Raw genomic sequence first — 46,889 nt, 5'->3', positions numbered from 1 at the left:
ATTTTCCGCAATTATTTCCGTTGGAAACCATATTGGAAGTTACGTTGATAAACTATACGAAGCCACATATTAAGTAGGGGCTAATCTAACACAAATACCCTGTGGATAAAACCTTGTTTTTTGGGGATAAGGCTGTGGATACTTTTGTGTATAACTTTGAAAGGTGAGTTATCCATATTTAGCCCACAGGTTATCCACAGGTTTACCCATAGTACAATACATTGATAATAAAAAGGAAAACTTACTTAGCCACAGATAACCGAGCTCCCAATAACAACAATACTTATATATATTAATAGTTAATTATTATAGAGTTCGACAAAAACTGTGGATAACTTTTGGAAATCCATCACTGAATTAATTAACTGAGTCGTTATTTTTGAGTTATGAATATGAAATTTACACACGATGAATCATTTAAAATGATATTTCCTCTGTCAAAATATCTGTCTGCATCGACATAGATTAAATTAGTTCATTGACCGAGATTCTATGCGGTGGTATAATCCTCCGTTATTACGAATTTAGTCCATTATTTTGATAGGTGAGTTATGAAACGTACATTCCAACCAAGCGTGATCAAGCGTAAACGTACTCACGGTTTCCGTGCTCGTATGGCAACTAAAAAAGGCCGTCAGGTCTTAGCTCGTCGCCGCGCTAAAGGACGTCATCGTCTTACTGTATAATCAGTAGATTGCGATAAGCATGGCTTATAGTGCTTGTTGTGTTTCTATTATTTATAGATTGCGATAGTCAATCACCACAACTGACACTTAGCCATATATTAAAAGCGCCCACATCGGCGCTTTTTTTGTCTCTGTACTTTGTTGTTATTTCTGCGCTATTATTTCCGCTACCGTTATTCGCTCTTATACTAGGTTGTGCTATGTCCAATACTGTTTCAGCGGCAGCTAATGCCCGCTTCACCAAAGAGCAGCGTTTGCTCACGCCTGCGGCCTTCCGTGAGGTTTTTGATGCACCTGAGCGTAAGCTTCATCAGAGCCATCTAATGGCATTTGTGCGTACCAATGATCAGGATAAGCCACGAGTCGGCATGGCTATTACCAAGCGTAAAGTTCCTACGGCTGTCGCGCGAAATTTAATCAAGCGTCAAATACGTGAGCATTTTCGTGTAAAGGCTCATTCTTTAGAAAATAAAGATATTGTTTTTATTGTTAAAAAATCTATAAAAGATATAGATAATAAAGAATTGAAGAATCAAATAATTAACATTATTAAAAAAGTAGAAAAAAAATAAAATGAATTTTTTATTTATTAATTTAAATAATATTCTTTATAAAATTATTTATTATTTTATTGTTTTTTATCAAAAGTTAATAAGTCCACTATTACCTGCTCGTTGCCGCTATTACCCTACGTGCTCGAATTATGGTAAACAAGCTTTGGCATGGCATGGAGTCCGAGCAGGCAGTTGGTTATTATTAAAACGTATTAGCAGTTGTCATCCTTTGGGTGGACACGGCATTGATTTTGTGCCGCTACCGTTATCTTCTTATCATTATCAATATGTACCTTTTAACGCACTAGCTACTAGTGTCAAAGTTCAAGGTTTATATGTTTTTAGAGATAATAAAAGCTATGTGTCTCGCTTAAACCATATGATGAAAATAACGTAACGTTCATCATAGACTGCGAAGTTGTGGATATCTATTTAGTTACCCACAAGTTATCCACACTCTTGGTATCATTTAAGGCAGATTTTTAGTAAAATGATGCACATTTTATGTAAATGACTAGCAATACTGTTGTCACATATGATGATAATTGTACGGTCATGACACATGCCCTAATTTTTCATTCCCTAATTTTTTAATCTAGGAAAGGTTTATGCAAAAGATATTTCGGGTGATGATCATCATTGCGATGTTAATCACCGCTTATCTGCTGATTTTGGCATGGCGAGATGATTATGCCGATGCGCCAGCTGTAGATGCGGTGTCAGAAACCACTACTTCAGTAGGTGCTGATATCCCTTCGACAACTGGTGCCGCAGGTGATATTCCGGTACAGACGTTGCCTGTTGATAACAATACAGTCGCTAATGATGCTGTGACGGCAACGCCTGCTAAAGACACGGGATTAATCACGGTCACTACCGATCGCTATGATATAAAGATCAACCCAGAAGGCGGCGATATTGTTTATGCTGCTCTTAAGCAGTATGACGCAACGCTCGATAGCGATAAGCCTTTCGTATTGCTAGAGAATAATAGTAATCGCGTGTATGTGGCTCAGTCTGGTCTTATTGGTCCTAACGGTATTGATACTGCGGAAGGTCGTGCCAAATACAACCATACTGCTAATAATTACGTCATGGAAGCAGGGCAACAGACGCTGTCAGTACCGCTTACTTATAAAAAAGATGGCGTGACCGTTACTAAGACATTTACCTTTACTGAAAATAAATATCCGATTGATATTAGCTATCAAATACAAAATGCTTCTACACAACCGTGGCAAGGTCAGCTATTTGCCCAGTTGAAACGTGATGACAGTAAAGATCCAGGTATGTCTGATAAAGGTGCGCTTAGTATGGCGACTTATTTAGGCGGTGCTTGGGGTACCCCTGATGATCCCTATAATAAGCTCAAATTTAAAGACTTTAATGATGGTGAGCTAGCTGTTAGTAGCGATAAAGGTTGGGTTGGTGTTGTGCAGCATTATTTTGTATCAGCATGGATACCTGAAAACTTTACCGCTACTTTCTTTAGCCGTGAAACAGGCGATGATTACTTCATTGGTTTCAACAGTCAACCCGTCAATGTCGCGCCAAATAAACAAGTGACATTAGATGCCACGTTATACGCTGGTCCTAAAGTACAATCTGAGCTAAAAGATGTGGCAGTAGGCCTTAATAAAACAGTTGATTATGGGTTGTTATGGCCAATATCGAAGATTTTATTTGCCATCTTGGACGGTATTCATAAAGTCATCGGTAACTGGGGTTGGTCAATCATTGTATTGACGATTTTAGTTAAAATTGCTCTGATGTGGTTCTCTAATAAGAGCTATTATTCGATGGCGAAGATGCGTGCGATTGCGCCAAGATTAGCCGCACTTAAAGAAGAGCATGGCGACGATCGTATGAAGATGTCGCAAGAAATGATGGCTATTTATAAAGAAGAAAAAGTCAATCCAATGGCAGGTTGTTTGCCTATTTTGATGCAAATGCCTATCTTCTTAGCGCTATATTGGGTGTTGGTTGAGAGTGTTGAGCTGCGTCATGCACCTTGGATTTTATGGATTCAAGATTTATCGGCGATGGATCCTTGGTTTATTTTACCATTGCTGATGGGTGCCTCGATGTTTGTACAGCAGCAGCTAAACCCGCAGCCAGCTGATCCGATGCAAGCGAAAGTGATGAAGTTCTTACCAATCATTTTTACTGCTTTCATGCTGTTTTTCCCAGCGGGTCTCGTACTATACTGGACAGTCAACAACTTGTTCAGTATGACTCAGCAATATATTGTCAATAAAAAAGTCGAAGAAGAGCAAAAGCGTCGTACTGTGAAAGTATTGGACTAAGTAGCTCATCAATTGATAAAAGACCATCGCTACGGCGGTGGTTTTTTTATGCGTGACATTTCTATTATCCCTCACTGAACTGAAATAAAATAAGCGCAAAGCATGGCTATTTAAAGTTTGCTTTGTCAGTCTGTGTCCAGCCGTCTATAATGGAGTTTTTAGCTATTGAGAGTAATTGTGGATTCCCTAGAAATGGCGTCAAACGTACCCAAAGCATCTGAACCACCTAAAGCATCTGGCTTGGCCACGATTGCTGCCATTGCTACACCGCTTGGAAGAGGTGGCGTTGGTGTTATACGTCTGTCAGGTGCGCGTGCTTATGACATTGCCTGTACACTAACGGGTAAGTCTGCTTTTACGCCACGTATGGCCAGTTTTTGTCGTTTTTATCAGGCTGATGGTACAGTCGTTGATGAAGGGTTAGTGCTGTACTTTAAAGGCCCGCATTCGTTCACAGGGGAAGATGTGATTGAGCTGCAAGGGCATGGTGGTATGATTCTACAAAACCAACTGTTAGCAAGGGTATTTGAGCTGGGCGCAAAACAAGCGGGTGCTGGGGAATTCTCTTATCGTGCTTTTGATAATGATAAATTGGATTTGGTACAAGCAGAGGCTATCGCTGATGCCATTGATGCGACCAGTGCTGCCGCTGCGAGTAGTGCCATTCGCTCGCTTAGTGGTGAGTTTTCAAAGAAGATTAATCAGCTATTAGAGCAGCTTATTCATCTGCGTTTGCATGTTGAAGCGGCGATTGATTTCCCTGACGAAGAAGACGTGGATTTTTTATCAGACGGTGTTATACAAAGTAAACTTGAGCAAACGCAAGACAAGATACAGCAAGTATTGGCGACTGCCAAGCAAGGTCAGCTCCTACGTGATGGTATTCATGTGGTCTTAGCAGGGAGACCAAATGCGGGTAAATCAAGCTTGCTGAATCGTCTGGCAGGGCAAGAACGTGCTATCGTTACTGACGTTGCTGGAACAACGCGCGATACGCTACAAGAAACCGTCGTGCTGAATGGTTTGACGCTGCATTTGACCGATACGGCAGGTCTGCGCGAGACTGAAGACACGGTAGAACGTATTGGGATTGAACGAGCACGTACCGCCATTACACAGGCTGATATGCTAATGATGGTCTACGATGTGACTCGTGATCTTGAAGAAGAAAGTACACCGCTACAGCTTGCAGAACAATTATTTGGTGAGTTACCAGAGGCCAAACGCTTATTGATTATTGCTAATAAGAGTGATTTGTTAAGTGACTTACTAGATGATAGTAGCAGTCAAATACCCTCTGTCTCGCAAATCGCAATAAAAGAACGTGGTTATGAACAAGTTAATGTTTCATGTGAAACAGGTGCTGGTATCGATAATCTGGTCGAAGCCTTGTGTGCTAAGGTCGGTTTTCATCCACCAGAAAACAGCCTAATTGCTCGCACACGTCATATAGATGCACTTAGACGCACAGCCGACTCTTTAGCAGAGGCGCATGAGCAGTTAACGGTCTTTCAAGCAGGAGAGTTAGTCGCTGAAAGCTTACGCCAAGCTCAGAACAGTTTGGGTGAGATTACGGGAGCGTTTAGTGCGGATGACTTGTTGGGCAAAATCTTTGGTAGTTTCTGTATTGGAAAATAATCAGCCGATTTTTTTGAATTGCCTGATACAGCTCGTTAATTCTCAGAAATTTCGGTCTTATCATTCGGTCTTATAAATAGTGACTGTGATTCTTGCGCTTAATATTGAAATAAGGAAACGCTATGCATTGCCCGTATTGTAACGCGTCAGAGACGAAAGTTATTGATTCGCGTCTGGCGGCAGAAGGTGCGCAAGTCCGTCGTCGCCGCTCATGCAATAGCTGCCAAGAGCGTTTCACTACTTTTGAGATGGTAGAAGTAGTCATGCCAAGAATCATCAAGTCAAGCGGTAAAATTGAGCCTTATGATAACGAAAAACTGCGTCGTTCTATCTTATTACCTCTACAAAAGCGCCCTATCACGATTGATGAACAAGAAGCGATGATCAGTCGTATTGAGAAGCGTGTTAGACAGATGGGTGAGCGCGAAATTAGTAGTAAGGTGTTGGGTGAGATTATCATGAGTGAGCTTAAAACGTTAGATGATGTTGCTTATGTACGCTTTGCTAGTGTTTACCGCGACTTTCAAGATATTGATGCTTTCCATCAAGAGATTGCCAATATTCGTCCAAATGATAAGTAAATTGATGACTACAATCGAATCTTACCTATTTACTTTTTGGCTCAAAATGCTTGTTTTCTTAGATAGAATTTCCTGTCATTATTAATGAAGTTTACTTTTATGCCAGCCTCAAACCATATTCAGAATGCGCAAGACCGCTACTTTATGATGCTTGCGATCGAACAAGCCAAACAGGGTTTATATACCACCAGACCTAATCCAGCGGTAGGCTGTGTTATCGTGCAAGCAGAAGCGATCGTCGGTCAAGGGTTTCATCCGAAAGCTGGTCAGCCTCATGCAGAAGTATTTGCGCTAAAAGAAGCGGGTGCGAGGGCTTTAGGTGCAACCGCCTATGTGACTTTAGAGCCTTGTAGTCATACGGGGCGTACGCCACCTTGTGCTTTGGGCCTTATTGATGCCGGTGTGAAACGTGTCGTAATCGCAGGGCTTGATCCCAATCCACAAGTGGCAGGACGTGGTGTGAAACTGTTAGAGCAGGCTGGAATTCAAGTGACAGTCGGTATATTAACCGAGCAAGCAGAAGCTTTAAATCGTGGGTTTTTAAAGGCAATGCGCACCCAGATGCCTTATGTACGACTGAAAATTGCCACCAGCCTTGACGGTCGTACCGCGATGGCATCTGGGGAGTCAAAATGGATTACCTCAGCGTCTGCCCGCGAAGATGTGCAGAAGCTACGTGCACAAAGTGGCGCGATTATTACCGGTAGCGAAACGGTTATCGCGGATAATCCACAGCTTAATGTACGTTCCAACCAATTAGCTGTGCCACCTGAACAAGTTCCTGCTCCTAAGGTTGTCGTACTCGATAGGCGTCAGCGCTTAGAACACAGCTTACAGTCTGACTATCAATTATGCCGTCGACCGGATACGATTTATTGGCGCGAAGATAACTTGACTGAATTACTAAAAAAATTAGTCAGTGATCATCAATGTTATGACGTATTGGTAGAGGCAGGGGCTAGTGTTACTGGTGGCTTCTTAAGCCAACAATTGGTAGATGAGTTGATTGTTTATCAGGCGCCTTGTTTGTTAGGCGCGCAAGCAAGACCGATGGTCGATTTTAACCCATTGTCTCTAGCTCAGCAGTTGCGTTTTAATATTTATAGCCATGAAACATTAAGTCCTGACCTTAAACTGATTTTATTACCGCTATAACTGGTTATTTATAAACAGATTATCCACAGTTTAGGCTAAATTTTTGCTAAGTGTGGATAAGCAGCCAGTGTCGTACAAGGTTCCACATGAAACTGTGTATAACTTTGTTTCACATGAAACAGAAAACTAGATCTTTTATAAAAAATTCGATATTAATCCAATGTAATCAGTAGCTTAGGTTTTATTGCTAATCTTTCTTGATATTAGTCAACATCTTGTTTTCTGTGGATAACTTGACGAAAATGAGTGTTTTAATACGTTATGAGTTGATTTATGAGGACTTATCCACAATCTATCCCATCATAGACTTAATTAAGCTCAAGTTGCACTAAGAAAACTGGCTTAGACAAATGCTGCCACAATATTAATAGATCAAGATATATTGTCTATAAAGACAACATCATAATGAAATGAGGTCGATATGTTTACTGGAATTATAGAGAGTGTTGGAAAGGTTAAGTCCATGCAGCCTACGGGCGGTGATATACGTTTGACGATAGAATCTGATGGTTTGGACTTTAGTGATGTGAAGCTAGGAGATTCTATTGCCTCCAATGGTATCTGCTTAACCGTTGTAGACCTAGGTAGTAATCATTACTCGGTCGATGTCTCACGTGAAACTATTGCTCGTACCGCATTAGAAACTTTAAAAGCTGGTCACACGGTGAATTTAGAGAAAGCGATGCTACCAACCACGCGTTTTGGTGGTCATATCGTCGCGGGTCACGTCGATGGCGTCGGCGTGGTCAGCAAGCTGCAACAAGATGCGCGCTCTATCTATATCGAAATCGAGATACCACAAGAGCTGGCGCACTATACAGCGACTAAAGGCTCCATCACGGTTGATGGTATTAGTCTGACGACCAACCTTGTACGAGACAATATTGTCTCTTTAAATATCATTCCGCATACCGCACAAGTGACCAATATCGCTAAGCATTGGCTGGTTGGAAATAAAGTCAATATCGAAGTGGATATCGTCGCGCGCTATTTAGAACGTTTGTTAAATAAGTCGCAAACCAGTGGTATGAATACGCCAAGTCCGCAAAGCCAAATTACAGAAGCATTTTTAGCAGATAATGGTTTTATGAAATAGCTGATTTATGAAGTAATGGTTTAAACCTAAAAAGTAGGTTTTACAGGTTGTCATGATTTTATGAAGCTCTGTAAAACCGACTCTAGCTCTTTTTTATTGATCGGTTTGGCTAAAAATTCATCCATTCCTACTTCTATACAAGCGTCGCGATCTTCTTTGGTATTGTTCGCAGTCAGCGCCACAATCGCAATTTTATCGCCTTGCGCACGAATCGCTTGGGTAGCCTGAAGCCCATCCATGACAGGCATGCGACAGTCCATCAAAATGAGTGAGATATCTTGACGCTGTTGTTGTAGCATATCTAACGCTTGCTGACCATCTTCTGCGACCACACTGCGATAACCAAGTTTACTCAATATCTTGCACGTTATTTTCTGATTGGTTGGACTGTCTTCTACTACCAAGATAAGTGGCAATACATTCTCGTTGGCAGCTTTATCTGCTTCGTTTGCTAGCTGCTTACACTCTTCTTTTATCTCTATGGTTTGAACTAGCTTCTGTCTCGCTGGTAAGGTTAAGCGCAGTAATTCAGAGAGCAATAAAGTCGCATCTAATGGTTTGCTCAAAAATCCTTCATATTTATCTAATAATATAGAGGGAATACGGCGCTCAGGTTTCATACTAAGTAGTATCTTTGGTAGCGACGGATTATCGAGTAGGGTATTTAATGCTTGTTGTCTATCATCATTCCCTATCGCCTGATTAGCGGAAGCAATAGACAGGGTTTCATAATATTCGTAATCTAATAGCAAGATAGGGGCGAGTCTTTGCTCGTCTTGCGCCAGTTTTTCGTTTAATTGTTGTAGATCTAATTTATCTATAGAGGTATAGATAGTAGCTGGCATCGATAAATATGCGCAAAAATCGCGCAGATGTTTGGCACGTAGTGGTTGTTTAATCACTGCTATTAGATGGATATGAGTCAAATGCTGACTATGATGATAAATAGGCTGATAATTTGGACGTCTGCAAGGCAGATAAAGATTCAGACTGCTGCCTTCAGTCATCGTGCTTTTTATTTCAATAAAACCACCCAATAATCGCGCAAAACTATTGACGTTATTTAGTCCTAGGCCTTGCCCAGTCGTATTCTTTTGCATGTAATTAACGTTTCGATGGGTGTTTTGTTTGCTGCTTTTATTAAGCTGAACCAACAGTTGATGTTGCTTCGCTATATCGATGCCCATACCGCTGTCTTTTATGCTAAAACGAATCCAGTCATGTGAGGCATGATTGTGATTGTCTTTATTGATTTGATTGTTTTTAATCAGTGTAAGGTCTTTATTAATATTTACTAAGCTTCGGTTTTTTGTTGCTAATAGCTCTGCATTACTGACTGTTTCGATGGTCAGTGATACATAGCCAGAAGTGGTAAATTTCACTGCATTATCTAATAAGTCGTACAAGATTTGCTGTAGGCGCTGATGGTCTGTATCAATACAACGCGGACTGTCAGGTGCAAAAAAATACAGCAGCTCAAGTCCTTGCTGCCTTATCCTTTCTATAAATGACTGACTGACCTGTTGCCCCAGTCTATAAATATCAACAGGCTCAATGCTTAGGCGGGTTTTTCTTACCGCTATCTCCTCGATGTCTAGCACATCATTAAGCGTCGTGAGCATACTTTGACTGCTTTTAATTAAGGATATTAAAATGTCATTCTGCGCAGCAGTCAAGGTCTCAGGATCAATCGGTTCTAGCGTGTCAATCATTGCTTCTAACGGCAGGCGCAAATCATGACCCATCGTCGATTTAATCGTATTAAATTCATCAGTTTGGCGTTGTAGCCGTTGATTTTGTTGCTGTAATTGCCCTATTTGACTGGCAAATTCATTAACATTATTCAGCAGTACGGTAAAGCCGTGAACCTGACCATGTTCACCAAACCATGGCGTAACGTGCAATTGGTAAGTCTGTTCATTTTCTAACCCATAGACTGTTAAGGTACGAGTGACGCGTAGGTTGGATAACGTTTGCAGCAATCGTTGCGTGGATTCATCTTTACCCGCGATAAAATCTGTCAGTTCATAGTTGCTATCGCTTTGCGGTAAAGACATGAATATTTGTTCAAAGCGTTTATTGAAAAAGCTGATTTGACCATGACGCATGATCATCAGCATCGGTAAAGGGGATTGATCAACCAAACGTTCAAGACGATGTGTTAGGGTTTTAATGCGGCGATAGTCATTATGCAGCTGGTAGCTGACACGGCTCAGCGCATGGCCTAAACGCAAAAACTCAGGCGTAGATTTTTTTTGCAAAAAAGGCGGCGGACTATAGGCTTCTTTTGCGTGGCTACTTAGGTTGTCCGTATAAATCAGCAGCTGTTCCCAATTGGTGCGACGATTGAGCATATACAGCAAAGCGATAATAAACAGCATGATCGCTGCCATCAATGGTAACCAGTAGCGATAAGATATCCAGTCAATGATCAGCGGCTTATGGCGCAATATAATATAAAGCTGATGACCACTTTTGAGTTTAATGGTGCCGGTTAAGTTGCGATTATTGAGCGTGTAAGCACTATGACTGCCGTTATTAGAAGGGGATGAGCTAATGATAGGAAACGTAACGTTAGCAAAAGCACGCTCATTGGGCTGAGTATGGCGATGGATATAAGTCTGCCCAGAGGGCATCATAAAAACCAGCTGATAGCTTATGTCTTCAAATACGGGTTTTTCTAAAATCCTTTTAATGTCAGGGTTTAGAAGATCATCACGTTCAGTAACTTCATACTGCAATGTATGGAAAGTATCGATACTGTGTTGTTCACTGTGTTTTTTTATCTCGTGAAACAGCGCAAAATAATAGATAGACAACATGACCAGCAAGGTCAGTGCATAAAATATGAGTAAGCGCTGTAAGGACTGAAACTGTTGCATGAAAGCGTGGTCCTATATCGACACAAGAAACATAGTGAGTAAGTCATCAGTTTGGCACAGTAGCTGGTTTATTCAAGCCGTTCTGTCTTTTACGGTTGTACAGCTATTATCTAGAAAAAAATGGTGAATGGCAGTGGAATATCGCTCAATCACGCATTGTTTTGTAAATAAACTCATCAATAAGAGCGCCCTGCTTGCTTTCTATTATAAAGATAAACCGTATCATTGGTAACGCTCGATTACCGTTATTACAACCATGGCACAACATCGCAAACTCACCTATAATGAGTCAATCAACCCTATATAATGCCTGTTTATGACTACAATTGCTTCTGCCTCCGATTTATCCATGCCATCTACGATGAAAGATTGCTCATCTAGTAAGTGCTTAAGAGTTGCTTTTGCTGGCACTCCTGAGTTTGCCGCCGTTAGTCTTGAGGCGCTTATCAGCCAGCAAGAAGCGTTGAATATAGACATCGTCGCTGTGTATACGCAACCTGATCGCAAGGCAGGACGGGGTCAAAAATTATCAGCCTCTGCAGTAAAGCAAGTCGCATTGGCGCATGATATTGCCGTTGAGCAGCCTCTCACCTTTAAAAAATCTAGTAGTGAAGGGTTGATCGCACGTGAGACTCTGCGTAGTTATCAGCCAGATGTGATGATTGTCGCGGCTTATGGCTTGATATTGCCGATTGGTGTATTGACCACACCGACTTATGGTTGCCTCAATATTCATGCGTCCTTATTACCACGCTGGCGCGGTGCAGCGCCTATTCACCGCGCGTTATTGGCGGGTGATAGCGAGACTGGTATTACCATTATGCAGATGGATAAGGGCTTAGATACAGGTGATATGATCTACAAAATCAGCGCTCCTATTAAGGCTGATGATACGGCTGCTAGCCTCCATGATAAAATGGCTGAGCTTGGTGCGACGGCGATTATTACCGTGCTAAAGGACTTGCCACATTATCAAGCACAGGCTGTACCTCAAGATGACAGTCAAGCCAATTACGCTGAAAAACTGGTCAAAACCGAAGGCGAAATCAACTGGACACAATCAGCGACTATTATCGAACGACAAATTCGCGGTTTGACGCCATGGCCAGGTGCATATACTTTTTTGGCAGGGCAGCGTGTCAAGATTTTAGCCAGCTTACCTGTGAATCCGTCTCAGCAAACCAATCAGCCTGCTGGTACGGTTATCAGCGTTGGACGCAAAGCGATATTGGTAGCTTGTGGTCATGACAGTAATATTGATAATGGCCTCGAAAAACCGCAAGCCAGCACTTTAGCCATTACCGAATTACAGTTTGCTGGTGGTAAACCAATGACAGCCGAGCAAATCTGCCATGGTAACCAATTAAATGATGGTGACCAGTTCACAGTAGACTCAAAATAATTGCTCCTAAATCAGTTTAATACCGCTTAACCTTATTTATTTTTATATTCGTCATTTAATACCAAATAATCCAACTTTTATCAGACGCTAACTATTAGGCGTCAAGGAAATTCAATTTAATGAGAAGCACTGCGCCAAGAAACAATAAGCTCAAACCGTCAAGCAACCTTATCATGAATGGTAGCGTCCGCGTCCGCGTCATTCGCACTTTACTGGCGATTCAGAATGGTCAGTCGCTAGCAAGCGTCCTTGATCCGCTATTAAACAGTTTGCATGACGGTGATAAAGGGTTTGCTCATGCGTTATTGCTAACGACGTTGCGCCAATGGTATGCCCTTGAGCGTCTACTCGATAGTCTGGCTGATAACTCGATTGATGAAAAAGAAGTACGTACGACTATTCAAGTGGGTTTGACGCAGCTGCTCTATTTACAAGTGGCTGATCATGCGGCGATTCACGAGACGGTCGAAGCAGCAAAAGAGATTGAGTTTGCGCACGCGACGGGTTTAATCAATGCCATCTTGCGTAAAGTCGCTAAGAACCCAAGCAAGTTCCGTAAGAAGTGTGATAAAAAACACAGCTTGCCTAATTGGCTTGCCTATCAGCTTAAGCAAGATTGGAGTGAGCAGTATGACGATCTGATGCAAGGATTACGTCAACCTGCACCGATGTTTTTACGCGTGAATACAGCGGTTACCTCGGTAGAGGATTATCAGCAAGCCTTGGTGGAATTTGAAGTTGAAGCAGATTTGGTTGAGCTAACGAGTGGTTTTAATTTACCCAGCTCATCGGATACAGCCACATCTAATAGCGTATTAACCAAAGGATTAAGATTACATCAAAGCACTGCAGTTAATGCCTTACCGCAATTCGCTGAAGGAGCGGCTAGTGTACAAGATATGCATGCTCAGCTTGCCGCGCCGCTTATTCATAACGCTTTAATTAATAAGCTGAGTGTTAAAAACGACGATGCAGACGGCGATATAGACACCAATAACAACGAGATCCGCATTTTAGATGCTTGTGCAGCGCCGGGTGGTAAGCTTGCTCATTGGTTAGAATTAATCAGCTCAAATGAGTCTTCGTTGTTTCACGTGAAACAAGACGATGCTGAAACGTCGCCTGTGATTTCGAAAGTTAAGATTACTGCGATAGATAATGAGGCGCCACGTATCGAGCGTATTCATACTAATTTACAGCGCTTAAACCTAAGTCAGCACGACTTGCAGCAAGCTGAGAAAAATATTGAGCTCAATATTGTCTGTGCTGATGCAACGACATGGCAAGGCGCTGGTAAGAAAAAGAGCAAACTCGTATTTGACGCTATATTATTAGATTCACCTTGTACGGCGACTGGCGTAATCCGCCGTCATCCTGACATCAGTATTTTGCGTACTGAAGAAGACGTTGAGCAAACGGCACTCTTACAAGCGGATATCTTGCACAATCTATGGCCACAACTTAAAGTTGGCGGTTATCTGTTGTATGTCACTTGCTCTATCCTAAAGCAAGAGAACGTCGAGCAGATGCAAGATTTCATGACTCACTATAATAATGTAGTAGCCGTTGAATTTAGCGACGATTGCAATTGGGGTATCGAACAAGCAATCGGTCGCCAGTGCTTACCAATAGATAGCGAGAGCGGCGATGGCTTTTATTATGCCTTGCTGCAAAAAACTGCTGAATAAACCGTTTTAACTAATAATCTCATTATAGACAGGACAATCTAATGAAATATATCAGTACCCGTGGTCAGACAGCGCCGATGGATTTTAGTGATGTGTTATTAATGGGTCTTGCCCCAGACGGTGGATTGATGCTGCCTGAGCACTATCCGAATATTGATAGTGCGACGCTTACTGAGTGGCGCGCGCTGAGCTATCCACAGCTGGCGCTGGCGATTATGCAGCGCTTTGCCACCGATATTCCTACCGCTGATTTGCAAGATATCATTGAGCGCACTTACACTGCTGAGGTATTTGGCTCTGATGAGATTGTTCCTGTCCGCAAACTTGAAGATAACTTATACATTTTAGGCTTGTCGAACGGTCCGACGTTAGCGTTTAAAGATGTTGCCATGCAGTTTTTGGGTAATGCTTTCGAATATGTACTAAAGAAGAAAGACGCGCGCATCACCATTATTGGTGCGACCAGTGGTGATACAGGCAGTGCAGCAGAATATGCCCTGCGTGGTAAAGAAAACATCGAAGTCTTTATGCTGTCACCGCACGGCAAAATGAGCGAATTTCAGCGCGCGCAGATGTATAGCCTGACCGATGATAATATCCATAATATCACCATCGAAGGCATGTTTGATGATTGCCAAGATATCGTTAAAGCGCTACAACAGGATGCTAAGTTTAAAGCGGCTTATAACTTAGGGACAGTCAATTCTATCAATTGGGGTCGTATCCTAGCGCAAATCGTTTATTATTTTAAAGCCTATTTTGCCGTGACTTCAAGTAATGACGAAAAAGTTAGTTTTAGCGTGCCATCAGGCAACTTTGGTAATATTTGTGCCGGTCATATAGCACGAGAGATGGGTCTGCCGATTGAGCGTTTAATCGTCGCAACTAACGAAAACGATGTACTCAACGACTTCTTTAATCAAGGTGCTTATCAGCCGCGTCCGACTGAAAAGACTTATGTGACTTCAAGCCCTTCAATGGATATCTCAAAAGCCTCTAACTTTGAGCGTTTTGTTTATCTCTTATTAGATAAAGACAGCGCCCGCGTTCATGAGTTATTTGAAGGGGTGAAATCTGGTCAAGGTTTTGATTTGTCTGACCTAATGGAGGCGGTTAACACACGCTACGGTTTTGCTGCGGGTAAATCTACTCATGCCGACCGTCTCGACACTATCAAAACACTTTATGAGCAGCATGGAGAGTTGGTTGATCCGCATACCGCTGATGGTATCAAAGTTGCCAAAGAGCTACAGCGCGAAGGTGAGGTGATTGTTTGTGCCGAAACCGCACTGCCAGTGAAATTTGCCGATACGATCATCGAAGCTATTGGATCGATAGAAATCGCACGCCCAGCCCATACCGAAGGCTTGGAGAGCTTACCGCAGCATGTGGTGGTGCTTGATAACAGCGCTGAGCTGGTCGCTGAGCAAATTCGTCAGCATGTGATACCAAATCCAGCATAAATCAGAGTGGATTTTAATACTTATTTTCATGAGGAACTCTATAAATTTCAATGACGAACTATAGAAATAATATTCATATAAAAGTTACGCCATTGTAATAAAGTGTTTATGATTGTGTTATGGTAGATATAATTGTAATATTAGAAACAGCGTCGGCGACTCATCATTTTGCTAGACGCTTTTTTAGTAATCATACCAGCCAATTACACTGAACAGCTGCCCTATAAGCGTCATGATAATCGTACGATTAAGTCCTTTTACGACCCTTATTGCTTGTCACTATTTTAATGACAGTCAAAGATTAAGGTTAAGTAATAGATCTAAATGATACTAATTGTGGCGACAACAGCGGTACATATTGTGGATATAACAATGAAGATGAGCTTAAAAAAGACAGCAAAAGCACTGGCAAAAGGATTATTAGTTACGACATTTAGTAGTGCCATGTTGATGACCACAGCCCACGCTAACAATCCACCACCAGCCATCAAAGCGGATGCGCCCAATCGCTATATCGTTAAAAAAGGCGATACGTTGTGGGATATTTCAGGCCGTTATTTAGACAGTCCGTGGCGCTGGAAAGAGATATGGGCAACCAATAAGCAAATCAAAAACCCCAATCTTATTTATCCTAACGACATCCTTATCTTATGTGTGATTCAAGGTAAAACCTTGATTGGTGTTGATACTGGCGAAGGTTGTGCCGGGGTTGAAAAACAATTAACGGGTAACGTGGTATCTAGCACAGTCTCAGTCACTTCAACTGCCAATAGTATTCCACCGCTTCCGTGGTCTGCTATTCAACACTGGTTAGATAAGACAGTCATCGTTAATCCACAAGATTTTAATACCACGCCTTATATATTGGCCTCTAAAAAAGGCAACTTAATTACCGCCAGTGGCGATAAAGTGTATGCCAAAGGTGTGCCACTGATCGTCGGTCAGCGTTATGGTATCTACCGTGAAGGAGAACTATATGTTGAGCCAAAAACCCAAGAAGTTATCGGTTTAGAGGTCACGCAAGTTGCGACGGGTTTGGTTACTTCGACAGAAACCAACGGCGTCAGCAGTTTGCAGCTCACCGACAGTTACGACAAAGAAGTACGTGAAGGTGATCGCGTATTCGTTGAGTTGAATAACTCTATTCCACCTGTGTTTTATCCAGCCCCTGCAATTGTCAGTCGTGGTGGCATGATTGTCCGAGTCATGGACTCAATCAGCTCAGCGGCGAAGGGTAGTGTCGTTGCTATCAACTTAGGTAGTACCCATGGTGCTAAGCCTGGTGATGTATTGACTGTCTATCAAAAAGGGGCTTTGATCCGCGATACCAAAGACAATGACACGCCAGTACGCTTACCAAATGAGCCAAGCGGTATGGTCATGGTATTCAATACTTTCGATAATATTAGCTATGCTTATGTGCTTGATTCAGAGCTACCATTAAATGTCGGCGACCAGCTGTTGCCACCGCCATATCTATAAATGAGTACACTATAAGTGAGAACATGCTCATTTTTGGACGGGATATACTAACTTAGCCTATACGAGCTAGATGATTATGATGGCAGTTACTTCTTCTTTATCAGATGAGCAGCGCGCAGTACTGGCGCTGTGGACTGAGGTGAATGCATCATTATCTGCTTATCATAAGCTCATTAATTCTTTTGGCACAGCAGAGCTTGCTTGGTACGCCAAAGTAGATGCTTGGCGGCAATTGGGTATTCATCATAGCCATCTTGCCCGTCATGAACAGCCAGAGCAAACGCAAGCCAGTATCGATAAAATTCAGCAAGCGCTCATCGAAGGGCGCTATGGTCTGCTATTTGCTGACCAGCCTGATTATCCCGTACAGCTCTCGCAAATCTATGACCCACCGCCTTTATTATTTTACCGAGGTAATAAAGCACGTTTGCGTCAAGCGCAAATCGCGATCGTCGGTAGCCGAAAACCCACTGCCCATGCCCAAAAAATCACCTTTGATATCGCACAATATTTGGCGCAAGCTGGTTATATCATCACCAGCGGTCTTGCCATGGGTGTTGATAAGCGAGCACATCTAGGCGCTTTAGCACAGGCAGACGCTGAATATCAAGGTCGAACGATTGGGGTAATGGGTACGGGTATTGAGGTCAATTATCCCAATCATCATGATAAATTGTTTGCCCAAATAATTGAGCAAGGCGGCTGTATTATTAGTGAGTTGTTGCCGCATACAATGCCACATAAGCATACGTTTCCACGGCGTAATCGTTTGGTCGCTGGATTGAGCTTAGCAACGATTGTGACAGAGGCAACCATTCAGAGTGGTTCGTTGATTACCGCGCGTTTAACCTCGGAACAGGGTAAGCAAGTTTTTGCCATTCCAAGTCATATTGATAATAGCAATGCTGAAGGTTGTCATCACTTAATACGCGAAGGCGCGACCTTAATTTATCATCCACAGCAAGTGCTAGAGGATATCAATAGTCAGTTGCCATATAACAGTCACTCATTTCAATCAAATGTCTTATCTACATTGAGTCGCAGTCAGACAGAAAACCCTTCAGAAAACGTTAGCAGTTCTACTGCAGATACTGGCAAGCTAGCATCATCCAATATCAAACCTTCTCCCAGCGCTATCGTCGTACCAGAGCATTTGATGCTTGTGTATGAGCAGCTTGATTGGCACGGGCAGGATTTAGATGCGCTGATTATCGCTACCAAACTTGCCACACCGCAGTTGATTGGACAGTTAATGGAGCTTGAATTATTAGGCATCATTAGTGTGCAAGGTGGACGGTATTTGCGCGTCTAAAATCGTACTTTCTATCGCTTTAGGCTTTTCCCTTATCTACTGCCAAGTGATTGACTACAGTACAATCTAGGGCGTGTCATCAATTAGATTGTGAGGCTTAAAATGAGAAAAATTGTAGATAAACAAGGAAGCAATTGCCGTTAATATGAACATATTGACAAAATTGCTGACGATGTTTAGCAAAATTTAGCCACTTTAAGACCACTAAACGTACTAATGTGCTAATTGATGACACGACCTAGGTAGCTGCTAATAAGGTCGCTTTAAACTTCGCTGCCCTAATTTTTCTTAGTCTTATGTTATGATGAGTGCTTAAATTTCTACCTTTTTGAAGCCTTTAAGCCATGGAAAAATCCACATCTTTTACTACTGATTCTGTCACTCAAGCTGCCAAATGGCTTAAAGAAGGACAGCTACTTGCTTATCCCACCGAAAGCGTTTGGGGTATCGGTTGTGACGCTTATGACGAAGCAGCCGTTCAACGTATTTTATCCATTAAACAGCGTCCACAAGCCAAAGGTATGATCGTCATTACTGACAGCGCTGAGCGTTTAATGCCGTTACTAGAGCCTTTAGAAGAAGGTCAGCGCCAACAAATCATCAAGAGTTGGCAGGCAGATACTGACAGTATAGCCCTACAAGGTAAGCAAGCCCATACATGGCTACTGCCTATCCCTCAGACACTTGAAAAGACTATCCCTCCTTGGATCACAGGGCAGCATCAAACAGTGGCGGTTAGAGTTATTGCGCATCCTATGATTCGTCAATTGTGTCAACAACTGGTCGACGTTCAAAACCCATTTGGGCTATTGGTTTCCACAAGCTGTAATCCATCAGGGCAACCGCCTGCTATGACTTTCACTGATGCCTATGGATATTTTGGCGAGCAAATCAGCTACTTGCAAGCTGAAACATTAGGCTATACTTTACCGAGCCAAATTCGTGACGCAACCACGGGTTTAGTGATTCGTTAGCGCATAACCTTCAACCAAACGATGAATATTACTTCTTAATTTCACTGTTGACAGAAATAAAAGAATAGCGCAAGATAAGTAAATAAAATAATCAAAACTTATAAAGTAGAGTACATATTAATCATGAAACTAAATCCTGTGACCGAAAAATTTATCTTACATTGGGGTGAAATGGGCTCGCAGTGGGGCGTCAATCGCACCATGTCACAGATTCATGCGTTGTTATTCATAATTGGTAAGCCACTAAATGCTGAAGAAATTACCGAAACACTTGGTGTTGCTCGCTCTAACGTCTCAAACAGTATTAAAGAGTTGCAGCATTGGGGCTTAGTACAAAAGGTTTCCATATTAGGCGATCGTCGCGATCACTTCACGACCAATACTGACGTTTGGGAGCTGGCACGCATCATTGTGGTTGAACGACAAAAGCGTGAGCTTGAGCCAACTGTGCAGTTCTTACAAGAATTGATGGACAGTCCTGAATTTGAACATGAAAATAATGAGGTAAAGTCACGTATTCGTGATACCCAAGAATTCGTTAGTACCCTAACCACATGGTCATCTGAGATGCTTAAACTGCCCACAAGCATCCTCAAAAAAGTCCTAAAACTAGGCGCTAGTATTAAAAAGGTTTTACGTTAATAGCTGTGTAATTTAAAATAAAAAATTTGCAATACAATTTCTGTTTTGACAGAAATATATGTAATAAATATAAAAGCCAACTAAGTTTAAGTGAGATAAGTTTCTATAAAATAGCAGCAACAAAAATAGTAATAACAAATGGATGTGTAAAATGACAGTTAATCAGACACACGCTAATAAAGAGCCAGCCATTAAAAAGGCTGTTGCTGCAGTCGAGTGGCAAGACTTGCGCCGGTTAACGCGCGGTCAAATCGCTTACAATGTTATTTTGCCTTATCCATTTTTGTTGTTGTCTTGGTGGTTTGCTAGTCAATCATGGTATGTATTGGCGTGCGGGGCTTCTTATTTATTCTTTGCTGCCGCATTTCGCCAAGCACACGATGGCTATCATCATAGCTTAGGGACAGGTAAACGCACGACCACCGCCATATTATTATTGCTCAGCGTACTATTAATGACCAGTTTGCACAGCATTCGAGCCACGCACATGGCGCATCATCGTGACCCATTGGGCGATAGTGATATTGAAGGCAGTCTAGCAAAAGACTCATGGTGGCAAGCGCTGCTCGGCGGAATAACTTATCGACTCGATATTTATCGTCAAGGATTGTGCCTAAGTAGCCGTCGCAATCAAAAATTGGCGTGGCTAGAGTTTGCTTTGATTGGTTTAGTCGTCTTGGTTACCTTCGTACTGACCGTATTTCCTTTAACTGTTCCTGCTCTGACCAAGTTAGCGCAAGTATTGATGTACCACATATTGACCATGATGTTGGCGAACGCCAGTGTTGGCATCATTGCGGTGTGGGGCGTACACCATGATTGTGATGAGACAATCGCCCGAACTGAGCGCAATCTTTTGGTCAACTTGCTGACCTTTAATTTGCTTTATCACGTAGAGCATCATCTCTTTCCTGCTGTGCCATCCAATCATTTACCGACGCTTGCCAAGCGTTTAGATGCAGCAACGCCACATCTGACCAAAGAACATGTATTGCCAAGTATGGTTAACGTCATAGATTTTATTAATCATCGTTGGAACCAATTAAAGAATAAATCTCAAAATAGTAATGATAGTGACTGTCCTATTCGTAAGCGTTTTGCTTAATCAGTAGGCAAAACAAAATCAAGATACTTATCCACCAATTATCCACATGAATTTCATTGGCTTTGGCAACGCCGTATTTATACTGAATTAACGATGAATGTTAATGGGATAAATAGAATGAAAACGAATAATGAGTTAGGTGTGTATCCTTATCTACAAGTGATTATTTTGTTTGCAGGGCTTGGTAGTATGATTGGTGGGTTGATTTCAGAACTGGGTTTATTGTTTGTTTTTAGGAATGCGGACTTTGCGCAGATTGGTTATCAGCCATTGCTATATGTTGGTCTGCTTGGTTTTATTCCTGCTTTATTAACGGGTGTTATCGTCGCTTATAAGAATATATGGCGCGGTGATCATAAGAGTCTAAGCACGACATTTTTAGTGGGGTTTATAACGTCAGCAGGTTATATGGGTGCAATCATCCTATATTTAGGCATCAACTCATGGATAGAGGTTGGCGTGCTACTGGCCTTTATGATTGGTATAGGATTGTTTGGCGCAATCAATTCAGCGATTGCCAGCCGCATTGCTTTACCAAAAGTATGTAAAAGTCATTTTGATGTTAGTACTAAAAAAGTAGACGATAACTATAACGGATTAAGTTTTACTAAACGATAAGCGAAAAATATAGGGAGTAGGACATGAATATTTTAATCAGTGGTGGCTCAGGCTTTTTAGGCAGTGCTTTTAGTGACGAGCTTATCAAACGTTATCGTACGCAGGATAAGGACTTACACATTACATGGCTAACACGCGATAGCAGCCAAACGCATCCTGAAGCGATCAGCATGATGACCTACGATGAGCTAGCGAGTTCGGATAAAAGCTTTGATGTTATCTTAAATCTAGCAGGCGCAGGCATTGCTGACTCGCGCTGGAGCGATGCGCGCAAAGAGCAGTTGCTCGCCAGCCGTATCAAGCCTACCGAATCCTTATTGGCATTTATGAAGCGCACCAGTATTAAGCCCAAGCTAATGGTCAGCGGCTCTGCGATTGGCTGGTATGGCGCACAAGGCGATAAACCTCTTACCGAAAGCAGTGGTTTCAAAACTGATTTTGCCCATCAATTATGTCATGAATGGGAGCAGCTAGCTTTGACAGCAACAGACTATGGCGTGCCTGTGGCTATCGTGCGTACGGGTGTGGTTATCCATCCTGATGGCGGGATGCTCGGTAAGTTATTAACCCCATTTAAAATGGGTGTTGGTGGACAGTTGGGTGATGGCAAGCAAATCATGAGCTGGATCAGTCGTGAAGACTGGGTTGGGGCGGTGATATTCATCATTGAAAAGCATCTTGCTAATTATGCGGACACTCAGACTACCGATGATCACTCGTTAGAAACTATCAATGATACGCCAGTGCTGGTATATAACCTCACTGCGCCTAATCCAGTGACCAATCATACTTTTACCAAAACGCTTGGAGCATGGCTACACCGTCCTACCTTTTTTACTTTACCCAATTTTCTGCTTAAGCTGATATTTGGTGAGATGTCGACTCTATTAATTGATGGTCAAAAAGTAGTGCCGCAAGCATTACAGGACGCAGGTTATGATTTTAAACAGCCAACACTGAAGCAAGCTTTAGAAGAGCAGAAGTCATAGATACTTATGAAGGTTGTTTCATGTGAAACGTAGTCTTTATCATAGGATTCTTTGTTTCATGTGAAACCTAAATAGAGGTATGTATGAGTGATATTGAGATTAGCGCTACAGCCACAGCATCCAGCTATCCTAAAGCTAAGGTAATAGGAGTTTATGGATTATTAGGTGGTGCGATAGGTGGTCTGATTGTCTTCTTATATATGATTGTGATGTTTGTAATTGACGGTAATGTTTTTAGGCAAGAGTTAACAGATATTTTCAAAATGCTATTAGCTTCTATTGTAGGCGGATTCTTTTTTGGTTTGCTCCCTACGTTAGTAGCTGGATTAACTATATGTAAGTTGAAGATAGTCTTTGATTCCATACTAAAAATAGTACCGTTATTCTTCATTGGATTCTTTAGCACTTTTATATTTTCAGTTTGGATTATAGCAACAGATGTTTTTTTAGAGAAAATAATATTTGGATTGGTTTTTAGCTTGATAGGTGGAGCCAGCGCTGTGATTACAGGTCTTATCGCATTACCTAAATACAAATAAAATTTAAATAATAATTTCACTATTGACAGAAATAAAGTAAATTAAAACAGCCGATTAAATTAAGTGGTCGCGCCAGCAAGACAGCTACTGCTTATCACCAAGTAAGGAGAACATCATGCGTCATCCTTCGTTAGCCAGTGTTGAATGGCAAGATTTGCGTCAGCTTAGTCTGAGCGAGACCGTTTATAATATTTTCTTATCTTTACCTTTTTTATTATTGTCATGGTGGAGCGCGTGGCAAGGGTGGTGGTTACTTGCACTTGTGGCGACATTTTTCTTTTTTACTGCCGCACTGAGACAAGCGCATGATTGCTATCACCGCACTTTAGGGGTGAGTAAAGTCGCCACAGAGCTCATGCTGTTTCTTCTCAGTATCACGATGCTCTGTAGCACGCATGCTATTCGGCATACTCATCTTAACCATCATAGAGATCCACTGGGTGACAGCGATGTCGAGGGTAATTGGGCTCGTCTGCCTTGGTATCAGGCGATATTGGGAGGCGGACTTTTCTCGATTGCGATTCAGTGGTTTGGCTTGACGCATGGTAGCCGCCGCAATCGTATGCTCGTTGGCTTTGATCTGTTGCTCATTTTCGCAGTGATTGCCACCGCTTTTATCACGATGCATCCAGTTTTGATATATCACGTATTGGTGATGATATTGGCCAATATCATGGTGGGATTCTTTGCCGTATGGAGTGTCCATCATGGTTGCGATGATGTGGTATATGCCCGCAGTGAGCGCCATCCATTGATTAATTTGCTAACCTTTAATTTGCTCTATCATATTGAGCATCACCTATTTCCAGCTGTCCCGACTAATCATTTACCAACACTGGCGAAGCGCTTAGATGTTGCCGCACCGCAATGGACGCAGCAGCCAGTCATTCCCTTTTTAGCCGCAGCCAATCAGCACCAAAAATCTAGCGTGACTCAAAAATCCAATGCCAGCCACCTTGATATTTAGTTATCACTCAGAAAGGAGTCGTAAGATGATTATCCAAAACCATATCAACAGCTATAGAGAGCAAGCGAATTTGTCCATTACCATGTACTACGATGATGCGTGCGTGATATGTAGCACCGAGGCGCATAATATGAAAAAACGTCAACCGGAAAAGATACACTTAGTTCCTGTAGACGAGGGGGTTGATGAGTTGGCAGTCGCAGGATTCAGCCGTAAGGATGCGATGACTTATATGTGTGTGCAAGACAGCTACGGCAATTGGTATACTCACATGGATGCCGTGCGGCTGCTCTACAGAACGGGCAGCGTGAAATTGTCAACGTTGTTATTTTTGCCAGTGGTCAAACAACTTGGCGACTTCGCTTATCCGTATGTCGCGCGCAATCGCTATAGAATTCCGAATTGGGTGACCAAGCTGCTCTATGGCAAAGCGCTGATGCAGGCTTGTGAAAACGGCGTTTGCAAAATAGCACCAAATACACGTTAAAGTACGTTTATTGGCAACCATTTATTTTTGTGGCAACAGCACTCTAGACGTAAAGCATATGAAGTTTTCGTGGAAAAAAGGAGGCTATATCCAGAGCATCAAATTTTTCACGTAAGATAGCGTTATCTCTATCTGATTAGACCTTACTATGTGGTTCTTCATCGTTTTTACTCAGTTGCTAGCTGTTATGACCACCGTTCTTATTTACTGGTTAATAAAGCCAAAAACGACTGCTGCAAAAGCTGCACTGATAGCTGTTGTCTTTATTATTAATAATAGTGCTCTCATTTATGGCTTGACTGAGTTTTGGGGTGAGCGCTTTCACGTCTATCTGGTCATTAGTATTTTGCAAGGTTTTATGTTTTATGCCGGTTTGATAACTTCTGTAGTTGCGCTCATTGTCTATAAGTTCTTTAAGAGAAAACCTCGTCTAATACTCTTGCGAACCTTTGCCATTACAGTTTATATCGCCATTGTTAGCTTAGCGATATTTAATGCTTATTCACCCGTCGTACATCGTTTAACTGTTACGAGTGATAAACCGCTGGCTAAACCAATGGATATTGCGCTTATCTCTGATACGCATTTGGGTAGATGGTTTGGCAATCGACAGATAAAAAAAATGGTAAACCTTATCGATGCGCAACATCCCGATGTCGTGGTGATCGCTGGTGATATTATGAATGACAATACCATTGCTTACGATAATACGAATATGCGTGAACAATTATCAAAGTTAAAAGCACCGCTTGGCGTCTATGCGACTTTAGGCAATCACGATTATTTCGGTTATGACCAGCAGATCACTCAAGCGGTGGAAGAGGCGGGTATCAAAACCCTTGATAATGAGAGTGTGCTATTAAATGATTCAGTATGGCTAGTGGGGCGTTCTGATGACATCGATCGTACCAGACTGTCAGCAGATGAGTTGTTAACGCAAGTAGAGACAGATAAACCAGTGATATTTTTGGAACATCGTCCTAGCGCGATGGATGAGGTCAGCGCCCTGCCAGTCGATTTGCATCTGTCTGGGCATACCCATGGCGGGCAGATATTTCCACTAACGCTATTGATGGATTGGTTGACACCACTAAACTATGGCAGCAAAAAAATAGCCGATACGCAGTTTTTGGTGACCTCTGGTTATGGTATCGGTCCAGTACCGTTTAGACTGGGAACGCGTTCTGAGATTTGGATAATTACGTTGCAGTCTGGTGTATGAGCTATTTAAATAAACAGTGTTACCCCTATGATAAAGCCTCTACCATATCTAAATGGTAGAGGCTTTTATTTGCTGTTAGGCTGGCTAATAGCGACTTTGCTCGTATTGTCAGCTAAAAACATACTGCATCGACGACATCATAATCAAGGATTTTTCATGCGCTACGCATTTTTCATCACCATTTTTGTGCTATTACAGCTCTTTAGTGCCGGCGCAGCTCTAAGCGTGCAATGGTGGTTACAGCCTTAGCAGACAGCAGGTTTGCAAACTTCGGTATGGGTCATCGTATTCGTTATTACCAACGGTTTGCTGCTACTCAGTGTCAATAGAGCATTTAAAAATAGCTATCGCTGGATCAGTGGTTGGGTGTTAGTTATGCATTTCATGCTATTGACGGCTTTAGTTACCAGCCTATTTTATGGTGGCTATTGGCTAATTACATCGCTAACTGGTGATGCGCTCGCTACACCGGCTACCGTCGATTTTGGGTTGCGCATGTTGGCATTGGCAATATTTGTCGGGTTATTTGTTTACGCCCTATATAGTGCTTATGCGCCTGTGGTACGTGAGTTATCTATTGATATTGATAAACCTTTGGCTAAGCCATTACGTATTGCGGTCGCTAGCGACTTACATATCGGGAGACTGTTTGGCAGCGGTGCAATAGATAGACTGCATCATCTTATGGTAAAAAATACAGCCGACATATTGCTAATGCCGGGCGATATCATGGATGATAATACACAAGCATTTACTAATTATAATATGGCAAAAAACTTGGCTGAGTTATGCAAAAGCCTGCCGTATGGGGTCTATGCAACTTTAGGCAATCATGATTTGTACGGGCACGAGCAGCCAATTGTCCAAGCGTTGCGTACTGCTGGCGTGCAGTTATTAAATGACGAAGTCATACGCCTCACGCACCAAGGGCAAGCGTTTTGGCTGATGGGACGCTTCGACAATCATAAGCGTCAGCGCGTTCCGACGACTGAGCTACTGGCACAGGTTAATAACGCTGAGCCGCTGATATTATTAGACCACAGACCAAGTGATATCGCTGAGCACAGCCAAATGCCGATTGATTTACAGCTCTCTGGGCATACCCATAACGGTCAGATATTCCCCGCCAACTTCATTGTTAGTGCCATCAACCGCTTGGGTTATGGCTATGAGGTCATCAATGACAGTCACTTTGTGGTGTCATCTGGTTACGGCTTTTGGGGTATCCCATTTCGCTTGGGTTCGCGCTCAGAGATTTGGCTGATCACTTTGAATGGTCATGTTGAAGATAACGTTTAAGCAAGTAATATTTAAGAAAACAATGCTTAAAAAAATAACGTTTAAATAATGGCAGCACCATTCTATTTTATAAATAAACCAGCATTCTCTTATACAACTGTGTTGATAACTATGCCGCTAATTGTGACTGGGTATTGATAACGTTACGCACAAAACTCGCAAACCCTTTAATAATATCGTCTGTTGATTGTCCGATACCTTGATGAATACTCATAAAATGAATAAAACCATGTGGCGCACCAAGAATGGTATGAGTCTCGATTGCTATACCATGCATCTTTAACTGCTTTGCATAAGCAAATGCTTCATCACGTAATACGTCTAATTCTGCGGCGACAATGTAAGTCGGGCATACTTTACTATGATCACCAAGCATCGGACAGTTAAGGATATGCTGGCGTGGCAAGGGGCTGTTATCTAAACAAGCAGCATCAAATACAGCCACATCGGCATGATCCAATAATAATCCCTCGCCATATAACTCCCAACTTGGATAATCGGTTTCGATATCCGTCACAGGATACAAAGGCATTTGTGCAAGCGGCTTTGGTAAGCGCTCTAATAAATCGAACATTTTTTGACCTGCACTGCCCAGATCTGACCATGCGACTTGCGAGGGCGCAGTGAGTTGTTGAGCAATTAAGGTGGACAATCCGCCGCCAGCACTATCGCCTGCTAGTACGATTCGCGAGGGTAAAGCACCTAAGGTATGGCAATGCTCAGCCAGCCAAGCATAGGCAGTGATACAGTCTTTTAATGCGGCTGGTGCTGGATGCTCAGGTGCTAAGCGATAATCAACACTGACTATCGGCCAGCCAGTCTGTTCACAAACCGCGTGGCAAAATTCATGATGGGTATTGACATCACCAATACAAAACCCACCCCCATGAAAATATAACAACACTGTTTCATCAGAATTATGAGTATCCGCTTTTTTGAACCCTAAGCCATGAGAGCTCGCGTCTGATTGATAACAGCGAATGGTCATATCGCCATCATCAGCGTTGGCAATCACTTTGTCTTCCCAATGCACAAGCTTCTGATTTTTTTTCGTAAATCGCTTCATGTTGCCGATGATATTGTCACTTGCTTGCTGCCATACCTGCGGCGCTTGCATCGCCACGGCGTCAGCAGCGAACCTTTCGCGCAGCTCATGCATTGGTGTCAGCTCAAGAGGCGTTTTAAGCTTACTATTCACCGCGAGAATCAAACGCAGGTGAGCATCGGCGTGCAGATATTGTTTTGAGGTAGGTCCTTTCAAATAACCAACCAAGCTCTCTAATAGTGGCGTTGGCAGATAGCTGACTCCTTTCATGGCATAGTGCAAGGTATGCGGCTGGCAAGTCGTCAACGGGTTATAGCTAAGCACTTTTTGTTTGACGGTCAAACGATTCTCTTGAGTGCCATTTTCTTCTTTTATACCATTATCTATACGATCTGTTGATGCGAGCTTTATCGTCATCAGCGCTTTATTTAATAGCGCATTGATTGATAACACGGTTGATTTAGACATAACACTTCTCGTTAATGATTGTCAGTATGCGTTGTCATATATGAGCGTTCACTTTGACATTAGCCATACTATTTGTAGCAATAATAGAGTAATCAAAAATAAAGTTGAGTATTGTTTGGTAATGGCTTATGTATCAATGGTAAGTTTTTTGGAATAAGTACTGCTTTCTTGTAGCTTGTGTTAACGAGCATGGGTAGCCATTTACCACCTATGAAATTCTGTTTTGAGCACTTTAATCCAGATTTAGGCAATATTTGTTGTAAATTAGAAAAATTCCCTTGGCTTAGGCTTGAAATTTACCTCCATCACCTTTATCAAACAGCTAGTAAAAGGTATTCATAACAACAATGTGTAAGACGGGTTAATTATTTAATAAGAGCACAGTATCCCTAGTAAATAGTGAGCTTGTTGCCTCTTATATAAATTGTCATTATTAAAATTCTAAGGAGCTATCATGAGCGAGCAAAATACCAACCACGAATCGCCTGAGCAAAATGTGGCGCATGACAATATTGAACACAGTGACAGTATTTTAGAAGAAACCATGAAAGAGTTTGATCCAAAGCATAACTCAGGTGAAGAGATGACCATCGAAAATGAAATCGATCTCGACACCTTTAAAGCGCGCATCGCTGAACTAGAAGGTGAAGTGAAGCAAGCTAAAGAAGTCACCGCCCGTGCCAATGCCGAAGCTTACAATGCACAAAAACGCATGGAGCAAGAGGCGGATAAGAGTAAGCGTTTTGCCTTGCAGAAATTTGCCAAAGAGCTATTAGAAGTGGTCGATAATTTAGAACGCGCCATCGAAAGCGCCCATGCCGATGACCCTGTTACAGAAGGGGTGAGACTGACGCACAAAGCGTTATTGGACGTATTAAATAAGAACGGCGTCGAAATGGTTGACCCACAAGGCGAGAAATTTAATGCTGATTTGCACGAAGCTGTCGGTATCGATGAAGAAGCAGAGGCTGATACTGTCGGTACTGTATTACAAAAAGGTTATAGCTTGAACGGTCGTTTATTACGCCCAGCCATGGTACGTGTTGGGCAGTAGTATTAAAAATTGGATTTTTAATGTGCTAAACCTTACTATTATTAAGGGTTTTCACAAAAAGTCACACGAAAGACAAATTTTGCATCATGATTGACTTGAAAAAATCCATAAGTAAACCGATATATATAGCAACAAGAGATCAACCACGGTCTGAATAGATAAATATTTAAAACAAATTAGGAGCAAATAATTATGGGTAAAGTAATTGGTATTGATTTAGGTACGACTAACTCGTGTGTCGCAGTGATGGAAGGTGACAAAGTCAAAGTCATCGAAAATGCTGAAGGTACTCGTACAACGCCATCTATCGTTGCTTATAAAAACGATGAAATTTTGGTGGGTCAGTCAGCCAAACGTCAAGCGGTCACCAATCCAAACAACACGTTGTTTGCGATTAAGCGTTTGATTGGTCGTCGTTTTGATGACAAAGTCGTGCAAAAAGACATCGGCATGGTACCTTACAAAATCGCCAAAGCAGATAACGGTGATGCATGGGTAGAAATTAATGGTAAAAAATTAGCACCACCACAGGTTTCTGCTGAAATCTTGAAAAAAATGAAAAAAACAGCAGAAGACTATCTTGGTGAAACTGTTACTGAAGCGGTTGTAACGGTACCAGCTTATTTTAATGACTCACAACGTCAAGCAACAAAAGACGCGGGTAAAATTGCGGGTCTTGATGTAAAACGTATCATCAACGAACCAACAGCTGCGGCTCTTGCGTACGGTATGGACAAGAAGCAAGGCGATAGCACGGTTGCTGTTTATGACTTGGGTGGTGGTACTTTTGACGTATCAATCATCGAAATCGCTGACGTTGATGGCGAGCAGCAGTTTGAAGTTTTAGCAACCAATGGTGATACATTCCTTGGTGGTGAAGACTTTGACTCAGCATTGATTGATTATTTAGTTGATGAGTTCAAAAAAGACCAAGATGTCAATTTGAAAGGTGACTCATTGGCGATGCAGCGTCTAAAAGAAGCGGCAGAAAAAGCGAAAATTGAGTTATCAAGTGCCCAAAGTACTGAGGTGAACTTGCCTTATATTACTGCAGACAGCAATGGTCCTAAGCATTTGGTGGTCACTATCAGTCGCTCAAAACTTGAGAGCTTAACTGAAGAGTTGGTACAACGTACCATGGGTCCTTGTAAGATTGCGCTTGAAGATGCTGGCATAAAAATTGGTGACATCGATGATGTTATCTTAGTTGGTGGTCAGACTCGTATGCCACTGGTACAGCAAAAAGTACAAGAATTCTTCGGTCAGGAGCCACGTAAAGATGTGAACCCTGATGAAGCAGTAGCGGCAGGGGCTGCGATTCAAGGCGCGGTATTGTCTGGTGAAAAAACAGACGTATTGTTACTTGATGTGACGCCACTAACGCTTGGTATCGAAACGATGGGTGGTGTCATGACACCAGTTATTGAGAAAAACACCATGATTCCTACTAAGAAATCACAGGTATTCTCAACGGCTGAAGACAACCAACCAGCTGTGACCATCCAGGTTTATCAAGGTGAGCGTAAAATCGCTAACCAAAATAAACAGCTTGGTCGTTTTGATTTGACGGATATTCCACCAGCACCACGTGGTCTACCGCAAATTGAAGTTACTTTTGACATCAATGCTGACGGTATCATGAATATCTCAGCAACTGACAAAGGTACGGGTAAAGCGCAAAGCATCCAGATCAAAGCAGATTCTGGCTTGACGGATGAAGAAATCGAGCAAATGGTTCGTGATGCAGAAGCCAATGCTGCAGAAGACGAAAAATTCGCTAACTTAGCGCAAGTTCGTAACGAAGCAGATGGTCGTATTCATGCGGTACAAAAAGCGTTGAAAGATGCTGAAGATAAAGTAACTGCTGAAGAAAAATCAACAGTAGAAGCTGCTATCTCTGAGCTTGAAGCGGTAATGAAAGAAGATGATCATGATGACATCAAAGCCAAGCTTGAAGCATTAGACAATGCCTTCTTGCCAGTTAGTCAGAAGATTTATGCTGATGCAGGCGCAGGTAGCGAGGGCATGGATCCAAGCCAGTTCCAACAAGGCGCGGACAATGCAGCAGATAGCAACCAAGCTGATGATGACGTCGTTGATGCTGAGTTTACTGAAGTAGACGAAGACAAAAAATAATTGTGATTTAGTAACTAAACGCAGTTAAAACAAAGAACGCATCCTTCGGGGTGCGTTTTTTTTATGGCTGTTATTTATAAGAGATATCCTACCACTCTATATCTTATCTTCATGATTTAAAGGCACTCACTATCAGTACTTCATAAGTCAAATGAACGATAGGCTGACCGTCGTCATCTTGCGCCGAAAAATTTTGCCAATAATCAGACTCAAACTGTTGCAAGCGTGCCTTGGTCCACATAAAGGGCTGGGTGCTGTTGGCTTTTACTTGCGTCTGATTGGTCGATACGCCCGTCAATTTCATATGTTTTAGGATGGCGTAAGGACTGGCAAACGGTAACTCGAAACGCTCAGTGGACAGTTCAATTTTCTCAAAACCCGCACTGATCAGTGCCAGTCGCCACTCAATGATATCTGGGTAATAGAGTCCTTGACCAGTCAAACTTTTAATTTGCAAAAAGTTATTTGGCGTAAAAGTGTTAAACAGCAGTTGACCTCCAGTTCGCAAACGCCGTGCTGATTGCGCAACAAAGTTTAAGGGATCATCAAACCACTGCACAGCATTGGCACTGATTATCAAGCTATGCTCATCCTCAAAGTCCATCGTTTCAGCATCGCCAATTGCTATGTCAGCATTGGGCAATATGGATTGTAAAGTAGCCGCTTGTTCAGCGCATAATTCATTGATCAGCCAATATTGACTTTGAATGTGTGCTGCGAGTAGGCGGGTCATTTGACCAGTTCCTGCACCGACTTCAAGCACACTGTCGTGTTCAGTGTGAGTGAGTTTGTCTATTAAATATTGACAGACTTGCTGCTGAACATTGGCATGCTGATCATAGTCGTTAGCATTGGCAAAATGACGAGCGATGGTTTGTTTTCTGGGGCTAAAGTTATCAGGCGTGGCGAGTGTTTTCATACGGTTTATTATATCCAAGTGAGCCAATTATCAATCGATAGCAGGACTGACGTCGCTGATGTATAACAACAGATTTATAATTGTTGTATCAATTGTTCGCAGTCTTCATCTGTCAGCTTGGCATTCATCACCAAACGGATACGAGCGGTGTTTGCAGGCACAGTGGGTGGCCTGATAGGCAGGGTGTAAAAACCTGCTGCTTGCAATTGTTGTGCTTTGGCAAGCGTGCTAGCATTGTCGCCCAAGACGTAAGGCACAATCGGTGAGTCATATTGTGGATGCTGGATGTTCTGGGACACACGGTATCTTGGGTCGATGGCTTGACTAAGCTTGGTAGATAACCTCGCTAAATGCGCCCGTTGATTATTTAGCATTGGAATTTTTGCTAAAATAAATCGCGTCCATGCGTGATTGATAGGGGGTAATGCAGTACTAAAAATGAGTGGACGCATGCGGTTAATTAGCCATTGCTTGACGACATCATCGCACATGATATAAGCACCCACCGAGGCAAACGCTTTACCGAAAGTACCGACCAAATAGTCAATATCAGCCAATGTCTGCGTTTCTTCTGCTAGTCCCAAGCCTGTATCACCTAATACACCGATGGCATGAGCCTCATCGACATACAGTTCGATACGAGCATCGCTAGCTTTTAATTGTACCAGTTGACATAAATCCGCACGATCACCATCCATACTAAAGATGCTCTCAGTGACAATAATGATGCGCTCAATGTCTGGCGCTGCTTGCTCAATAAACGTCGCCAAATGTTCATAATCATTGTGACGATAACGACGATAGCTGACAAGTTTGCTTTGGCTCAACCGCAACCCATCGATAATGCTGGCATGTACCAGCTTGTCAGCTAAGATCAGTGTTTTGACTGGCAAGGCTGTCAGGGCTGGCAATATACCAAGATTGGCATGATAGCCGCTATTCAATACCAACACCGATTTTGAGGCAGAGATATCACGTTTGCCGACAGCGGTTTGATACCATTCCTGCAGCTCAGACTCTAGCGCTTGTAGCTGTGCATCATTTCCAGTGAGCAAGCGTGAGGACGTCGCACTCATTTTAGGTATTTGTGCGACTGATAACACTGTTAGTTGACTGAGAAATTCGTTTTGTAATTCGGTGTCGCCGCCTAAGCCCAGATAATCGTTACTGGCGATATTGAGTAAGGTTTTACCCTCGCTAATAACGTATCGCCCATGATGATGGAGATTGGGTAATTGACGATATTGTTGGGTGGCTTTGAGTGCTGTAAGCGCTTCTTGTAGGTGGCTAGTTATACGTCCAGTCATTATTTTTACCTTAAAATATTCGGTATCTCTTATTGTTTTATGCTTATTTCTGCTAGAAAGGCGATGAAATGAGTAGCGATTATTGCATAAACTCAGTGGTTGTAACAAAAGATTTCATATCTTTGCCTTTGTAACCCAAGCACTGATAAATACTTGCAAATCTTAACTCTCATACCATCAAACACTGACAGACGACTTGAAATAGTTTGTTACTATATACCCATCGTTAGCAAACAAGGCGATAGGGCTATAAAAGCCAATATAAATAGATAACTTGTTTGTCCAAATTGATTTTAAGGAGCTAATAATGAAAACGCTACAAAAAACGCTACTTGCACTAGCAGCTGGTTCTTTGTTAACTGTTGGCGCACAGGCCGCTACTTCTTATAGCAACGGTTACACTGGTCAGCCGTATGTCGGCGTAAAAGTCGGTCAGTTTGATCTAGATATCGACAATGCAGATGATCCAACTGCTTATGGTGTCTACGGTGGTTATAACTTCGATCAAAACTTCGGTGTCGAAGCAGAGTATGTAGGTTCAGATGATGCTGATTACAAAAATGGTGATCTTGATGCCAAAACTTATGGCGCATATGGTACGGCACGCTACCAGTTCCCAAATACTGGCTTATACGCTAAAGGTAAGCTAGGGGTTGCTAAAACTGAAGTAGAAGGTGATTACACCGTTGGTCCAGTTAAAGTTTCGAAATCTAGCAGCGACACAGGTCTTGCTGGTGGTGTAGGTCTTGGTTACTCAGTCAATCCTAACTTCGGTGTCGAAGCTGAATACTCAATGATGGACAGTGATGTCGATGCCAAACTACTTACTGTTGGCGCTCAGTTGAAGTTCTAAAGCCAAAACGATTTATCAGCTAAATGAGTGAGAGAAGATGGCAATAATAATTTTTTCTCATCCAGATACTTTACAGACAAATAATTAAAAATATAACCCTAGGGGAATACTATGAAAACTTTACAAAAAACGTTACTTGCATTAGCAGCTGGTTCTTTATTAAGCATGGGTGCACAAGCTGCCGTATCTTATGGCAACGGTTACACTGGTCAGCCATACGTTGGTGTAAAAGTCGGTCAGTTTGACCTAGATGTAAACGGTGCTGACAAGCCAACTGCTTATGGTGTCTATGGTGGTTACAACTTTGATCCTAACTTTGGTATCGAAGCAGAATATGTAGGTTCAGGCGATGCCGATTATTATAACGGTGATATCGATGCCAAGAGCTATGGCGCGTATGGTACTTATCGTTATCAGTTCCCAAATACTGCGCTATATGCCAAAGGTAAGCTAGGTGTTGCTAAGACTGAAATCGAAGGTAACTATATCGTTGAAGACTCTAATAGAAAAACCATTTCTAACGATGATACCAGCCTTGCAGGTGGTGTAGGCCTTGGTTATTCGGTTAACCCAAACTTCAGTGTTGAAGCTGAATATGACATGTTAGGTAGCGACGCAGATCTTATGACTGTTGGTGCTCAGCTAAAATTCTAAGTTTTTGATTAGCAGTATGATAACTAAAAAACGCACCCTATGAGGTGCGTTTTTTTGTACGATAAAAAGCACTGTAAGCGTCATTAAAAAAGAGTGCATTTGAAATAAGGTTCTGTTAATATCTCGAATTCGACAATAGTTCAGCTAACTTATATGCTCTGTTATTTTCATTCAGATGGTATTTTTAGTTTTATTTAACAGGAAGATATATGAATACTTTACAAAAAGCTTTGATCGCCCTATCAGTTGGCTCTTTATTGAGTGTCAGCGCGCAAGCGGCAGTTAACTATGCAGGTCAGCCGTATGTTGGCGTAAAAGCTGGTAAGTTCATGGTAGATGCTGATGATCTAGATGATCCTACTGCTTATGGTATTTATGCTGGTTATAACTTTGATCCTAACTTTGGTGCTGAAGTTGAATATGTAGGCTCTAGTGACACTGATATTGATACAGGTACCAGACTTCTTAAGGGTGAATATGACCTTAAAACTTATGGTGCTTACGGTACTTACCGTTATCAATTCCCTAATACTGGTTTATATGCCAAAGGCAAGTTAGGTTTTGCTAAAGCTGAGATTGATGCGTCTTTAAGTGACGTACTTGGAAACACTGTTAGTGAAAGCGATAGCGATAGTGGTGTTGCTGGTGGTATTGGTTTGGGTTATAACTTTAACCCTAGCATGAGCGTTGAAGCTGAATATGATTATGTCGCTGAAGATATTACTCTATTGACTTTAGGTGCTCACATTAAGTTTTAATAAGTTGATTAAAGAAAAAAGAAACGATCGCTTTGGCGGTCGTTTTTTTATGCTCTAAGTTTTAATATGTATTTCTTACATTTTTCGAAGTATACACATCATATATTGATGATTTTTAAGAAATTATTAACACCAAAAATGTGCTACATTAAAAGTTAGAATGATAAAGATAGGGAATGTAGTGATGATGGAGATGCTGTGGATGATTGAACCTTGGCACTGGTTAGTCTTAGGTTTTATATTGCTGATCATTGAGATGTTTGTGCCGACATTCGCCAGCCTTTGGTTTGGTGCCGCTGCCATCATCGTTGCCGCGCTTTCATGGCTATTGTCTATTTCTGTCTCTGTGCAAATTATTGTTTGGTTGGTGCTTTCTGCCATATTCTTGCTGGCATGGTTCAAGTTTATTAAACCCTTATCAGTAGATCGCACCAAAGCAGGCTTGGGTGGTAGTGTTATCGTTGGTGAAACTGGCATGATTATCGTCCAGCCGCAGCCAGATAGAGCGGGCACCGTCAGATTCAGTGTTCCTATTGTTGGGGCAGCCGAGTGGATGTGCCGCACTACGGGTGAGCCGGTGGCGGTCGGCGATCGAGTGGTGGTGACTGATATTGTCGGTAATGAGCTGATTGTGAGCAGTATGAAATCGCAGGCAGCGATTAATAAAGACATGCAATTATAATAATAAGGATGAATTATGGAAAGCTTCAGCATTGTCATGGTGGTTTTGGTTGCACTGGTTGTCTTTACGGTTTTCAAAGGCGTTCGAATCGTGCCGCAAGGCTATAAGTGGGTGGTGCAGCGATTGGGCAAATATAGCCAAACACTAGAGCCGGGTCTCAACCTTATTATTCCTTTCGTTGATGATGTCGCTTATAAAGTGACGACCAAAGACATTGTTCTTGATATTCCTTCACAAGAGGTCATTACGCGAGACAACGTTGTTATTATTGCCAACGCCGTGGCTTATATTAATATCGTGCGCCCAGATAAGGCTGTTTATGGCATTGAAGATTATGAATATGGTATTCGTAATTTGGTGCAGACGTCACTACGTTCAATTATCGGTGAGATGGATCTTGATAGTGCATTGTCTAGCCGTGATGAAATCAAAATGAAGCTAAAGCATGCGATATCAGAAGATATTGCGGACTGGGGTATCACCCTAAAGACAGTAGAAATTCAAGATATTAATCCATCGCAAACGATGCAAGCATCAATGGAAGAGCAGGCGGCGGCAGAGCGTCTGCGCCGTGCGACAGTGACTCGTGCTGATGGTCAAAAGCAAGCGGCTATCTTAGAGGCAGATGGACGTTTAGAGGCGTCACGTCGTGATGCCGAAGCACAAGTGGTATTGGCGAGAGGTTCTGAAGAGTCTATTCGCCTGATTACTAATGCAATGGGCGAGGAAGAGATGCCTATTGTCTACTTACTTGGTGAACAATATATTAAGGCGATTCGTGAGCTGGCAGAGTCTGACAATGCAAAAATGGTGGTATTACCTGCTGATATTTTAAGTACCATCAAAGGTATGGTGGGTGACAAGCTTAAGGTTTAATAAATAATGTGTAGCCATGTGTTATAGCATTAACTCTTAAAATGGTCAGTGAGCTTATTAGGCGCTGACTATTTTTTCGACTGTCAATTGTGCTGAACGCTACATCTAATAAATTACTCATATCGTTCGTTTAACAAGAATAAAATATATATCAGGGATAAAAAATGACGATACAAAATATTAATACAGAAATTATTCAAAAAAAAGCCTTTATCCAAGGCACGGCACTACCTTATACCGTGCTCAATGATACGCATATCAATGCTGCTTATCCTGAGAGGAAGCTTGAGATTAGAGGGGGTGGTTTTGGCTCAGATGCAGCGGCTCATCCAACCAATGCCAATCAATTTTATGTGCTCACCGATCGCGGTCCCAATGCGGATTTCGAAGGTAGTGCAGGCAAGGGTAAACAGTTTTTAGTACCTGACTATACACCGCGCATCGGATTGTTTGAGCTACAAGCAACCGGGCAAATTATTAAGATCAAAGAGATACTGCTAAAAGACGCAAATGGCAATCCTATCTCTGGGCTACCGAATCCACAAGCACTCGGCGGAACTAATGAAGTCCCTTACGATGTCGACGGCCAGCCAATGACCATGAATCCCAACCTACCTTTTGATGCAGTGACCAATCCTATCAAAAACGGTATCAATGGTTTAGATCCTGAAGGTCTTGCTGCGCTCACAGATGGCAGTTTTTGGATCAGTGATGAGTATGGTCCTCATTTGGTTCATTATAATGCGCATGGGGTGGAGATTGAGCGTATCAATGCCTTTGCGAGCGATGAGCGCAATAATGTAATGGCTAATGGTCAGCCGATTTTACTACCAGCAGAATTTACCAAACGTCGTGCAAATCGCGGTATGGAAGCACTAACGATTACTCCAGATCAGAGCACACTGGTGGGTATTATGGAGTCTTCTATGGATAATCCTGATCAGTCAGGTCGTGTCTCTAGTTTGACGCGCATCGTCACTATCCATCTATACTCTGGTCAAATAGCACAGTATTTGTATCGTCTCGATCATGCTCACCATGTGACTTCGGGTATCGTTGCGATTAACAATCACGAGTTTTATTTGATTGAACATGATCGCAAGTTTCCGCTACAAGACAAGTCTGCGCAAAAGCTCATTTATAAAATTGACCTCTCGCAAGCGACTGATATTGAGAATATTTTAAATACAGATAATATCAAGCAAGATCATGTATTAGGTTTAACGATCAATGGACAAACACTTGAGCAGCTTATTGCAGCAGATGAAGAAAATTGGCAATTGCTGAAGGAATTGGGAATCAAACCAGTCAAGAAAACCTTGGTCGTCGACGTTCTCGCGACTGTAGAGTATCCGCATGATAAGTTAGAAGGTTTGTGGTTGCGTCAAGATGGCTCATTGGGTCTACTAAATGACGATGACTTTGCGATGACGGATTCAATGATTGTCAACGCTAAAAGCACAATCGAGCAAAAATATTTGGACAGTGAAAAAACAATAGAAGATGCAAATAGGCTATATATGGTGATGCCTTCTGAATGTGGTGATGCCTTCTGAATGTGGTGATGTCTACTGAGTAGGCTAGGGCATATCCTCAATTCAATTGATCATATCTAAACAGGCTAGAAATGGCTAAATTTTGCCAAACATCGTTAAATAGCTGGTTAATATCCCGATATTATCTGCGCTATTTTCCTCGTTTGACTGCAATTTATCTCATTTTTATCACCATTTTTGAAATGAGGACACGCCATAGAGGTATTTTTCGTCAATCATCAGCTTTATTAAACACCATAAAAAAAGACCTCAAGTGAGGTCTTTTTTATGACTGCTTTTAATTTATGGAACAACTCAATCAAATAACTTTTGAGAAACGATTCTTATGTTTTTTCTCAAGATATTCATCAAATACCATGGCGACGTTACGACCTAATAAGCGACCTTTTGGTAGTACGCGAATACCAGCCGCGTCCATATCGATGAGCTTGTCTTCTTGCATGGCGCCAAGTTGTTGAATCTCATTGATAAAGTAAGTGATGGCATCGATACCAAATTTTTGATTGACGTCTTTAAAATCGATATAGTCGTGACAGAGTAGATTCATAATCACATATTCACGCAAGCGATCTTTGATGGATGTTTTGATAACTTTTACCGCAGGCATGGCAGCCGAGTTACTTTGTGCAGCATCGATGCTCGCTTGATAAACTGATAAATCTGTATCATTTTGCAAAATATAGCGGGTATTGGCATTGGCAATTTGACTGATAGAGGAGACGCCGAAGCCCAATAAATCACAATCGCCCATGATGGTATAACCTTGAAAGTTACGATGCAGTTTGCCCTCACGCTGCGCCACGGCTAATTCATCATCAGGCTTGGCGAAGTGATCAATACCGATATATTGATAGCCAGCTTCGGTCAGGGTATTGATGGTATTGCCAAGCATCGTAAGCTTGGCCGCTGGATCTGGCAAATCGGCTTCTTTAATCTGGCGCTGGGCCTTAAAACGTTCTGGCAAGTGTGCATAATTAAATACTGACAAGCGATCCGGCGACATCTCGATGATACGGCGTACCGTTTTATCCAAGGTTGCGGGTGTTTGATGCGGCAAACCATAAATTAGGTCGATATTGATAGAGTGAAAACCTAAGTCACGCGCCTTATTTAACACATTTTCAATGAGCTCTGCTGAATGTACACGATTGACGGCGATTTGGACCGTTTCATCGAGGTCTTGTACGCCTAAACTGACACGGTTAAAGCCAAGGTTGCGCAATACTTTCAATGTCTCGCCACTCAGCTCACGTGGGTCAATTTCAATAGAGTAATCGCCTTTGTCTTCAGGTAAGAACTCAAACTGGGTCTGTAAAAACTCCCACAGTTGAACCATTTCTTCATCACGCAAAAATGTTGGCGTACCCCCACCCAAATGCAGCTGTTTAACGAGGGGTTTGCTACTACCTTCTGGGACAGATAGCAGGCGGCGTTTGTGCTTAATCTCAGCGATTAAATACTGTAAATAATCGCCTGAGTCGCTATTTTTCTTGGTGATAATTTTATTGCAAGCGCAGTAATAGCAGAGGTGACGACAAAAAGGAATATGAAAATATAAAGACAGTGGTGCACGAGCTTCACGGTTCTGAAGGATCTTTGCCTCAAGACCATCGGAGATGGGTGAGAACTCTAAAGCGGTCGGATAGGAGGTATAACGTGGACCTGAACGATTGTATTTATTAATAATAGCTTCATCAAAGGCAGGTAGCTGCTTACTCATCATACTGCCACGCGTACTGGCATAAGGACTTTCTGATTGCATAACAGGGCGTGTCGTGGTCGGTTGCTCTCCTGCACGATTGTAAGGTTGCTGAGTATTTGATTCTGAATGTTCTGTCATGCGGTACTCCTCGTTTTGACCTTGAGTATTACTGTTCTTACATCTCTAACGACCAAATATTTAAAAGCCAGTAGGTGTTTGATAGATGGTTAATAACCATAATAAGTCTGTTATCAATAATAATTTTCACAGCGCTATATGCTGCTAAATTTATAGCCATCAATAAGCACTAGTATAACAAATCCTTGTTTGTAGTGGGGTGGTCGGCGAGTTTTCTTATATACAAACTGTCTATGATAAGTCCATTTGGTTTTGGCAATTATACTCATACCCCTCTTGCGGTTAGCTGGCTAAGTACTAGTATCATGATGCATCGACGATATTCAAACAGGCTGCTTCCATAAAGTAAAAAGACCTCAGCATATATCTGAGGTCTTTTTATCACTAATTTAAGCTATCACTAATTTAAGCTATCACTAATTTAAGCTATCACTAATTTAAGCTATCACTAATTTAAGCTATCACTAATTTAAGCTATCACTAATTTAAGCTATCACTAATTTAAGCTATCACTAATTTAAGTTATCACTAATTTAAGTTATCACTAATTTAAGTTATCATTAATTTAAGTTATCATTAATTTAAGTTACGTCAAACTTATTCTTTTAGCTGGATTTTATTGCCAACGGCTTGCTTGCTAACGTCATTAGCATTGAAGGGTAAGCGAATCCATTCTTTAGCTGAGTAGCGACCACTCTGGTCACGATGGAACGGTCGAGTAGTATCAGAAGCTTGCGAGTAACCTAATAAGGCTTCTGCTACAGGGCCAGCGCTATCAAAGGTAACGCTTTGCATATATGTCGGACCAAAATTAATGAGGTAGTTTGCACCATCATTAGCGCTTGTGCCTCTCGTTTCTGCAACATTGAATACACCTTCACGACCAAAGCCACCATGCATAGCAATACGCTCATCGTTTTTACTAGCATCAACGATATACTGCAAGTCAGATAAAGGCGCATCAAGAGCGATGTTTTTATCTTGGAAGAACTTAATGGAATCTCCTAAAGCAGTACGTGTATCCGCACTAATAATTAAACCACGAGGCGTATTGACTGGGTCTTTTGCATCAAATTTAACACTGAATATCGTATCCGTCGTTTCATTAAAGTCCACATTACGCCAAAACTCTCTAAAGACATGAGCGCCTTTACTATCTAAATTATTACGACGATCCCAATTACTCAAGATATTACAAGCATTGGTTGCATCAATAGTAGAGCCACCCGTCAAAGGCATGCTAGCATTCGCTCGACAATCTGCTAGTACGTCGTCGAGTACCAACTCAGCGACATAACTGCGGTTACCATAGACGACTTCTTGCATATTGTTTAAATTGAAGTTAGTACCGCCCAAGTTATCTTTATTACTGAATCGATCTTGTATTTGAACCAGTCCCATACGTGAGCGCATAAGCAATGGAACACCATCTGCTGGACTAGCACCTAAGAAGGGGGCTAAACGACGACGTAGGAGTGGTGAAAATCCAGTCAGTGGTTGCTCTAAATTGCTTAACCAATAGCTATCATTTGAGTTAGCAACATAATCATCGCGGATCAAGAAAGGTAAGTTTGAGCGCCCAAAAATACCTGCTTGCGGTGAGTCTGTATCAACTCCCCATTCACAGGCAGCGGTACTACCATTCAGTGCTGGCAAGTCAGAGGCAATTAACGCACCAAGGAAGGGACCAGATGCAGCACTACTACAAGCTTCAAGCTTAGCTTTGGTCACATTTGGTACAGTTGAGATGTCAGCATAGAGTGCCTTACCATTACGGTCGGTAGCAATAGTATTAACAAACCCAAGACCAAGGACGCTTTGCATTCTATCGACTAAGTCCTCAACGCTCGTAGCCTTATTCATACTACGCCACTGATTGAGTGCTCTTGGGTTTTCAGAGGCGGCGTCACGGATAGTATAAGCTAGATTATTAGCGCCCCATGCTGGTAATTGACCATTGAGTAAATTGACCGCTAACATAGGTCCATATTGTGAGACATAAATATTGTGAACCTGCGTCTGATTATTTGGTAGCTGAATAGTGACAGGAACGGTTTCGATATCACGCTGCTCAGTCACACCAGAGCTATTAGTATAATTGTATTTGAGAGGATCTCCATCAACTAGGCTAAGCTGATAAAGCGTAAAACGTTTGGCAGTGGATACGGTATGGCTCCAAGCCACGTCTTTATTAAAACCGATGTTAGGGAAAGGCTGACCTTGTTGAGCCGCGCCCATCACATCCAGCTCACCTGGCATCGTTAAGTGAAATTGATAGAAGCGTTGGACGCCATCCCATGGCTCATGCGGATTGCCATACATGACCCCGCTACTAGTACCGGTCACCTCCTTACCAAAGGCATAGGCATTACTACCGCCACTCATCGCATTAATCGTATCCATATTGAATGCAGGTGCTGACTCTACGACAGGGTTTGCGACTGGAACACTACGCATTCTTGAGCTACCCTGAACGCCAGAAATAGAGGGCGGTGCCGCTGCTACAATGGGACCGACGAAATTAGATAAGCCACCACGTAGATTGGCTTTACCGTAGACCGTCAATAAATCATCGAGCGTAATCTCTCGTACCCATTCAGCATTGGCACAAGCAGGATCGATATTAGCCACGCCTTTGTCACGTAAATAACGGCTATAGCCTGCAGCATAACCTGTCACAGCATCAATGACTTCAGGGTCTTGAGCTGCTAAAAATTCAGCTTTTCGCTTGTCAGTGTTGTACCACGTATAAAAAGCATCGCTAGCCAAATTACCGTCAGCGCCTAGATACAGCATACTCTGACCGCTAGCGACTACAACTTCACGCGCTAGTGAGCAGAAATTATCTTCTGCGAATGCATAACCGACGCCATAACCAAGGCCTTTGTAATCCTTTGCGGTGATGTGCGGTATACCGAACTCAGTGCGCTGAATATCGGCTTCATAATTAGTGGAAGGGGGTATGACATCATCGTCATTGAAACTATTGTCGCTGTCTGAGCAGCCGAATAGTCCTAAAGAGACTGCTACTGTCAGTAGCGTGAGTGTGGGCACACGCCGATTATGCATCTTTATGCTCATAAGCTTATCCGTCCATGGTAGTAGGTATTATATAAATCTGCAGCAAAAAGCCGCCAGTAAACTTTATATGATCAATAAAATCCTTTTATTGCCAATACTCTTGCTAATCTTTAATGCTTTGTAGCACGATTAAAATTATCCAATACGTTAATAACATGGTTAACAGGCGTGAGAATTTTTGGATAATCTTTGGAGCAGCATAGCCGAATAAGACTGAGCGAAAGAGCATCCGTTTATCATATAACAACTGTTGATAACTATGCTAGTAAATAAAATGAGACAAGAAAACACGACATTTGCGCACTGATACATAATGCTCTATTATCAATTATTCCCTATATTAGGAAAATGCTGATGTCGTTTGCCCAAGTCTATACTCGTTCAGTCGTCGGACTGCATGCGCCCAAGGTCATTATTGAAGTGCATCTGTCACAAGGGTTGCCAGCATTGACCATCGTCGGTTTGCCGGAGGCGGCGGTACGTGAGAGTAAAGACCGTGTACGCTCTGCGATTCTGAACTCTGGCTTTCAATTTCCTAATCGTCGTCTTACTATCAATTTAGCCCCCGCTGATTTGCCTAAAGATGGTGCACGTCTTGATTTACCGATTGCCATCGGAATCTTGGCAGCCAGTGATCAATTGGATCCAGAAGTATTATCAGGGTTTGAGTTTATCGGGGAGTTAGCGCTCAATGGGAATTTACGGCAAGTGACAGGCAGCTTAGCGGTGGCACGAGCGATCAAAGCTGAGGCGCTGGCGTCCAAAGTATTGCAGGTGGCAAATATCACTGAACAGGAGCTGAGCGAACCGCAGCCAAAACCACAAACACCGCAGCTTATCGTACCGATTGATAATGGTGCTGAGGCTAGCCGTGTGGATGGCGTGACGATACTAGCCGCGCAAAGCTTAAAGACAGTTTGTGACCACTTACAGTCGTTAGCGAATCCAAGCGCAGCCTATGAATCTTTGGACGTTGTACAACCCAGTCCAGCACAGCAGCATGTTGGCTATCAAGTGGATTTGGCCGATGTCAAAGGACAGCATCATGCACGGCGCGCGCTAGAGATTGCCGCTGCTGGTGGTCATTCGCTGTTATTTACAGGGCCACCCGGCTCAGGCAAGACGTTAATGGCGTCACGGCTACCGACCATATTGCCGGATTTGAGTGCTGAGGATGCGTTAGAAGTTGCCAGTACTTATTCAGTGGCAGACAGCGATTACGATTATGGGACAAGACCATTTAGGCAAGTTCATCACACTATATCAGCCGTGGCTTTGGTGGGTGGTGGCTCACGACCTAAACCGGGTGAAATTACCCTTGCCAATAAGGGCGTATTATTCCTTGACGAATTGCCAGAGTTTGATCGGAGTGTGCTTGAGGTATTGCGTCAGCCATTAGAAGCCAAGCAAATCACCATTAGCCGTGCCAACTCGCAGATGACTTTTCCAGCAAATTTCCAATTGGTCGCTGCCATGAATCCATGTCCATGCGGCTATGATGGCGATACCTCAGGGCGTTGTCGCTGCCGACCTGAACAGATTAAACGTTACCAAGACAAACTATCAGGTCCACTGCTTGATCGCATTGATTTGCATATCACTGTACCTGCGCTGCCAATTGCCGACTTGCAAAATGCTCAAGCTGGCGAAACCTCCGAACAAGTGCGCGTTCGAGTCATTGCCGCACATAAACGTCAGATGCAGCGGCAACAAAAGGTCAATAATGAGCTTAGCCCTAGCGAGATTGATAAATATATCCAACTCGGAGAGGGTGAACAGCAACTATTACAGCTCGCTCAGCAGCGTCTGAATTTATCGGCACGCGGTTATCATCGAGTATTGCGAGTGGCGCGTACCATTGCTGATTTGGCTGACAGTATCGATATTACAAGCGCTCATGTGTCTGAGGCGCTCAGTTATCGGAGCAAATAATGATTTCAAAGAATGGCTTAAATGAATCATTCTAATGTTCAAACTTTAGCTGTCTATCTTATAATTTTTGAAAATATATTCTACTAATGCCGCAAAATCATCAAAGGCTTCGGTCGGGTTTAGCTCACGGATATCTTGTCCGTAGTTGTAGCCATAAGACAGCCCGAAAGTATCCATATTGGCGTTTTGTCCGGCTAAGATATCGTTTCTAGAATCGCCAATCATCACAGCTTTTTCTGGAGTGACGTTCAACGCTTTACAGACATGCAATAGCGGTGCTGGATCAGGCTTTTTAGTTGAGAGACTATCACCGCCTAATACTTCACTGAATAAGTCCTGCCAGCCAAAGGATTGCAATATTTTCGGTACAAAACGAATCGGCTTATTGGTCACTAGCGCCAGCGTAAATCCTGCCGCTTTTAGCTTTTTTAGTCCGCTATCGACATCTGGGTAAGCAACGGTTTTGCTACCACTGAGGTTTTTGTAAGCCTCAAAAAACAGGTGCTCTGCGTGATTGGCTTCCTCGCCCGTCAACTCGCCTTCTAACACGTCTACCTTACCTACTAGTGCGCGCTCTACCAGCAATCTTGAGCCGTTGCCTATCCAGTTTCGTATGGTCTCGATAGGGTAAGTCTCTTTGC

General features: G+C 42.4%; 39 protein-coding genes (1 of these 39 cut by a window edge). 32 read left to right on the top strand and 7 right to left on the bottom strand.

Going from position 1 to position 46,889, the window contains the following annotated elements; genetic code table 11:
* Window positions 1-551: 551 nt before the first annotated feature.
* The 8 genes from rpmH (at window position 552) to AK822_RS14325 (ending at window position 8,016) form a co-directional block, all read left to right on the top strand.
* Entirely contained in the window at window positions 552-686 is a 135-nt protein-coding gene (gene rpmH, locus AK822_RS14360; RefSeq protein WP_007394757.1) for a 50S ribosomal protein L34, read from the top strand.
* A 200-nt stretch (window positions 687-886) separates the two neighbouring features.
* A complete protein-coding gene (gene rnpA / locus AK822_RS14355) occupies window positions 887-1,258 on the top strand; it encodes a ribonuclease P protein component (RefSeq protein ID WP_060492113.1) in 372 nt (123 codons plus the stop codon).
* A 1-nt stretch (window position 1,259) separates the two neighbouring features.
* Window positions 1,260-1,637: a membrane protein insertion efficiency factor YidD gene (gene yidD / locus AK822_RS14350; RefSeq protein ID WP_060492112.1), complete on the top strand. Its 378-nt coding sequence runs from the start codon at window positions 1,260-1,262 to the stop codon at window positions 1,635-1,637.
* A gap of 211 nt (window positions 1,638-1,848) precedes the next feature.
* Complete coding sequence (yidC, locus tag AK822_RS14345) at window positions 1,849-3,546, top strand: membrane protein insertase YidC (protein WP_060492111.1); 1,698 nt, start codon at window positions 1,849-1,851, stop codon at window positions 3,544-3,546.
* Between the two features lie 192 nt (window positions 3,547-3,738).
* Window positions 3,739-5,184: a tRNA uridine-5-carboxymethylaminomethyl(34) synthesis GTPase MnmE gene (gene mnmE / locus AK822_RS14340; RefSeq protein ID WP_060492110.1), complete on the top strand. Its 1,446-nt coding sequence runs from the start codon at window positions 3,739-3,741 to the stop codon at window positions 5,182-5,184.
* Window positions 5,185-5,306: 122 nt separating this feature from the next.
* Window positions 5,307-5,765 carry a transcriptional regulator NrdR gene (gene nrdR / locus AK822_RS14335; protein WP_045453932.1) on the top strand — a complete coding sequence of 153 codons (459 nt, stop codon included), beginning with the start codon at window positions 5,307-5,309 and terminating at the stop codon, window positions 5,763-5,765.
* Between the two features lie 99 nt (window positions 5,766-5,864).
* Window positions 5,865-6,920 carry a bifunctional diaminohydroxyphosphoribosylaminopyrimidine deaminase/5-amino-6-(5-phosphoribosylamino)uracil reductase RibD gene (gene ribD, locus AK822_RS14330; RefSeq protein WP_060492109.1) on the top strand — a complete coding sequence of 352 codons (1,056 nt, stop codon included), beginning with the start codon at window positions 5,865-5,867 and terminating at the stop codon, window positions 6,918-6,920.
* A 421-nt stretch (window positions 6,921-7,341) separates the two neighbouring features.
* Complete coding sequence (locus tag AK822_RS14325; RefSeq protein ID WP_060492108.1) at window positions 7,342-8,016, top strand: riboflavin synthase; 675 nt, start codon at window positions 7,342-7,344, stop codon at window positions 8,014-8,016.
* A 50-nt stretch (window positions 8,017-8,066) separates the two neighbouring features.
* Here AK822_RS14325 and AK822_RS14320 read toward each other — a convergent pair whose 3' ends face one another.
* On the bottom strand, window positions 8,067-10,898 hold the full coding sequence (locus tag AK822_RS14320) for a response regulator (RefSeq protein WP_060492107.1): 2,832 nt from the start codon (window positions 10,896-10,898) through the stop codon (window positions 8,067-8,069).
* 361 nt (window positions 10,899-11,259) lie between these two features.
* Between AK822_RS14320 and fmt the strand changes: the two genes are divergently transcribed.
* The 15 genes from fmt to AK822_RS14245 all read left to right on the top strand — a co-directional run bounded on the left by fmt (window position 11,260) and on the right by AK822_RS14245 (window position 27,087).
* Entirely contained in the window at window positions 11,260-12,300 is a 1,041-nt protein-coding gene (fmt, locus tag AK822_RS14315) for a methionyl-tRNA formyltransferase (RefSeq protein ID WP_372885928.1), read from the top strand.
* Window positions 12,301-12,419: 119 nt separating this feature from the next.
* A complete protein-coding gene (locus AK822_RS14310) occupies window positions 12,420-13,988 on the top strand; it encodes a transcription antitermination factor NusB (protein ID WP_060492105.1) in 1,569 nt (522 codons plus the stop codon).
* A gap of 41 nt (window positions 13,989-14,029) precedes the next feature.
* The gene (thrC, locus tag AK822_RS14305; RefSeq protein WP_060492104.1) at window positions 14,030-15,451 is read left to right on the top strand and encodes a threonine synthase; all 1,422 of its coding nucleotides are present in this window, start codon (window positions 14,030-14,032) and stop codon (window positions 15,449-15,451) included.
* 372 nt (window positions 15,452-15,823) lie between these two features.
* Window positions 15,824-16,933 carry a LysM peptidoglycan-binding domain-containing protein gene (locus tag AK822_RS14300; protein ID WP_228139040.1) on the top strand — a complete coding sequence of 370 codons (1,110 nt, stop codon included), beginning with the start codon at window positions 15,824-15,826 and terminating at the stop codon, window positions 16,931-16,933.
* A 76-nt stretch (window positions 16,934-17,009) separates the two neighbouring features.
* The gene (gene dprA / locus AK822_RS14295; protein ID WP_087945733.1) at window positions 17,010-18,245 is read left to right on the top strand and encodes a DNA-processing protein DprA; all 1,236 of its coding nucleotides are present in this window, start codon (window positions 17,010-17,012) and stop codon (window positions 18,243-18,245) included.
* 344 nt (window positions 18,246-18,589) lie between these two features.
* On the top strand, window positions 18,590-19,219 hold the full coding sequence (locus AK822_RS14290) for an L-threonylcarbamoyladenylate synthase (protein ID WP_060492102.1): 630 nt from the start codon (window positions 18,590-18,592) through the stop codon (window positions 19,217-19,219).
* 123 nt (window positions 19,220-19,342) lie between these two features.
* Window positions 19,343-19,861 carry a GbsR/MarR family transcriptional regulator gene (locus AK822_RS14285; protein ID WP_045447558.1) on the top strand — a complete coding sequence of 173 codons (519 nt, stop codon included), beginning with the start codon at window positions 19,343-19,345 and terminating at the stop codon, window positions 19,859-19,861.
* 151 nt (window positions 19,862-20,012) lie between these two features.
* A complete protein-coding gene (locus AK822_RS14280) occupies window positions 20,013-20,966 on the top strand; it encodes a fatty acid desaturase family protein (protein ID WP_060492101.1) in 954 nt (317 codons plus the stop codon).
* A 117-nt stretch (window positions 20,967-21,083) separates the two neighbouring features.
* The gene (locus AK822_RS14275; protein ID WP_060492100.1) at window positions 21,084-21,584 is read left to right on the top strand and encodes a hypothetical protein; all 501 of its coding nucleotides are present in this window, start codon (window positions 21,084-21,086) and stop codon (window positions 21,582-21,584) included.
* A gap of 23 nt (window positions 21,585-21,607) precedes the next feature.
* A complete protein-coding gene (locus tag AK822_RS14270; RefSeq protein ID WP_060492099.1) occupies window positions 21,608-22,573 on the top strand; it encodes a TIGR01777 family oxidoreductase in 966 nt (321 codons plus the stop codon).
* Window positions 22,574-22,656: 83 nt separating this feature from the next.
* Window positions 22,657-23,112, top strand: a complete 456-nt coding sequence (locus tag AK822_RS14265) for a hypothetical protein (protein ID WP_060492098.1) — start codon at window positions 22,657-22,659, stop codon at window positions 23,110-23,112.
* 115 nt (window positions 23,113-23,227) lie between these two features.
* Entirely contained in the window at window positions 23,228-24,079 is an 852-nt protein-coding gene (locus AK822_RS14260) for a fatty acid desaturase family protein (RefSeq protein ID WP_060492097.1), read from the top strand.
* Between the two features lie 25 nt (window positions 24,080-24,104).
* Window positions 24,105-24,566 (top strand): thiol-disulfide oxidoreductase DCC family protein, encoded by a 462-nt coding sequence (locus tag AK822_RS14255; RefSeq protein ID WP_060492096.1) that lies wholly within the window; start codon window positions 24,105-24,107, stop codon window positions 24,564-24,566.
* A 187-nt stretch (window positions 24,567-24,753) separates the two neighbouring features.
* The gene (locus tag AK822_RS14250; protein ID WP_228139039.1) at window positions 24,754-25,788 is read left to right on the top strand and encodes a metallophosphoesterase; all 1,035 of its coding nucleotides are present in this window, start codon (window positions 24,754-24,756) and stop codon (window positions 25,786-25,788) included.
* A 261-nt stretch (window positions 25,789-26,049) separates the two neighbouring features.
* Window positions 26,050-27,087, top strand: coding sequence for a metallophosphoesterase (locus tag AK822_RS14245; protein ID WP_228139038.1), 1,038 nt, complete (start codon window positions 26,050-26,052; stop codon window positions 27,085-27,087).
* A 109-nt stretch (window positions 27,088-27,196) separates the two neighbouring features.
* Here the strand turns inward: AK822_RS14245 and AK822_RS14240 are convergent, their stop codons facing one another.
* Complete coding sequence (locus tag AK822_RS14240; protein ID WP_060492094.1) at window positions 27,197-28,600, bottom strand: alpha/beta hydrolase; 1,404 nt, start codon at window positions 28,598-28,600, stop codon at window positions 27,197-27,199.
* 454 nt (window positions 28,601-29,054) lie between these two features.
* Here AK822_RS14240 and grpE point away from each other — a divergent pair, with 454 nt between their 5' ends.
* Together grpE and dnaK are read left to right on the top strand one after the other, a co-directional pair.
* A complete protein-coding gene (gene grpE / locus AK822_RS14235; RefSeq protein ID WP_045447584.1) occupies window positions 29,055-29,654 on the top strand; it encodes a nucleotide exchange factor GrpE in 600 nt (199 codons plus the stop codon).
* A gap of 192 nt (window positions 29,655-29,846) precedes the next feature.
* Window positions 29,847-31,790, top strand: coding sequence for a molecular chaperone DnaK (gene dnaK, locus AK822_RS14230; RefSeq protein WP_045447587.1), 1,944 nt, complete (start codon window positions 29,847-29,849; stop codon window positions 31,788-31,790).
* 109 nt (window positions 31,791-31,899) lie between these two features.
* Here the strand turns inward: dnaK and AK822_RS14225 are convergent, their stop codons facing one another.
* Together AK822_RS14225 and AK822_RS14220 are read right to left on the bottom strand one after the other, a co-directional pair.
* A complete protein-coding gene (locus AK822_RS14225; RefSeq protein WP_060492093.1) occupies window positions 31,900-32,709 on the bottom strand; it encodes a methyltransferase domain-containing protein in 810 nt (269 codons plus the stop codon).
* A gap of 74 nt (window positions 32,710-32,783) precedes the next feature.
* Window positions 32,784-34,016 carry an 8-amino-7-oxononanoate synthase gene (locus AK822_RS14220; protein WP_060492092.1) on the bottom strand — a complete coding sequence of 411 codons (1,233 nt, stop codon included), beginning with the start codon at window positions 34,014-34,016 and terminating at the stop codon, window positions 32,784-32,786.
* A gap of 307 nt (window positions 34,017-34,323) precedes the next feature.
* Between AK822_RS14220 and AK822_RS14215 the strand changes: the two genes are divergently transcribed.
* The 6 genes from AK822_RS14215 to AK822_RS14190 all read left to right on the top strand — a co-directional run bounded on the left by AK822_RS14215 (window position 34,324) and on the right by AK822_RS14190 (window position 39,395).
* Window positions 34,324-34,869: a porin family protein gene (locus AK822_RS14215; RefSeq protein ID WP_060492091.1), complete on the top strand. Its 546-nt coding sequence runs from the start codon at window positions 34,324-34,326 to the stop codon at window positions 34,867-34,869.
* Window positions 34,870-34,980: 111 nt separating this feature from the next.
* Window positions 34,981-35,523 carry a porin family protein gene (locus AK822_RS14210; RefSeq protein ID WP_045447596.1) on the top strand — a complete coding sequence of 181 codons (543 nt, stop codon included), beginning with the start codon at window positions 34,981-34,983 and terminating at the stop codon, window positions 35,521-35,523.
* A 209-nt stretch (window positions 35,524-35,732) separates the two neighbouring features.
* Complete coding sequence (locus tag AK822_RS14205; RefSeq protein ID WP_060492090.1) at window positions 35,733-36,281, top strand: porin family protein; 549 nt, start codon at window positions 35,733-35,735, stop codon at window positions 36,279-36,281.
* A 184-nt stretch (window positions 36,282-36,465) separates the two neighbouring features.
* Window positions 36,466-36,963, top strand: coding sequence for an NfeD family protein (locus AK822_RS14200; protein ID WP_060492089.1), 498 nt, complete (start codon window positions 36,466-36,468; stop codon window positions 36,961-36,963).
* Window positions 36,964-36,978: 15 nt separating this feature from the next.
* On the top strand, window positions 36,979-37,839 hold the full coding sequence (locus AK822_RS14195; protein ID WP_045447605.1) for an SPFH domain-containing protein: 861 nt from the start codon (window positions 36,979-36,981) through the stop codon (window positions 37,837-37,839).
* Window positions 37,840-38,003: 164 nt separating this feature from the next.
* Window positions 38,004-39,395, top strand: a complete 1,392-nt coding sequence (locus AK822_RS14190) for an esterase-like activity of phytase family protein (protein ID WP_060492088.1) — start codon at window positions 38,004-38,006, stop codon at window positions 39,393-39,395.
* Between the two features lie 298 nt (window positions 39,396-39,693).
* Here AK822_RS14190 and hemN read toward each other — a convergent pair whose 3' ends face one another.
* Both hemN and AK822_RS14180 read right to left on the bottom strand, forming a co-directional pair.
* On the bottom strand, window positions 39,694-41,235 hold the full coding sequence (hemN, locus tag AK822_RS14185; RefSeq protein WP_060492087.1) for an oxygen-independent coproporphyrinogen III oxidase: 1,542 nt from the start codon (window positions 41,233-41,235) through the stop codon (window positions 39,694-39,696).
* Between the two features lie 597 nt (window positions 41,236-41,832).
* Window positions 41,833-44,316 carry a penicillin acylase family protein gene (locus AK822_RS14180; protein ID WP_060492086.1) on the bottom strand — a complete coding sequence of 828 codons (2,484 nt, stop codon included), beginning with the start codon at window positions 44,314-44,316 and terminating at the stop codon, window positions 41,833-41,835.
* Between the two features lie 354 nt (window positions 44,317-44,670).
* Between AK822_RS14180 and AK822_RS14175 the strand changes: the two genes are divergently transcribed.
* Window positions 44,671-46,248, top strand: coding sequence for a YifB family Mg chelatase-like AAA ATPase (locus AK822_RS14175; protein WP_060492085.1), 1,578 nt, complete (start codon window positions 44,671-44,673; stop codon window positions 46,246-46,248).
* A gap of 45 nt (window positions 46,249-46,293) precedes the next feature.
* Here AK822_RS14175 and AK822_RS14170 read toward each other — a convergent pair whose 3' ends face one another.
* Window positions 46,294-46,889, bottom strand: partial view of a phosphoglycolate phosphatase gene (locus tag AK822_RS14170; protein ID WP_060492084.1) — the 3' portion only. 106 nt of this gene lie beyond the right edge of the window; 596 of the gene's 702 nt are visible here — the last part of the coding sequence; its start codon lies off the right edge, out of view; the stop codon is at window positions 46,294-46,296.

Source organism: Psychrobacter sp. P11F6 (assembly GCF_001435295.1).
Taxonomy (GTDB): Bacteria; Pseudomonadota; Gammaproteobacteria; order Pseudomonadales; family Moraxellaceae; genus Psychrobacter.
The sequence above is the reverse complement of the archived record's forward strand: the minus strand, read 5'-3'. Positions and strand labels throughout refer to the sequence as shown.

Coding starts and splice junctions, on each gene's coding strand:
- rpmH (WP_007394757.1), top strand. CDS start 552: ATGAAACGTACATTCCAACCAAGCGTGATCAAGCGTAAACGTACTCAC.
- rnpA (WP_060492113.1), top strand. CDS start 887: ATGTCCAATACTGTTTCAGCGGCAGCTAATGCCCGCTTCACCAAAGAG.
- yidD (WP_060492112.1), top strand. CDS start 1,260: ATGAATTTTTTATTTATTAATTTAAATAATATTCTTTATAAAATTATT.
- yidC (WP_060492111.1), top strand. CDS start 1,849: ATGCAAAAGATATTTCGGGTGATGATCATCATTGCGATGTTAATCACC.
- mnmE (WP_060492110.1), top strand. CDS start 3,739: ATGGCGTCAAACGTACCCAAAGCATCTGAACCACCTAAAGCATCTGGC.
- nrdR (WP_045453932.1), top strand. CDS start 5,307: ATGCATTGCCCGTATTGTAACGCGTCAGAGACGAAAGTTATTGATTCG.
- ribD (WP_060492109.1), top strand. CDS start 5,865: ATGCCAGCCTCAAACCATATTCAGAATGCGCAAGACCGCTACTTTATG.
- AK822_RS14325 (WP_060492108.1), top strand. CDS start 7,342: ATGTTTACTGGAATTATAGAGAGTGTTGGAAAGGTTAAGTCCATGCAG.
- AK822_RS14320 (WP_060492107.1), bottom strand. CDS start 10,898: ATGCAACAGTTTCAGTCCTTACAGCGCTTACTCATATTTTATGCACTG.
- fmt (WP_372885928.1), top strand. CDS start 11,260: ATGAAAGATTGCTCATCTAGTAAGTGCTTAAGAGTTGCTTTTGCTGGC.
- AK822_RS14310 (WP_060492105.1), top strand. CDS start 12,420: ATGAGAAGCACTGCGCCAAGAAACAATAAGCTCAAACCGTCAAGCAAC.
- thrC (WP_060492104.1), top strand. CDS start 14,030: ATGAAATATATCAGTACCCGTGGTCAGACAGCGCCGATGGATTTTAGT.
- AK822_RS14300 (WP_228139040.1), top strand. CDS start 15,824: ATGAAGATGAGCTTAAAAAAGACAGCAAAAGCACTGGCAAAAGGATTA.
- dprA (WP_087945733.1), top strand. CDS start 17,010: ATGATGGCAGTTACTTCTTCTTTATCAGATGAGCAGCGCGCAGTACTG.
- AK822_RS14290 (WP_060492102.1), top strand. CDS start 18,590: ATGGAAAAATCCACATCTTTTACTACTGATTCTGTCACTCAAGCTGCC.
- AK822_RS14285 (WP_045447558.1), top strand. CDS start 19,343: ATGAAACTAAATCCTGTGACCGAAAAATTTATCTTACATTGGGGTGAA.
- AK822_RS14280 (WP_060492101.1), top strand. CDS start 20,013: ATGACAGTTAATCAGACACACGCTAATAAAGAGCCAGCCATTAAAAAG.
- AK822_RS14275 (WP_060492100.1), top strand. CDS start 21,084: ATGAAAACGAATAATGAGTTAGGTGTGTATCCTTATCTACAAGTGATT.
- AK822_RS14270 (WP_060492099.1), top strand. CDS start 21,608: ATGAATATTTTAATCAGTGGTGGCTCAGGCTTTTTAGGCAGTGCTTTT.
- AK822_RS14265 (WP_060492098.1), top strand. CDS start 22,657: ATGAGTGATATTGAGATTAGCGCTACAGCCACAGCATCCAGCTATCCT.
- AK822_RS14260 (WP_060492097.1), top strand. CDS start 23,228: ATGCGTCATCCTTCGTTAGCCAGTGTTGAATGGCAAGATTTGCGTCAG.
- AK822_RS14255 (WP_060492096.1), top strand. CDS start 24,105: ATGATTATCCAAAACCATATCAACAGCTATAGAGAGCAAGCGAATTTG.
- AK822_RS14250 (WP_228139039.1), top strand. CDS start 24,754: ATGACCACCGTTCTTATTTACTGGTTAATAAAGCCAAAAACGACTGCT.
- AK822_RS14240 (WP_060492094.1), bottom strand. CDS start 28,600: ATGTCTAAATCAACCGTGTTATCAATCAATGCGCTATTAAATAAAGCG.
- grpE (WP_045447584.1), top strand. CDS start 29,055: ATGAGCGAGCAAAATACCAACCACGAATCGCCTGAGCAAAATGTGGCG.
- dnaK (WP_045447587.1), top strand. CDS start 29,847: ATGGGTAAAGTAATTGGTATTGATTTAGGTACGACTAACTCGTGTGTC.
- AK822_RS14225 (WP_060492093.1), bottom strand. CDS start 32,709: ATGAAAACACTCGCCACGCCTGATAACTTTAGCCCCAGAAAACAAACC.
- AK822_RS14220 (WP_060492092.1), bottom strand. CDS start 34,016: ATGACTGGACGTATAACTAGCCACCTACAAGAAGCGCTTACAGCACTC.
- AK822_RS14215 (WP_060492091.1), top strand. CDS start 34,324: ATGAAAACGCTACAAAAAACGCTACTTGCACTAGCAGCTGGTTCTTTG.
- AK822_RS14210 (WP_045447596.1), top strand. CDS start 34,981: ATGAAAACTTTACAAAAAACGTTACTTGCATTAGCAGCTGGTTCTTTA.
- AK822_RS14205 (WP_060492090.1), top strand. CDS start 35,733: ATGAATACTTTACAAAAAGCTTTGATCGCCCTATCAGTTGGCTCTTTA.
- AK822_RS14200 (WP_060492089.1), top strand. CDS start 36,466: ATGATGGAGATGCTGTGGATGATTGAACCTTGGCACTGGTTAGTCTTA.
- AK822_RS14195 (WP_045447605.1), top strand. CDS start 36,979: ATGGAAAGCTTCAGCATTGTCATGGTGGTTTTGGTTGCACTGGTTGTC.
- AK822_RS14190 (WP_060492088.1), top strand. CDS start 38,004: ATGACGATACAAAATATTAATACAGAAATTATTCAAAAAAAAGCCTTT.
- hemN (WP_060492087.1), bottom strand. CDS start 41,235: ATGACAGAACATTCAGAATCAAATACTCAGCAACCTTACAATCGTGCA.
- AK822_RS14180 (WP_060492086.1), bottom strand. CDS start 44,316: ATGAGCATAAAGATGCATAATCGGCGTGTGCCCACACTCACGCTACTG.
- AK822_RS14175 (WP_060492085.1), top strand. CDS start 44,671: ATGTCGTTTGCCCAAGTCTATACTCGTTCAGTCGTCGGACTGCATGCG.